The organism is Nocardiopsis sediminis, assembly GCF_042650565.1.
GTDB classification, from domain to species: Bacteria; Actinomycetota; Actinomycetes; order Streptosporangiales; family Streptosporangiaceae; genus Nocardiopsis_B; species Nocardiopsis_B sediminis.
In genome coordinates, this window is record NZ_JBHSBH010000005.1 from 53,082 (window position 1) to 95,174 (window position 42,093).

A 42,093-nucleotide genomic window follows, 5' to 3' on the forward strand; every position below is an offset into this window, starting at 1 on the left:
GATCTCCGGCGCCGCAGCGGGGGCCGCGACCTGAGCGGCCGCGGGCGGCGCCGCGGCCGGGCCCGCCGCCACGTCCACCGCCCGGGCCGCGCCGGGCTGCTCGGCGGCCGGGGCGGCGTGCGGCTCCGGGCGCAGGCTCGCCGGGACCACCGGGATCGGCTGCGAGATCGGGTCGCTGTAGGCGGGGGACGGCTCCGGCGACGGCTCCGCTACCGGTGCCGCACCGGCGGCCGGCGATCCGAGGGCGGTGCCGTCCGACCGGCCCAGCGCCCCGTTGGTGAGGAGCGAGGGGGCGCGCTCACCGGGGGCGTCGGGCGCCGCGGCGCCGTCCGCTCCCGTGTTGTCGATTCCGTCCGCGGCGGCACCGGGGACTCCGCCGTCGGCGGGCACGGCCGAGCCGGGCTTGGGCTCACCGTTGTCCGCCGCGGCCTGCGGCGCCGCGTCGGCGCCACCGGCCGCGCCGTGCGCCGATGAGGGATCGGCGTCATCGCCACGCGCGTGCTGCGCCGGCGACGGTTCCCTTCCGGCAGCTTGCTCGGTCATGTGTCACTGGTCCTTTCGGTCTTTCCTGGGGGTGGTGGAAAGCGGGGGCGGGTGCCCCGGGGAGCCCTCCGCGTCCGGACGAGGACGCGAGGGAAGTTCGGAGGGAGGGCGCGCCGGCGGCGGCGCATCGGTGGACTCATCGGCGGTCGCGGGCGCCATCCCGGCGGCCGTGCCACCGCCGGCCGGCCGCGGACCCCCCGGTTCTTCGTAATAGCGGACGTAGGCGTTGGACTTCGTCGCGAAGTACTCGAATATGCGCCGGTTCGACCAGCCGCGTTTCTCGCGATAGCGCGGAATCGCCTTTGTCATGTGGGGGTCGTCGCTGGTCAGCGTTCCGTCGTCGTGGAGCGTCAGAAACGGCACCACGTCTTTCGTGCGGCGGTCCTGCGCGTACAGCACCCGGGACGTCATCGTCCACCGCCCAGCAGGTCGACGGTGCCCGAAGCGAAGCGTTGCAGCATGTAGAACCGCATCAGCATGCCGTCGTACCAGCCCTCCCGGTCGAGCCGGAGGAATTCGGGGCGCAATGCGTAGATCGCGTGTTCCAGCCATTGCGCGTCGCGCGCTGTCAGCGGGTTGGCGATCCATTGGTCGTTCTCGAAGTCGTAGAAGGTTTCCATGGTTTCGGTGTGAACAAAGCCGCCCAGGTCCGATGGGGCATAGGGCTCGTTGTCCTCGATCACCCAGCCGGAGCCGTGGTCGATGCCGACGACCGTCCCGTGGCCGGTGTACAGCACGTTTCCGGGATTGCGGTCGCTGTTGGCGATGAGGACGTCCAGCAGCCCCAGTCGGCGCCCGGACACCGTTTCGGTGAGTTCGGAGCGGGGATGGTCGGGCTGGGTGGACCCCGGACTGCCGTCCATGTAGTGCATGTACAACTCGCTGGAGCCGACCCGGTAGACGCCGGGGACCTCGGCGCCGATGGTGCGGCCGACCAGTGAGGCGAGTTGCTCGGCGTCGGCGCGCTGGCGGGCCGATTCCCGTTCGTTGGCGACGAACTCGGGGTCGATTTCGGGATCCGAGGTGAATTCGGTGTCCTCGGTGACCTTGTGGACCGCCAGCGTGCCATCGCCGAACCGCACGAGTTCGGTGAGTTCGCCCGATCCTCCTCCCTCGCTGAACGCCTGCCGTCCGGTGATACCGGTTTGCGCGGAGGCGATCAGGTCGTCGATCCCGTTGGAGGACCCGTGCCATCTGACGGGTTCCGCCTGGGTATGGCTCTCCGCTGTCTGCCGCCACTGCGCCGGCGCCGTGCCCGCGGGGCCCTGACCGGAGGGGCCGCCCTCCGCGCTGTGGCCGCCGGTGTCGTGGCCGTGGCGGTGGCTCCGGTGGTGGCCCGCCATGAAGACCTGGGTCTGCGCGTCTTCGGCGGAGTGGTGCCCGATGTCCTCCAGCCCGTACCTGTAGGTGAGATCGGCGACGACGTCCTCGACCGTCCGGGGCTGCTCCTTGGCCGACTTCGGGTCGGCCAGAGCGCTGAAGTCCGGTGTGACCGGGGGGTTGCCGCCCCACGGATCGCTCGGGTCGACGGGCGTGGCCGGTCCCGGCGACGGCTCCGGGGAGGAGGCGTACAGGTCGCCGGCGTCCGCATCGTCGTCCCGTGCGGTGCGCTCCCGCTCGTTCACCCCGTCCGTGCCGTGGGTGGTACCCGCCGGGCCGGCGGACCGGCCACCGCCATCGGTCCGCCCGCCACCGGATCGCGAGGTCTGCGTGGAGCCGGAGGACGCGGGCGCCTGGCCGCCCGTCCCAGGTGCCGGGGCGTCGTCATCGTCGTCATCGTCGCCGCGGCGGCCGAAGCGGCCGTGGACGTCGTCGCCGTCGTCGGGGTCGTTGTCGCTATCGCTGTCGCTGTCGTCGTCGCTGTCGCTCTCGTCGTGGTCGTCCCGCGGGTCATCGGCGGGGTGGGGGTGCCGGTGTGCCGGGGGCGCTGCGCGGTCGTGGCCCCCGTCGGACGCGGTTGCGGCATCGGTGACCTCAGCCGGACCCTCCGGCTCGGTGGCCGCGCCCTGCGACGTGGTGGCCGCGGGGTTGAGCGCACTGCTGAACAGTTCGGCGAAGCTCCCGCCGCGTTCGGGCTGCGGCGCCGGAAGCGGTCGCGGGAGGGCGTCGGCGGCTGTGGCGGATTCCGGCCGCAGAGGAGCCCGGGTAGGGGGCGGCTGCCGCACCGGCTCTGGGGACAGCGGCGCGTCGTCGCCGCTCTCGGCCAGGCGCACGCCGTCGTGCCCCTCCGGCGCCCTGTCGTCGCCGACGCTGCCGCCCGGGTCCAGGGAGAAGTCGTCGTCCGCGGGATCACGCTCCGGCGTGGACGCATCCGCGTACACGTGCCCGTGCGGGCTCACCGGCGGTGAATCGGGGGATCGCCGGTGCGTTTCCCCCGTGGCCGCCCAGGGGTCGCGCGACCACGACGGCCGGTCGAACCGCGGATCGCCGTCCGCCCCCGACCGCAGGTAGGCGTCCGGAATCGCGAAGTCGTCGTCTGCGGTATCGGGCGCCCGCGTGAACGCATCCTCAGGCGCCCGCCCGCGCAGGGCTCCACCGGCGGTGAGCCGAGAGACCGCCTGCGTTTCCCCCTCGATCTCCCCCGAGGGCGGCGGTCCGGCGTCGTCACCCCGGAACAGGTCCGCGCCGTTCAAACCGCCCGACATCATGAAGCGGTCGTCCCCGGACGGGGCCGGGGAGGCGTCGTCTCCGCGATCGGGCGTCGCCGATGCCGGCGTGCCCCCCGGAATCGGCGGGGGCGCGTGCTCGGGCACCGGAGGCAGCGGCGCAGTGGAGACGACCTGCGGGGCGGGCTGCGTCGTGGACCCGTCCGCCGGCTGGGTCTTGGAGTCGTCCTTCGCTTCGGGCTTGGTCCGGACCTTGTCCCAGGCGTCATAGGCCCGCTTGGACTCGGTGCGCAGGCGGTCCACCACCGCGCGCTGGGCGTCATAGGCCGCCTGCGCCTCCTGGGTCCGTCCCGTGTCCCGGCTCAGGCGGGCATCGCGCAGCGCCCGTTCCCGCGCCGACAGCTCCAGCGATTCCCGGGCGGTCTCCCGGGCCGCGTTCCAGACGTCGAAGCCCTGGCGGAACTCGGCGTGCAGGCCGTCCGCCTTCTTGCGCTGGGTGCTGTAGGCCGTCCGCGCGTCGCTCAGGCGCTTCGGGTCGCCGCTCTGGTGCGCTTCCTCGACGCTTCGCACGAGCTCCGGGAGCTTCTGGCGGGCGTCGAAGTAGGTCTTCTCCGTCTCGCCGAACTTCTCCTGGGCCGTGTACAGGGCGTCCCACAGCTCCTTGTGCGTCTCGACGCCGTCCACGAGCCCCAGTTGGCGCGCCTGGTCGTGGTCGACCCAGGCGACGACCTCGGCGTCGACCTCGGCCATGCCGAGCTGGTCGGTCGAGAACCCCATGTGGCGGATCTGGGCCACGGGAGATTCCGCGGCGACCAGCCACGTCGTGGGGATCGCGACCAGGTAGGCGCGCTTGCTCGATGTGGGCGGGCGGTCGGGGTGGTCCGTGCGGGTGCTCTTCGCGGTCGCGGCGGTGGACGAGACGGACGTGGACTGCCCGTCGTTCGCCGAGCCCACCGGCCAGTTCTGGTTGGGGGCGGACCCGATCACACGCCCGGTCACGCCGCCGGAGGTACTGGCGGAGTGCTCCACCGCCGTCTCCTCCTTGTGGCCGCCCTGCCGGGAGCCGCCGTGGCCGGAGTCGACCGACACGTCGATCAGCCGCGCCCCCCGGGTACGGGGGACCGCGTGCAGGCGCCACTTGAGGTCGGCGAAGGTGATCACCCGGTCCCGGTACAGGTTCGGCAGGCCCGTCCCGCTGTTGGACGCGGGCGCGAAGTTCGCCGTCAGCGCCAGACCGGTCAGGGCGGCCGGGATGTTCTCCGCCCGGGGCCCCATCGCGTCCACCAGGTACTCGCGCGCCCCGCGGACCAGTTCGGGGACTGACGCGTCCTGCGGGGGCTGCCACCCCGACGCCCGAGCCGCCGCGATGTAGCCCGCCGCGGTGACCGCGGCCCCGTCGCCCGCGACCGCGAGCGCCTCCAGCCACGGCATCGGCGCCGATTCGGTGGCGCGTCGGCGCGTCTTGGCCGTCCAGTCCTGGGCCGCCGGGTCGAGGCGCTGGTTCGGTGAGGGCAGCGCGCGTGGCTCGCCCGCCTTGGGCGCCCGCGCACCGGAGCCGCTCTCCTCCACGAGGTAGGGGGCGGGGTAGAGCTCACTCATCCGCCCCGCGGGGGCCTCGGCGATGATGGCGTCATCGCGACCCTCGACCTCCAGATACAGGCGCAGCGCCGCATCGGTGCCCATGACGGCGTAGGGGCCGGTGATCGTGGTGTCGGCCGACTCGGTGATCGAGTCCCCCGTGTTCTGGGTGGTCGAGACACCGCCCGTGCGCGAGACGTCGCCTCCGGCGGGGAGGGACACCGGCCGGCTGTTGGGAGCCTCCGACGCCGGGCGCGCGTCGCCGTCGTGGGGCAGTGCGCCGATCAGCGTGAACTCGCCGCCGACGGTGGTGTCCTTCTTCTTGCCCGCCGATTCGGTGACATCGGTGGTGCGGGAGCGCGAATCGGTGAAGTCGGCCTTGGCCCCCACCCGGTCCACCTCGCTGCGCTGCCGGATGACGTCGACCGTGATCCTCCCGGACCTCGACGCGTGGACGGTGTGCGCGGGGCGGACCTTGACGTCGATGGGCACCGCCCGTGCGGTGGCATCGTCCAACCCCCGGGTGAGGTGCTGGCCGACGCGCTGGAACAGCCCTTCACGGCTCGTCCCCGTCAGCTCCAGCCCTTCATCGGCCAACCGCTGCATGAGTGCGTCCACGACCGGCCCGGGGTCGGGGCCCTCGCGGCGGTGGCCCAGCCCGGAGAACCCGGACCGCGGCTGCCAGTCGGGCTGGAGCGCGTCGTGGCCCAGCAGCCGGGTGGGGACGGGGTTGCCGTCGGTGTCGGTCCCGATCGCGTCGTCGACCAGGCCGGCCGCATAGGCCTCGGATTCGGCGATGTAGCCGAACTCGCCGCCGGGGGCCTCGGTGTGCACGCCGTGGTGGGTGGCCGTGGAGGAGCGCCTCGGCACGGTCACGCCCAGCTTCCAGTCCTTCTTGGCCTCGGCCGCCTGGTCGAAGGACAGGTCGGCGGTGTAGGGGAAGGAGCCGCCCTGCGGGCCCACGGTGGTCGTCCGCGACACGGTGACCGAGTCGGATGTGCTCTTGGTGGTCGAGCGCGAATACGGCGTGAACGATACGCCGGGCATGGGGTTGGCGCGCTTCGCGGTGCCCACCGGGGGCTGCTCGGCCCCCGGGGGTGCCTCGTCGTTGGGGTTGTGCCGGAACCGGGCGGAGAAGGCAAGTGAGCGGGTGTGTCCGCCGTGGGTGCTCGTGGCGCCGATGCTCAGCTCGCCGCTGCTGGAGATCTCCACCGTGGTGGTGGGCATCGGGTCGTGCAGCCGGAAGGCGCCCCGGACAGCGCGGGTGACCAGGGTCGGCAGCCCGCGCCAGCGCCACGAGGTGTCCACCTGCATCAGGCCGCTGCGCAGCCCGAACCGCGACAGCAGCTGGGGCACGTTGCCGCTGAGCGTGGGCGACAGCAGCAGCTGGCGCAGGTAGTCGTGCGCCCCCCGGGACCGCCGCAGGAAGTCCTGGAACCCCGGGGTGGTGTCGGTGAGCAGCCGGTTGCCCAGCCGGTACAGGTCCGGTGCGGTCACCCTGTCGGGCGCGGTGGGCACCCCGTCCAGCGGATGGGGCGCCGGAGCCCGCCCGGTCCCCAGCACGAGCGCGCGGGCGTCGGCGGCCGACAGCCGGCGCGGCCCCGCGGGCGCGGCGGCGGTGTCCCCACCGGAGGCGGTCTTGGGAGCGGGACCGGTGGTCTCCCCGGTGGAGGCGGCGGGCGCCGAGGCCCGGCGCGTGCGGGGGGCGGGGGCCGGCGTGTTCTCCGTTGCGGGGGTCCGTGTCCCCGCGGTCCGGCCGGTGGTCCCGCCCGCTGTAGCGGCCCGGTCGGTGCCCGTGATGGGGGTGTCACGGGCGTCCGCGGGATCCACGTCCTTCCCGGCCGCGGACTCCACCTCCAGCCGCGCGTGGGGGCCCTGGATGGTGACGGCGTACCCGTCGTAGGTGCTCCCGTCCGGCCCGGTGGCGGCGGTGGTACCGCCGTCGTCGATCACCGTCAGGTCGTCGGCCTTGCGGAACTTGGCGATCTTGGCGGTGAGGTTCAGGTCCCAGCGCCACACGTCGGTGTCGCCCGTGGTGGTGACCGAGGTCTCGGTCGACCCCTTGACCCCGTGCTCCTGGGAACGCCCGCGCGGCTGGGACACCTCGGCCACCGCGTTGAACATCCCGATGTTCTTGCGCAGGCCCGTCGCATCGGCCGCGGGGTCCCGGCCCTGCGTCCCGACGACGAACTGCTCGGTCCAGGTCTTCGTGCGGTCGCGCCCATCGGTGTGCCCGGCCGACCCCGACACCCCGGACCCGGTGCCCACCGTCGAGGTGCCCCCGAAGGTGCGCCCGGTGGCATCGGCGTGCAGCCGCACCGTCACGAACGGCGGGCGGAAGAAGCCGCCCCGGCTGGCGAGAGTGGGGTCGATGCTCGTGGTCTCGATCAGATGCACGTCGACGCCCGGCCCCGTCCACTCGTCCAGGCGCTTCTCCAGGTGCTGTTCCAGGCCGGTGATCGCTTTCAGGATCTCGATGGTGTTGGCGACGGCCTGCTCGTAGTCGCGGCGCAGGAGCCAGCGCTCGCGCGGGGTGCGGCGGTCGTCGGGCCCGGCGCTGGGGCGGCGGGCATAGGTCGCCTTGGCCATGGTGTCGAGGTCGGGCACCACCAGGCCCGGGTGCTGGTCGGCGATCCCGGTCAGCACCGCCCGCGCGTACTCCTCGTACACGGTGCGGGGCCGCTGCGCGGGGCCACCGGTGACCGGCGCCGGAGCGGGCGCGGTCCGGTAGCGGCTGCCGTCCTGGTGGAGCACCTCGCGGGCGGTGGTGGCGCCCCAGTGGGCGGGGCGGTCCACGGTCAGGTGGTCGAAGCGGGGGGTGCGCCGTGCGGCGGCTTGAGGGGTGGGCTCGTCGAGGCCGGCCATGCGCCGGGCGTCGGACACCGCGATCTGCTCGATGGACCTCCCCGACGTCCGCATCAGCGTGCGGTCGCCCGAGAGCGTCGCGTAGAACACCCGGTCGACCTCGTAGGTCTCGACCTCGTCGGAGTGCGCCTTGGCCGTCCGGCCGCCCCCCGTATTGATCGCCCGGCTCGACGCGGCGTCGAGCTTGTCCGATACCTCGGCGTGGGGCATGTTGAAGCGGAGAACGCCCTTGAGCAGGGTCACCATCGCGCCCAGTCCGGCGCCGATCTTCAGGTTGGTCGAGCGCTTCGCCGCCAGGCCCGCTTCCTTGTCTCCCTTTCCACTGCGGCTGAAGGACGCCTTGTCCGGTGCGTCCTCGATCCGGGTCAGCTCCCGGGGGGCCGACCACATCGTGAGGACGCGGGTCTTGCCCTCCGCATCGGTGACCACGGCCACCGGAGCCGGCCCGCGGTCCAGCGACGGCAGGATCTCCCGGAGGGCATCGGAGGTCGTGATGTCGTCCAGGTCGGCGCTGGTGGGGTGGTCGCGGTCGATGCCGAGCTGCTGACGGATCTGCCGCGTCAGGCCGTCGATGGGGTCGACGGCCAGCGGGTGCCCGCTGCCCACCCGGGTCCCCTGCGTGTCCTGGGTGCCCCGCGTGCGCGGCCCGCTGTCGAAGGGGTCGGGCAGGACGATGCGCGCCGGGGCGTCCTTGGCCGGGTCGGCGGCGGTGCCGCGGTCCTTGAGGCCGCCGGGGACCGACATGCTCAGCCCGTTCGGCTCGACCACGGACACGACCACCGCGTTCTCGGTCAGCTCGACATCGGACGTGCGGTCACCGTCAGGGACGCGGTCCGCCGGCCCCTGGCGTCCTGCGCGCGACGGCCGCTGCGGAGTGGGCGGCGGATCGACGGTCAGCTCCACCCGCAGGGCGCTCATGAACTCCTCGGGCGTGCCCTTAAGCGCCACCTCGCTCTTGCTGGAGACGGTGTCACTGACGGAATAGCTGGTGGAGCGCTGGTTGTGGGTCCCGCTGAAGGAGAAGGTGAAAACGGGACCGGCGACGGGCGCATCGGCCGGGACCAGCCCGTAGGCGGTGACATTGAACGCCCCGCCGACGGCGGCCGTCGAGGTCGCCTGCCCCTTTCGCGAATCCTTGGTCTTGTGCTCCGCCGTGCTCTTGGTCTTGACGCTGGGGGCGCTGTCGGGACCGGTCGTCGCGGGTGCGGAGCCGGACGTCGAGGCGGGGTGCCAGGAATCGCCCTCGGGCGACAGCTTGAGGGTGACCGTCCGTTCTCCGCCCCGGCCCTTGATGGTGAAGGTGTGGCCGCCGGGGGCGAAGTAGGGCCGGGCATCGCGCGCGATGTCGGCGCGCACCTGCCGCTCGATCGCGTTGAGCTCGCCCGCGGTGAGCCGGCCGCTGAGGTCGCCGCGCGTCCCGCTGATCTCGGACCGGATCCGCGAGATGAGCCGGTCCGCGGCGGGGCCGATGAGCGGGGCGTCGATCTGCCCGCTCCTCAGCAGGTAGTTCAGCCTCCGGCCGCCGCCCCGGGTCGTCTGCGGGTCGGGCACGGAGCGGCCGCCCGTACCCCGCCCCGTTCCCGCGGGCCGCCGGCCACCGCCGCCACCCCCGGAGCGCGAGGCGTCGTTCAGCCCCTCGACCCACCGCACCCGCGCGGCGACACGGCCGTCTCCGTCTCCCGGGCGCCGGGGAGACGTGGTGCTCCCGCCCTGAGGCGGGGCCGTCGCGTCATCGCGGGCGGGGGGCGGTGGGGTGGCCTTCCGGCCCTCCAGGTCCCGCACCCGCGCGGCGACGTCGACGCTGCTCCGCTCGGAGGCACCGTCCCGCCGCTCCGGCGGCCGGTCCCCGGACACGGGGACGGCGGCCTCGCGGTCGTCGGTGTGCACGGACGTGTCATTTCGGCGCACGTCCGCCTCGTCGCCCTTCCGCGTGGTGACGGCGGGATCCTTCGGCGGCGCGGTCGGGTCGGTGTCCGGCTCGGGCGCCCCGGACCGCGGCCGCTCCACCGGCGGCACAGCGGAGTCCACCTGCGGTTCGGCGTCCGCGGGCGGCTCGGGCGCCACCGGGGAGCGCAGGGGGGCGCCGGACTCCGTGTCGGCGCCGCGCTCGGCGGCCGGTGCGTCCTGCTCGCGGGCGTCCTGCTCGGGGACGGCGTCGTGCTCCGCGGCCTCGGCGCGCCGCCGCGCATCGGCGGCCCGGTCGCTCATGAGGTCGGCCAGCCGGTCGGCCTCCGCCGCGTCGACCTGACGGATCGCGGCCTCGGTCGCCATGGCCTCCACGCGCGAGGAGGTCGTCGCCCCATCGCCCACGGCGGCCTCCGCGGCCAGGATGTCGGCCTCAGTGGCGAGCTCGCGCTCCGTCTCGGCCCGCAGCCGGGTCTCCTCCGCCTCCGCCGCCAAAGCCTCGGCCTCGGCGCGCTCGGCCCCCGCCCGGTCGGGCTGCTTGCCCTTGCGGGCGCGAGCGAGTTCGCGTTCGCGCTCGGGATCGACGGTCGTCCGGCCCTCGTCGGGGTCGACGACGGGCGACCGCGCATCATCGGTGTTCGCGGTGCCGGCCTGCGCCGGGTCGGGTCCCGTCACACCGGTGTCCGCACCGTCCTCGGACGGGGTCGCCGGACGGAGGGTGTCACCGTCTCCCCGCGTGCCGTCGTCCGCGCGGGGCGAAGGGTTGAGCACGTCCCCCCACGACCGCGCCAGCGACGGCGGCGGTTCGGGGGCGGGCGGCTCTGCCGCGGTGTCGCTCGTCGGCCCGGCGGCGGGCGGCGCGGCAGGGTCGGCCGGACGCATGCCGGGAGCCCGGCGTCCGGCATCCCCGGTACCCGCGTCCCGGGCGGGCGTCGGCTCCGCGGGGCCGCCCCGCCCCGTCATCCCCGGGCCGAAGGGCCTTCCCGGACCGGGCGGCCCGGGCTGGTAGGAGGTGAAGGCGGCCGGTCCGCCGGGCTGCGCGGCGGCCGGCGGCGCGATGGCGCCGATCTGGGCGTCGGTGATGGGCACACCCGACCACTGGAGGACACGCAGCGCGTCCGCGAGGCCGCCCTGGCTGTTCCAGGCCATGAGCCGGTCGTAGACCTGCTGGGCGGTGAAGTGGGCCGGGGGGTGACCCGGGGTGGTGACCGTGATGTCGTCTGCGGACGCGCCGAGGGCGACCTGGTCGTAGGCCGAACCGAGGATGGACAGCACGGCGCGTTCGGCCACCGGCGGCGGCAGCGCGCCCAGGCCGACTCCACGTGGCAGGAGGGCGAGGACCTGGTGCCGCGCCAGGTCGGGCAGGGACCGAGTCCAGTCCTCGCCCCTGACCTCGATCGAATCGCCCTGGAGCAGCTGATACGCGCCGAGCAGCCGCCCGTCGCGGCGCCACCCCTCCACCGCGGCCTCGGCGTCGCGGGCGCTGATGGCCGGGTGGTCGCCGGTGGCGGGGATGTCGGTGAACGGGCCGCGGCCGGCGGCGTGCTCGTGCCCCGCGGCGAACACGGCCAGGGCTTCGGCGCGCGCCACCGGGTGGTCGGAGCCGGCCAGGCCACGGCCGAGCCGGACGCGTTCGGCGTCCGGCAACGCGTCGACGACGGCTCGGAAGGGGATGTCGATATCCGCTTCAGTGGCGAAGACCATCATCGGCGCGAGCCGGCCCTCGTCCTTCCACCGGGCGCGGTCCTCGCTGTAGGCGACCGGGTCGGCGGCGTGCTGCTCGGCCTGCTCGGGGCTCCAGCCGCGCACGTGCTCGTCGACGGCGAGCGCGAAGTGCTCGAAGACCTGCTGCCCCCGCGGGTCCGTGGAGAGTACTCCGGGCTCCAGGAACTCGGTGATGTGCGACCTGTCGTCGTCGGACAGGTCCGCCAACCGCACCGGCGGTGTCTGGGCGGAGGAGCCGTCGCGGGCGACCGAGGCGGCGGTGTCGAGGTAGCTCTGCCGGATCCACGGGTCGGCGACCTCCACCAGCCACCCGTTGGCGTCCTCGGCCGTCCAGTTGTGCCCCATGAGGCCGGGCCCGGGGCGGATGGCATCGGCATCGTCCCCCCAGCGGAAGAACGAGTCCCCCTCGGTGTACTCGTCGACCATCCCGAGGAAGTGCAGGGTCTCATGCACCCGCGACTTCACCGGGTACACCCCGTCGTACCAGACCTCGGTGCTCATCCGCTCGTCGGTGTAGGGCCGCGACGGGTCCGCGGCGAGCACCTCGATCTCGGCGTGCACCTGATCGGCCGGCGTGTCGCCGTCGGCGAACTCCAGGCGGACGTGGAACTGGTCGCCGGTCCCCGGCAGCGGGTCGAAGCCGGGCACCGCGCCCTCGTTGCCCCACAGGTCCGGGTCGTGCTGGTCGGGGATGCTGTCCTCACCGAACAGCGTCTCCAGCAGCCGCGTACCCATCCGGTGCACCACCGCACCGTCCTGCGGACGCACGAGACTGCCGTCGCCGCGCAGCCGGAACTTGTGGTTGAGCATCTGGTCCAGCGCGTCGGCATACTCCTGGCGGTACCGGGCGAGCCGCGCGTCCGTCATGCCCTGGTAGGGAGAGAACCGCGGACGGAAGGTGATCTCCATGACGTGGGTGGGGCCGCCCGGGGTGCGGTGCTCCTCAGGGATCGGGATCCGCCGCCACTCGAACCTGCGCTCGTTGCGGAGGTGGTCGTCGGCGTCGACGTGGAGGCCCTGTGTCAGGTGGTAGGTCACCGGGGCGCCCGTCACGACGTCGTAGAAGTCCGCCTCGAAATGCGGCCCGCCCACCTGGTGGACCTGGGCGTCCTCCCGCGCCGCCTCCCACACCGACGCATGCGCCAGCCCCCCGTGCACCTGTGCCGGGGCGTCGCCGACCGGGTCCGGCCGCCGCCGCACCGGTCGCGGCTCCACCATGGTCTCGATCCGGTCCAGAGTGCGCCGCGCCACATACGGCTCGGCCACGCCCCGCGCCGGATCGCCGTCCAGCATGCCGAGCCGCCGCAGGACCTCGCCCACGCCCCGGCCATCGGCACCCGGTCCGGGAACGGGGGCCGTCGACCCGTCGACCGCGGGCGGCACCGGGGACCACGTGACGGTGGCGTGGACGCTGTCCTGCGCGTCCATGTACCCCGCCTCGACCACGTTCACGTTCAACTGCCGTCCGCCGCGCGGCAACACGTACTGGTCGTTGAACACGGACTCGATACGCCGCTTGAGCCCCTCGGCGGCCGCGCTCCTGGTCTGGGCGTCCACACCGCTGCCGGGGAAGTGGCGGAACCGCAGCGTCACGTTGCGGACACCGGAAGGACCGCCATCGTCCCCGCCACGGTCGATCTCGATCGTGGAGGACTCGAAGAACCGGTTGTCGATCGACACCTCGGCACGCATCCGCCCGTTCGGCGTGTCGACCTCGACCGTCAGCGGCGGCGCGTCATCGGCCTCCGAGGAGTCGACGCTCATCTCGTCCGCCGACGAGTCGAAGTCCCCGTCATCCTCCGGCGGGTCGAGGGTCTCTATGTAGTTGCGCGAGAAGAGCCGCCGCTGCGGAGCCGACTCCGCCCCCCACCTGTCACGACCGGGGAGCCCTTCCGCACGGGGCGCGGGATCGCCCGGCCGGTGGTTCACATACGGCTCGGCCGTGCCCGGCGCCGGGTTCCGCGGGGCGTCCGCCCCGCCGGCCGCGTCCCGCACGGGGTCGAACTCCGCGAAACGGCTCTGGGGGTCCGCTGAGAAGGGAGCGGGCGCCCCTGTCCCCTGGGGAGCCGGTTGCTGCTGGGACGGCCCTGCCGGTGCGGGGGCGGCGCCAGCGGGGGCACCGGGCCTGCGCACGGGCACACGCAACTGGACCAGCCGCTGCATCGCGGGGCGCAGGACACCCTCGGCGAGCCATTCGTTCCACTGGGTCGTCACCTGGGCCTCAGTCAGCCGCACCTCCGGATGCCCCGGCACGGACACCGTGAGCCCCTTCGCGGGCTGGTTGTGGACGAGCTGGTCGTAGCGTGCGCCGAGGATGTCAAGGGCGGCCCGTTGCAGCACGGGCCACTGGAGAGCGCCCAGGCGGCCCAGCACCGAATTCGGCTGCGGGCCGCCCGAGGGCATCAGAGCGGCCACGACCGCTGCACGGCCGGCGTCGGGCAGGGCGCCGATCCATTCGGAGCCCTCCACGCGCACACCGGAGTCGTGGAAGATGCGGAGCCCTTCGACCAGGAGATTCCTGGTGTGCCATTGCTCCAGCCTGGCCTCGGCGTCGCGCGCGGTGATCGCGGGACGCCCATTGCCGGCGGGGATATCGGCGATCGGGCCGCGCCCGGCCGCGCGGTCGAGGCCCGCGGCGAAGACGGTGAGCGCGACGGAGCCGTCCACAGGATCGTTCGAACCGGACAGGCCGTGAGCGAGTCCCGCCAACGCGTGCGGGGGAAGCGTCTTGATCACGGCCGAGGCGGGCACAGTCGCCCCGAGCCGGCCCGCGGCATCCATCGCCCGCGCCAGCCGGCCGTCGGCCCGCCAGCCGTCGACCTCGGCGTCGAAGGCGCGGAGGGCATCGGCGGCGCGGGTATCGGCGCCGGAGTCGGCGGCGTGCCTGCGGGCATCGGCCACACGCGCGTCGGCGGCACGCGCCGCCTTCTCGAACTCCGCGGCGGCCGCTTCCGCCGCGCGGGCCGCGGCCTCATCACCGGCGGCACGGGCCTGCGCGGCATGCGCCTGCTCGCGCTGCGCGGCGGCACGCGCGTCGGCGGCGACGCCGAGGTGTTCGCGGACGGCGGCACGCGCGGTGGCGTCCGCGGGAGAGACAAGGGCGTCGGCGACCTTGTCACCGTCCCAGCCGCGGACGAACCGGTCGGTGGCGAGGGCGAAGCGGTCGAACACCTCGAACCGCCGCGGGTCGGTCGCGGCCATGCCGGGATCGAGTGCCCGGGCGATGAAGGTCTTGGCCTGGTCGCTCAGGGCGCCGGCCCGTGGCGGTGCCGGGTGGTCCGACGTGCCGTACTCCATGACCGAGGCGATGGTGTCGGCGTAGGCGGTCCGCACGAAGGGTTCCTGGGTCGTGCGGAACCGCCCCCCGGAGTACTCCGACCAGGAGTTGGTCATGTGGCCGCCGTCGAGGCGCACGGCATTACTGTCCTGGCGTCCGCGGAAGACGGACGTCGCGTCCCAGTACTCGTCGGCCAGACCGAGCCAGTGGTCGATCTCGTGGACCGCCGCTTCCACCGGGTACGCGTCGTGCCAGAACAGCATGTTCATGCCCGGGACGTCCTCGCGCCGGGTCGAGGGGTGGTAGTGGCGCACGGTGGGGACGGCGTGCACGTCGGCGTCGGGCGTGGAGTCGTCGGCGAATTCGAGGCGGATGTGCAGCTGGTCGCCGGTCCCGGGCCGCGGATCGGCGCCGGGCACCGTGATCGGGTTGCCTTGCAGGTCCTTCGGGTCCGAAATGCTGTCCTGGCCGAACAGCGTCTCGGACAGCCTCGTGTCGAGCCGGTGCACCACCGCACCGTTGTCGTTCACGACGGTCCCGTCCCCGCGCAGCCGGAACCGGCCGTTCCACATGGCGTCCAGCTTCTTGCCGACGTCCTTCAGATAGGCGTCGAACCGCTGTTCCGTCATGCTCTGGTGGCGGACGGGCCGCACGCGGAAGGTGATCTCCCGGATATGGGTCGGGCCGTCCTTCCCGGCCTTCTTGCGATAGGTGTCGGGGATCGGGATCCGCCGGTGCTCGAACCTGCGCGGACCGGTCCACTTGGCGTCCATGTCCGCCGGGATGAACCGCGGCGTGCCCCGGGAGGCGTCCTGCTCCACCACCGACGCCGGGTCCTTGACGTTGCCCTGGGCGTCGACGTCGTTCTCGCCCAGTGGCCGGGCGGCACGGGCGTCCTTCTTGATCTCGGCCCTGGTGGCGTCCGTATGCGCGCCCACCTGGTGGACCTGCGCGGCCGCCCGCGCGGCCGCCCACTCCGCCGCGCCCTTGCCCCGCCACTTCGACGGGTTGCCCGCCACCTTGTGCTCATAGTCCGAGAGCGGGACCTCGCCCTGGGGATCGGCCCACCGCCGCGGCGGCCGCGGCCGCACCATGGTCTCGATCCGCTCCAGGGTCCGCCGCGCCACATACGCGTGGTCCTCGCCCCGTGCCGGGTCGCCGTCCAGCACTCCCAGCCGGCGCAGCACCTCGCCGATCCCCCGGATATTGCGGGGGCCGCCGGCGGGTGCGGGGGCCTGTGCGACGTCGCCCGATGACGGCACCGGAGACCAGGTGAGGGTGGCGTGGACGTTGTCGTGCGGCCGGTCGTCCTTCAGCACCACCACCGACACATGGAGCTGCTCACCGCTGTCGGGCAGCACGAACCTGCGGTTGAACAGCGCCTCGACGTAGCGCCTCACCCCCACGTTGGCCTGGAGCGCGGTCTGCTCGTCCATGCCGTCGCCCGCGCGGGTGAGCACCCGCAGCCGGACATGGCGGAAGGACGCCGGACCGTCCCCGTCGCGTTCACCGTCGCCGCGGACGACCTCGACCGAAGAGGACACGAAGAACGGGCTGTGGATGTCCACCTGCGCGCGCATGCGGCCGCGGGGGGTGTCCATCTCGATGCTCAGCGGCGGCGCGTCCGCGGGTGGCTTGAGGGCGTCGGCGAGGTCGCGGGAGAACGCGCGGTACACCACCTCCGGCTCGGCGTCGCCCCGCTTCCGCTTCCTGTCCCTGGTCTCGTTGAAGTCGGGCAGGCCCTCCCGGACCGGTGCGGCGTTCTCGATCCGCTCCAGCGTCTGGCGGGCCACGAACGGTTCATCGCGGCCCTGCGCCGGATCGTCGTCGAGCAGCCCCAACCGCCGCAAGAAGTCGCCGACGCCCCGGCCATCGGCGTCCGGCCCCGGCGCGGGCGTCGGTGTACCGTCGGCCGCGGGCGGCACCCGGTGCCACACGACGTCGGCGTGGTAGGGCCGGTCGGGGACCGCCGAGACCACGGACACGTGGAGCTGTTCACCGCTGTGCGGTAGGACGTGCCTGCCGTTGAACCCCTGCTCGATGCGCCGCTTCAACGTCGCGGTGGCCGCCAGCGCGGCGTCCCGGTAGGCGGCGTCGGCGGCGGCGGCCTCGTCCGGGGCGCGCATGCGCAACCGCACCACGACCTCGCGGACATAGCGGCTGTCCGCACCGTTCTCACCGGGGACCTCGACCACCGAGGATTCCAGGAACGCCTGGTGGACGTTCACCTCCGCGCGCATCCGGCCCCGGGGGGTGTCGAGCTCGATGTTCAGGGGAGCGGACGCCCCCTCGCGCGCCTCGACGAACGGCAGGGCCAGCATCCGCTCCGACCGCTCCGTCCCCTTCTTCGGGTCGAACTCGGGCAGGTCGTTGCGGACCGGCGCCGGATCCCGCAGAAGGAACCGCGGCCGGCGCCCGCCCCCGCCAGCACCCCCCGCCCCTGTAGAGGGGCCGGCGGTCGCCGCGAGCCCCGACCCGGGAGCGGGGGGCGGTGCGATCTCCGCGACGGCCGTTGCATCGGCCGGCTCCGTCGCGGCCTCGGAAGGCACGGCGGGATCGGCGGGCGCCGTGGCCGGGTTCCGCAGCCCGTCGCCCTCGTCGGCCATGCCCTGGTCGGGCAGGAACCCCGCCGGGCCGCCCTGCCCCGCCGTCGAACTCGCGGGCCCGCCCGTCGCCGCCTGCGGCTGGGGCAGTGTGGCCGCGGCCGGAACGGCCTGGGTGAGGAAGGGCCTGAGCAGGGGCACGTGCGACTGGCGCATGAGACCCAGCGCGTCGTCCACAACGCCCTGCAAAGCCCAGTCCGCCAGCTGGGTCGTCACCTGGCGCTGGGTCAGCCGGAGCTCCGCGTGTCCGGGGACGGTCACCGTGATGTCCCGCGGCGGCTCGTTGTGGACCATCTCGTCGTAGCGCGCGCCAAGGATGTCAAGGGCGGCTTGTTCCAGCACCGGCCATGGCAGGTCGTTGAGGCCGTCAAGGTCGGCGAGGCCGGTGAAGATGTCTTCGGGGTCCGAGCCGTCCGGCGGCAGCAGCCGGTCGACGAGCTGTTCCCAGCGCGCGTCGGGCAGGGCACTGGCCCATTCCCGGCCCGCGACCGGCACACCGTTGTCGTGGAGCACGCGGTGCGCGGTGATGAGGTCGCCGTTGTTGCGCCACTGGTCGAGCCGGGTGCGGACGTCGTCGGCGGGGATGGCGGGGCGCCCCTGCGCGGCGGGCACATCGGCCAGCGGGCCGCGCCCGGTGAACAGGTCCCGGCCCGCGGCGAACACCGCGAGCGCGTCGGCGACGTCCGCGGGGTCGCCGGAGGCGGCCAGCGCGGCACCGAGCCGGTCGCGCGCGGCGGCGGGCAGCGCATCGATGACGGCCGAAGAGGGCACGCGGAACCCGCTCCGGTCGGCGAGGTCCAGCGCTCGCGCCAGCCGGCCGTCGTCCCGCCAGCGCGCGATGTCGGCGTCGAAGTCGCGCAGGGCGTCGGCGGCGCGGGCATCGGCGCCCGTGTCGGCGGCACGCTCACGCGCCTCCTCCGCCCGTACCTCGGCCGCCTGCGCCGCCTTCTCGAAACCAGCGGCACGGGCATCCGCGGCACGCGCCCCCGCGTCGTCGCCCTCCGCGCGGGCCGCGTCCGCGCGCTCGTGCTCACGGCGGGCTGCGCCACGCGCATCAGCGGCGACGGCGACCTGTTCCCGCACGGCCCCCAGCACCGCGGCGTCGTCGGGAGAGACGAGCTGGTCGGCGGCCCGCGCACCGTCCCAGCCCCCGAACAGCCGGTCCATGGCCAGAGCGAAGCGGTCGAACACCTTGGTCCGGGCCGGATCGCCCGCGGCCGGGCCGGGCTCCAGAATCTGGGCGACCGCCGTCTTGGCCTGGTCGGGCAGCTCGCCGACCCGGGGCGGCGGCGTGTGGACCGACGAACCGTGCTCCCCGAGCGCGGAGATCGTGTCGAGGTACAGCGACCGGATCACCGGCTGGCGGGTCTCCGAGACCGGGAACGTGGTGAGGTCGGTCCAGGCGTTGCCCATGAGGCCGTAGCCCGAGCGCACGGCATCGGCATCGGGGCCCCACCGGAAGACCGCCCCCGGCGCCGCGTACTCGTCGAGCAGTCCCCACACGTGCCCGGCCTCATGCGCGGCCACCTTCGGCGGGAACCACGTGTACCAGTTCATCGTGCTCGGTGTCTGGGTCCACGCCGGCCTGGCGGGATCGAAGGCGTGCAGGGTGGGCTGTCCGTGCACATCGACGGCGGGCGTGGTGTCATCGGCGAATTCGAGGCGGACGTGGAACTGGTCGCCGGCCCCGGGCAGCGGGTCGGCGCCGGGCACGCGGGCCGGGTCGCCGTTCAGGTCCCCGGCGTCGGGGCGGCTGCCCTCACCGAACAGCGTCTCGAGCAGGTCCGTGCCCATCCGGTGCACCACCGCGCCGTCCTCGGGCCGCACGACGCTGCCGTCGCCGCGGATCCGGAACTTGCGGTTCCACAGGGCGTCCAGGTCCGTGGCGAACCGCCGGAGATAGGCGTCGTAGTCCGCCGGCGTCACGTTGGGGTCGCGGTGGACGCGCGGACGGTACGTGATCTCCCGGATGTGGGTGGGGCCCCCGTCCGTGCGGTGCTCGGCCGGGATCTCGATCCGCCGCCACTCGAACCTGCGCTCGACGCCCCATCGGGGACCCATGTCCGCCTTGATGAACCGCTCGGGGTCACCGGGCCGGTGATCGGGGTTCTGCGCCACCTGCGCCGGGTCGACCGGGTTACCGCCGGCGTCGACGTCGATGGGGCCGCCGTTGGCGTCATGACCGCGCGGGCCACCGTCGGGGGCCAGGTCCAACGGGCGCGCCGCACGGGCGTGCCGCGCGATCTCGGAGTAGGCGGCGTTGACATGCGGCCCGCCGACCCGGTGGACCTGCGCGGCATCGCGGGCGTCCGCCCACACCTGCGGGTCCATCGCCGACGGGTCGGCCAGGCCCGTGCGCACCTGCGCGGGCGCGTCGCCCTCGGGATCCGAGAACCGCCGCGCCGGACGCGGCTCCACCATGGCCTCGATCCGGTCCAGCGTCCGCCGCGCCACATAGGGCTCGGCCACACCCCGCGCCGGGTCGCCGTCCAGCATCCCCAGACGGCGCAGCACCTCACCCACACCCCGGCCATCGGCCCCGGGGGCGAGAGCGGGGGCCGGCGAACCATCGGCCACAGGAGCCACCGGATGCCAGGTCACCGTCGCGTGCACGCGATCGGGATCGTCCTCGTCCGGCGTCGCTTCGGCGACCTCCACGTGCAACTGCTGACCGCTGCGCGGCAGCACGTAGGCGTCGTTGAACAGCCCTTCGACATGCCCCCTCAGCGCACGGGTCGCCGCGTCGGCGGCCTCCTGGTCCGCGCCGTCCCCGGCGGCCACGGCCAGCCGCACCGTGACGGTGCGCACGGCGGAGGGGCCGTCATCGCCCGCACCGTCGATCTCGATCGTGGCGGACTCGAAGAACAGGTTGTCGATCACCACCTCGGCACGCATCGGACCCTGCGGGGTGTCCACCTCGATACTCAGCGGCGACGCGTCCGCCGGCACCCTGAGGGTGTTCGCGAAGTGGGTGGAGACGTCGCGGAACTCCACCGGCGACTGGTCCCCCCACCTGCCGGAATCCGGCAGACCCGCCACACGCGGCGCGGGATCGCCCGGCCGGTGATTGACGGGCGGCCCGAACACGGCGGCATCGGAGGAGTCCGGAGTCGACGGCGCGGTGGTGGCTGCCGGCGGGGAGGAGTCCGCGGCCGGCGGGGCGGCGCTCTGGTGTGCGGCGCCGCCGTCCGCGAGAGGCGCGGGCATGACCCCCGGACCACTGCGCGGCGCCATCCCCGGGGCGTAGGACCCGCCCATTGTGCCGGGAGCCTGCTGGTAGGGGCCCGGCGCACCGTGCCCGAAGGGCTGCGGGGCCGGTGCCGGCGCGATGGAGTTGATCTGGGCGTCGGTGACCGGTACACCCGACTGCTGGAGGACGCGCAGCGCTTCGGCGAGGACGCCCTGCTGGTTCCAGGCCATGAGCTGGTCATAGACCTGCTGGTCGGTGAAGCGGGCCGGGGGGTGGCCGGGGGCGGCGACGGTGATGTCGGCTGCGGACGCACCAAGGGCGACCTGGTCATAGGCCGATCCGAGGATGTCCAGCACCGCGCGTCCGGCCACCGGCGGCGCCAGCGCGTCCAGGCCGGCATGGGACATCCCGGGCGGGGCTGCCTGGTAGGGGGAGAGCAGGGTGAGAACGTGCTGCCGCGCCGCGTCGGGCAGGGATCGGGCCCAGTCGCGGCCCATGACATCGATCGCGTTGTCGCTGAGCACATGCAGCGCGCCCAGCAGCCGCCCGTCGCGACGCCACCCCTCCAGCCCGGCCTCGGCGTCGCGGGCGCTAATGGCGGGATGGTCGGGCGTGGCGGGAATGTCGGTGACCGGGCCGCGGCCGGCGGCCTGGTCGCGGTAGGCGGCGTACACGGCCAGGGCCGCCGCCTGCGCCGCAGGATCGTGGGAGCCGGCCAGGCCGCGGCCGAGCCGGGCACGCTCGGCGTCGGGGAACAGGTCGATGAGGGTCCCGAAGGAGATGTCGACCCCTGCCTTGGAGGCGGAGTACGCCATCGGCGCGAGCAGCCCGCCGTCCCGCCACTTGGCACGGTCCTCGCTATAGGCGACGGGGTCGGCGGCGTGGCTCTCGGCCTGCTCGGGGCTCCAACCGCGGACGTGCTCGTCGACGGCGAGCGCGAAGTGGTCGAACACCTCGTTCCACCGGGGGTCGGTGGCCAGCATGTCCGGCTCCAGGAACGCGATGATGGACGCCTTGTCCGCATCGGACAGGTCGGCCATCCGCATCGCTGGAGAGTGATCCGATGTGCCGTAGGCCATGACCGAGCCGAACCTGTCGAGGTCGTCGATCCAGGCGACGGGTGGGCGGGCCTCCCTCATCCGCCCACCGGAGAATTCGAGCCACTCCGCGCTGTTCATGAGGCGCAGACCCGGGCGCACGCCATTGCCGTCCGGATCCGAGCGGAAGATCGAGTTCGGATCCGTGTACTGGTCGACCAGGCCGAGAAGGTGCCCGATCTCATGGACGGCGGCTTTCGCCGGGTAGATGTCGTACCAGGTCTCCGTGTTCATGGGCGGTACGTCATGGATGGTGGAGACGTTGGCCCAGTGGTGCAGGGTGATGGTGTGGTGCACCTGGTCGTCAGGGGTGGTGTCGTCGACGAATTCGAGGTTGATGTGCAACTGGTCGCCGGTTCCGGGCTGCGGGCCGGGGCCGGACAACCTCGCCTCGTTGCCGTTCAGGTCGTCGGCCTCCCGGCTGCTCCCCTCACCGAAGAGCGTCTCGAACAGGCGCGGGTCGATCCGGTGCACCAACGCACCCGTGTCGTTCACGACGGTCCCGTCCCCGCGAAGCCGGAACTTGCCGTTCCACATGGCGTCCAGCTCCTTGCGGACCGCCGTGAGATAGGCGTTGGACGACGCCTTCGTCATCCCCCTGGCGGGGCGGACCCGGGGGCGGTAGGTCATCTCCACGATGTGGGTCGGCCCCCCCGGCTTGCGGTACCGGTCGGGGATCGGGACCCGCTTCCACTCGAACCTCCGGTCGACCTCCCACCCGGGCAGGTCCGGCCGGATATGCCGCGGCACGCCCAAGGACGGGCTCTCCGCCGTGACCGACGACGGATCCTTGAGACCGCCGTACGCATCGAAGTCGTTCTCGCCCAGCGGCCTCGCCGGACGGGCGTCCACCTTCATCTCGGGCCACGACGCCTCGACACTCAGGCCGACCTGGTGGACCTGCGCGGCCGCCCGCGCGGCCTCCCACTCGGCCTTCCCCCCGCCCCGCCACTTCGACGGGCTCGTCACCACCCCCTCGTGCGCGACATCCGACGCCCGGACATCCTCCCCCCACCGCCGCGCCGGGCGCGGTTCCACCATGGTCTCGATCCGGTCCAGCGTCCGCCGCGCCACATACGGCTCGGCCACCCCCCGCGCGGGATCGCCGTCCAGCATCCCGAGCAGGCGCAGCACCTCACCCAAGCCCCGGCCATCGGCGCCGGCCGCGGGAGCCAGGGCCGGCTGCCCGCCCACGGCGGGCGGAACGGGAGACCAGGTCACGGTGGCATGGACGCTGTCCTGCGAGGCCATGTACCCCGCCTCGACCACGTTCACGTTCAACTGCCGCCCACCGCGCGGCAACACGTACTGGTCGTTGAACACCGACTCGATGCGCCGCTTGAGCCCCTCGACGGCCGCGCTCCTGGTCGCGGCGTCCACACCGTTCCCGGAGAAGTGGCGGAACCGCAGCGTCACATTGCGGACACCGGAGGGACCGCCGTCGTCTCCGTCACCGTCGCGGTCGATCTCGATGGTGGAGGACTCGAAGAACCGGTTGTCGATCGACACCTCGGCGCGCATCCGCCCGTTCGGCGTGTCGACCTCGACCGTCAACGGCGGCGCATCCCCATGCGTCGAGGAGTCGACGCTCATCGCGTCCACCGACGAGTCGGAATCCCCCTCATCCTGCGGCGGGTCGAGGGTCTCAACGAAATGACGCGAGAACTGGCGCTTCTCCGGAGCCGACTCGACACCCCAGGTGTCGGGGTCGGGCAGACCCGCCACACGCGGCGCGGGATCGCCCGGCCGATGGTTGACGGGCGGCCCGAACACAGGGGCATCGGTGGAGTCCGGCTCCGATGGCCGGGTGGAGTCCGCGGCCGGCAGGACGGCGCCCTGGTGTGCGGCGTCGTCGCCGTCCGCGGCTCGCACGGACGGGGCCTGGGTCGCACCGCTGCGCGGCGCCATCCCGGGGGCGTGGGACCCGTCCGTTGCGCCGGGGGCTTGCTGGTAGGGGCCAGGCGCGCCGTGCCCGAAGGACGGCGGTGCCGGTGCCGGAGCGATGGAGCCGATCTGGGCGTCGGTGACGGGCACGCCCGATCGCTGGAGGACGCGCAGCGCATCGGCGAGGACGCCCTGGTGAATCCAGGCCATGAGCTGGTCGTGGACCTGCTGGGCGGTGAAGCGGGCCGGGGGGTGCCCGGGGGCGGTGACGGTGATGTCCGCCGCCACCTCACTCAGGGCGACCTGGTCGTAGGCCGAGCCGAGGATGTCCAGCACGGCGCGTCCGGCCACCGGCGGCGCCAGCGCGCCCAAGCCGGCACCGGGCATCCCGGGCGGGGCACCTTGGTAGGGGGAGAGCAGGGTGAGGACCTGCTGTTGCGCCGCGTCGGGCAGGGCTCGGGCCCAGTCGCGGCCCATGACATCGAGCGCGTTGTCGCTGAGCACGTGCAGCGCGCCCAGCAGCCGCCCGTCGCGGCGCCACCCCTCCACAGCGGTCTCGGCGTCGCGGGCGCTGATGGCGGGATGGTGCTGGGTGGCGGGGATGTCGGTGACCGGGCCGCGGCCGGCGGCCTGGTCGCGGTAGGCGGCGTACACGGCCAGGGCCGCCGCCTGCGCCACCGGATCGCCGGAGCCGGCCAGGCCGCGGCCGAGCCGACCGCGCTCGGCGTCGGGGAACAGGTCGGTGACGGTCCCGAAGGAGACGTCGACCCCCGCCCGGGAGGCGGAGTACACCATCGGCGCGAGCAGCCCGCCGTCCCGCCACTTGGCACGGTCCTCGCTATAGGCGACGGGGTCGGCGGCGTGCTGCTCGGCCTGCTCGGGGCTCCAGCCGCGGACGTGCTCGTCGACGGCGAGCGCGAAGTGGTCGAACACCTCGTTCCACCGGGGGTCGGTGGCCAGCATGGCCGGCTCCAGGAACGCGATGATGGACGCCTTGTCCGCATCGGACAGGTCGGCCATCCGCTTCGGCGGCGCCTGGGCCGAGGACCCGTGGTCCATGACCGAGGTGATGGTGTCGAGGTAGCTCTGCCGGATCCAGGGGTCGGTGACCTCCACCATCCACCCGTTGGCGTCCTCGGCCGTCCAGTTGTGCCCCATGATGCCGGGGCCCGGACGCACGGCGTCGGCGTCCTCGCCCCAGCGGCGGAAGGAGTCGCTCTCGGAGTACTCGTCGAGCAGGCCAAGGTAGTGCAGGGTCTCATGCACCCGCGACTTCACCGGATACCCCCGGTCCAGCCAGACCTTGGTGCTCATCCTGTCGTCGTCGGTGTAGGGCAGCGACGGGTCGCCGGCGATCACCTTGATCTCGGCGTGCACCTGATCGGCGGGCGTGTCGTCTTCGGCGACCTCCAGGCGGACGTGGAACTGGTCGCCGGCCCCGGGCAGCGCATCGGCACCGGGCACCGCCGCCTGATTGCCCCACAGGTCCGGGTCGTGCTGGTCAGGGATGCTGTCCGCACCGAACAGCGTCTCCAGCAGCCGCGTGCCCATCCGGTGCACCACCGCACCGTCCTGCCCACGCACGATGCTCCCGTCGCCCCGGATCCGGAACCTGTGGTTGAGCGTCGCGTCCAGCGCCTCGGCGTACTCCCTCAGGTAGGCCTCGTACTGCACATCCGTCATGTGGTCGGCGTCGATGGAGGGCCGGAAGGTGATCTCGCGGACGTGGGTCGGCCCGCCCGGGACGCGGTGCTCGGCCGGGATGGGGATCCGCCGCCACTCGAACCTGCGCTGGTTGCGGATGCGGTCCATGGCGGCGCGCGGGCCGTGGGGATTCGCCGGCCGGGAGTCCTCGGTGAGGACGTCGAAGAAATCCGCCTCCAGATGCGGCCCGCCCACCTGGTGGACCGGAGCATCGGCCCGCGCGTCCTCCCACACCGACCGGTGGACCAGCCCGTCCTGCGCCGTGAACTGCCGCGCGGGCGCATCGCCTCGGGGGTCGGAGAACCGCCGCTCCGGACGCGGCTCCACCATGGTCTCGATCCGGTCCAAGGTGCGCTGCGCCACATACGGCTCGGTCACCCCCCGCGCCGGATCGCCGTCCAGCATGCCCAGCAGGCGCAGGACCTCACCGATCCCCCGCCCGCCGGTACCGGCCACGGGAGCCTGCCCGCCGGCGGCAGGCGGAGCGGCAGACCAGGTCACCGTGGCGTGCACGGTGTCCTGCGGGGCCATGTACCCCGCCTCGACCACGTTCACGTTCAACTGCCGCCCACCGCGCGGCAGCACGTATTGGCCGTTGAACACCGACTCGATACGCCGCTTGAGCCCCTCGACCGCCGCGCTCCGGGCTTCCGCGTCCATACCGTTGCCGAAGAAGTGGCGCAACCGCAGCGTCACGTTGCGGACACCCGAGGGACCGTCTCCCTCTCCGGGGCGGTCGATCTCGATGGTGGAGGACTCGAAGAACCGGTTGTCGATCGACACCTCGGCGCGCATCCGCCCGTTCGGCGTGTCGACCTCGACCGTCAACGGCGGCGCATCCCCATGCGTCGAGGAGTCGACGCTCATCGCGTCCACCGACGAGTCGGAATCCCCCTCATCCTGCGGCGGGTCGAGGGTCTCGATGAAGTTGCGCGAGAACAGCCGCCGCTGCGGAGCCGACTCGGCGCCCCAGGTTTCGGGGCCGGGCAGGTCGTTGCGGACCGGTGCCGGGTCCGGAGGGGTGAACCGGTGCGGAGCACCGTCCGAAGTCGGACCGGCCGACGGCTGCCCCGCCGTCGCTGTGCCGGAAGGACCCGCCGGGGGCACCACTCCCTGGGCGGGTGGCACGGGCGTCAGGCCCGGCGGAACAGCCCGAGCCCCCGCCCCGGACGTGTCCGGCTCCGACCCGGGGCCGAACAGGCGGCCCCGCCCCCGCGCCCCCGGGTCAACGGGACCTCCCGTCGCCGCCTGCTGCTGCTGAGGCGACCCGGTCGGGGTGCGCGTGGCATCGGGCACGAGGCCCGCGGCGCGGGCAACGGTCACGGCCTGTTCAGGGATGTCCAACCCCAGGTGGCGAAGGACCTGTCTGACCCGATTGGAGACCGTGCTGAGGGACTTGCCGAGTTCGACGCGAATCTCGTTGTTGTCCCATCCGCGCCCGAGGAGGGTGAAGACCGCGTATTGGGGATCGCTGAGCGTGTTGATGCCGTCGAGCGCCGTGGCGAGTCGCTCGGGAGGGAGTCCAGCGATGGGCGCGGGTGCGGGTGTGGGCGCGACCAGGATGCCGGCCTGGGCCGACTCCGGGGTCAGCCCGGCCGCACGGGCGACGGCGACCGCATCCGCGCGGGAGTGCACCCCCAGACGCGCGTAGACACGCCCGGCCACGCTCGCGAATCTGTCCGGCCTCACGCCGAGGCCACGGGCGATCCCAGCCATCGAACGGCCCTCGTCCATGAGGAGGGCCAAGGCTCTGCGCTGGTAGGGCGTGAGCCCGCCCACGAGTTCGCGCGCACGGGCCTCGCTGATCGGCGCGGCGCCCGATTCGCCCTGACCGGGCGCCTGCGGCACCGGAGGCCCTGTGCCCTCCCGGCCGCCGTCCGCGGCCACGACGCCTCCCTGGTCGGCGGCCACACCATCGAAATCGAACAGGGCGTCGTCGAAATCGGCTGGATCGAACGGAAAATCGTCGAGGTCGTCCTGGCCGTCGAGGAAGGCGAGGAAGTCGGAGTAGGAGGTGGTGTCCGCATCGTCGGCAACGGCAACAGCGGGGGCGTCGGGGAGGTCGCCGAGGTCGTTGGTCGCGTGGCGCTCTGCGGCGCCCGCGTCACCCGAGGGGTCGCCGCGGTCGTCGCCGACGGTGGAAAGGGGGCCGGACGCCTCCGGGGCGGCGAGACGGGCACCGAGAGTGTCCTGGTAGCCGTCGTGGGCGTCGCCGGAGGGGGTGGGCTGCCAGCCGGGGGGCGGCGTCCACCCAGCGGGCACGATCTCGGCCTCGATGAACAACGGGTTTTCCGCATCCGCGCCCGGGACCCGCCGGTCGGCATGCCGGTAGACGGCGTGGACGGCGAGACGCGCCCCCCGCGCCACCAGCACTCGCCCTCCCCCACCATCGGAGTCGCCGACCACGTAAGCGGCCGGGAACCCCTGGGGCACGCGGATCATGACATAGGCGGAGGCGTCCTCGGCTGCGCGTGTGCCGAAGGTACCGATGAGGGGATGCGCGATGTCGACCACCGTGCCCGCGGCCCGGTGGGCGTCGTCGGGGCTGCCGGGGTCGATGCCCAACTGCCGCAACAGGAGCGCCCCGGCGCCCAGGTGCACGGTGGTCGCCACGGGCGGCGCCGCCGACCCGAGGACGGTGTCGATGTCGCCGACGATCCGCTGGAAATCGCCGCGGTCACCAGGTGCGACGTCGCCGGTGGCCAGCCCGTTGTCGACCTCGTCGCGGGCGCGGCCGTTGTACGCCCCGACGGAACGGGCCTGATCCGGGGTGACGCCGAGGACATGGATGCCCTGCACCGAACCGGGCGCGCCCTCCGCGGTCACCACGACGGGCAGGTTCAATCGGGCCCACTGGTCGGCGGCCACGTCGTCGATCCGTGCACGGACGTTGTTGCCCATCCCCCCGCCGGGGTCCTGGTCCCGGTCGCCGCCGTGCCATTGCAAAGACGGGGGCAGCGGGATGCGGCCGGCCTGGTCACCGCCCGGGCCGCCCAGGGGGTCGCCGGCGTCGGGCAGGTTCTCGGGGTCGTTGGTCACCGGGGAGCCGGTGCGAAGGGTGTCGGTGCCCTCGTGGGAGACGGGCGCGGTGGCGGTGTGGCCGCCGCGGAGGTACGCCGGGTCAGGGGTCAGCCCGTTCTCCCGGGCCAACTCACCCAGCCCGGCGTACCCGGGCACGCCCACACGGTTGTAAATGACACCGAGATACCTCTTGACCGTGGAGAACGGTATTCCGGTCGCCCCGGGGATGTCGCGGACCGACATGTTCTGCCCGACGAGGGCGGCGATGGTGCGGTCCTCACCCGTCAGGTCCGTGACGGGAACGATCCGGGTCCCCCGGAGGTGGGCCGGATCCGGGGTCAGCCCGGCCTCCCGGGCCAACTCACCCAGCCTGGCGTAGCCGGGCACGGCCACGCCCACCCGGTTGTACATGGCGCCGAGACGCTTCTCGATCGTGCTCTGCGACTTCCCGATCTGCCCGGAGATCGCGCGGATCGACTGGTTCTGCCCGACGAGGGCGGCGATGGTGCGGTCCTCACCCGTCAGGTCCGTGACGGGAACGATCCGGGTCCCCCGGAGGTGGGCCGGATCCGGGGTCAGCCCGGCCTCCCGGGCCAACTCACCCAGCCTGGCGTAGCCGGGCATGTCCAAGCCCATCCGGGAGTAGATGTCACCAAGACGCACCTCGACCGTGTGCTGGTGCAGCCCGGTCTGCCCGGCGATGGCGTGGGTCGACTGGTTCTGCCCGACGAGGGCGGCGATGGTGCGGTGTTCACCTGTCAGGTCCGTGACGGGAACGGTCCGGGTCCCCTGGGAGTGGGCCGGGTCGGGAACGGCCGGGGTATCCCGGAGGTGGGCCGGGTCGGGGGTCAGCCCGCTCTCCCGGGCCAGCTCACCCAGCCCGGCGTAGCCGCGCGCGCCTACGCCCACCCGGTTGTAGATGTCAGCGAGGCGTGTCGGGAGCGTGCGCTGGTCGATCCCCGTCCGCCGGGCGATGGCGCCGGTCGGCTGGTTCTGCCCGACGAGGGCGGCGATGGTGCGGTCCTCACCGGTGAGAGCCGTGACGGGAACGGTCGGGGTATCCCGGAGGTGGGCCGGGTCGGGGGTCAGCCCGCTCTCCCGGGCCAGCTCACTCAACCCGGCGTAGCCGTCCACACCCACACGGCTGTAAATGCCGCTGAGGCGCGCCTTGAGCGCGCTCAGCGACATCCCGGTCTTCCCGACGATGACACGGAGCAGCTGCTTCTGCCCGACGAGGGCGGCGATGGTGCGGTCCTCACCGGTGAGGGCCGAGACGGGGATTCCGGTGCCGTCATCGCCGGCCGACGGTCGGGCCTGGCCGCCGGAGTGGTCGTCAGGGGCGTCGGGGAGTTGTTCGGGGTCGGGCATGATGCCCTTCGGGCGGCTCGGCCCCGTTGCGCCCGGGTCAACGGGCCCTTCCGCTGCCGTCTGCCGCTGGGGCGGCCCGGTCGGGGTGCGCGTGGCGTCGTCGAGGACGTCGTCGGAGACCGGCACGCCGTACCGGCTCATGACGCGCAGCCCCTCGGCGAGGTCGCCCTGGTCCCGCCAGTCGTTCAGCTGCGCGCCGACCTGGTCCGCGGTCAGCCGGACCGGCTCATGCCCCGGGAGGGTGACGGTGATGTCCCGCGTCGTGGCGGACAGGACGAGCCCGTCGTAGCCCGCACCGAGGATCTCCAAGGCGACGCGGTCCAGCACGGGCCTCGGCAGAGGGCCCAGCCCGTCCAGGACCGACCGGGGCGGCGCCGTGCCCAAGGGCAGCACCTCGTCGAGGACCTGCCCGCGCAGGTCGTCGGGCAGCGCACGGGCCCACTCGCCGCCCGTCACCGTCAGCCCGATGTCGTCGAGCACCCGGAACGTGTCGAGCAGTTCGCCGCTGCCGCGCCACTGCTCCCATCGGGCCTCGATGTCGCGGGCGCTGATGGCGGGGCGGTCGTCGGTGGCCGGGATGTCGGTGACCGGGCCGCGGTCGGCGGCCTGATCGCGGCCCGCGGTGAACACGGCGAGCGCATCCGCGTCGGCCGCCGGGGAGCGCGTGCCCCCGAGGGCGTCGCTGAGGCGGGTCCGCTCGGCATCGGGGAGCAGGTCGACCACCTTCGCGAAGGGGACGTCCAGCAGCCCGGTCTGGCCGACGTAGTCCAGCGCCCGTGCGAGCCGGCCGTCATCCCGCCAGCGCGTGACGTCGTCGCGGTAGGCGGCGGGGTCGGCGGCGTGCTGCTCGGCCCGGTCGGTCGGCCAGTCGCGGAGGGCCTCGTCGGTGGCGAGGGCGAAATGGTCGAACACCTGGAACTGCCGCGGGTCCCTGGCGGACACATCGGGTTCGAGGATGATGTTGGTGAGCGCTTTGACCTCGCTCGGCAGCTCGGCCGCCCGCACCGGCGGACGGTAGGCGGAGGAACCGTGGTCCATTGCCGAGGCGAGGACGTCGAAATAGCGGGTGCGGGTCTCGGGGGTGCGGAGCTTGCGCCACCGCCCTTCGGCCAGGCCCAGCCATTCGTTGCCCATGAGGCCGTAGCCGGGGCGGACGGCATCGGCGTCGTCGCCCAGCCGGAAGACCGACCTCCCATCGGGGTATTCGTCGCCCAGCCGCCAGTAGTGCGCGCTCTCGTGGACGGCGATCTCCGCCGGAAGCCCGTCGTACCAGTTGCTCATGTCCGGTGCCTGTGTCGTCCAGGACCGGGCGGGATCGAAGGTGTGCAGGGTGACGTCCGCGTGCACCTGGTGCTCGGGCGTCGTGTCGTCGGCGAGTTCGACGCGGACGTGGAACTGGTCCCCGGTCCCCGGCAGGGCGTCCCCGGCGCCGGCCCGGCGCACCGGCGCGTCGGCCGCGTCCGGGACGCTGCCCTCACCGAAGAGGGTTTCGACCAGGTCCGCGGGGAGCCGGTGGACCGGCCCGCCGTCCGGGCCCGCCAGCGTCCCGTCGCCGCGCAGCCGGTACTTGCCGTTCCACGTGGCGTCCATGGCGGCCGTGTACTCGCGAAGGTACTCGCGGTGGCGCGCCTCCGTCGTTCCCGGACCGGGGCTGACCCGCGGGCGGAAGGTGATCTCCCGGACGTGGGTGGGTCCCCCGTCCGTACGGTGCTCGGCGGGGATCTCGATCCGCCGCCACTCGAACCTGCTCACGCCGAGCAGCTGGGGCCGCATTTCGGCGGAGACGAACAGTTCCGGGTCGCCGGGCTGCGCGTCGGGGTTGATCACCAGAGCCGAAGGGTCCTTCGGGAACCCATCGTCGTGCAGGTCATCGGGGGCCAGTGGACGCGCCGCCCGGGCGGTGTTCATGGGTTCGGCGGCGTCGACGTTCACATGCGGCCCGCCCACCTGGTGAACCTGGGCGTCCTCCCGGGCCGCCGCCCACGCCGAGGGGTCGGCCAGGCCCGTGTGCACGTGCGCGGGCGCGTCGCCTTCGAGGTCCGACCACCGACGCGCCGGGCGCGGCTCCACCATGGCCTCGATCCGGTCCAGCGTCCGCCGCGCCACATACGGCTCGGCCGCACCCCGCGCCGGGTCGCCGTCCAGCATGCCCAGCCGCCGCAGGACCTCACCCACACCCCGGCCATCAGCCCCGGGGGCGGGGGCCGGCGAACCATCGGCCGCGGGCGGCACCGGATGCCAGGTGACGGTCGCGTGGACACTGTCCTCCGGGGTGGAGGACGTCGCGGAGACCACGGTGACGTTCAGCTGCTGACCGCCGCGCGGCAGCACGTAGGCGCCGTTGAACACACCCTCCACGTGCCGATCGAACGCCCGGGACGTCGCGGCACGGGTATCGGCGTCGACACCGTCCCCGGCGATGTGGCGGAACCGCAGCGTCACGTTGCGGACGGAGGCCGGACCGCCGTCCTCACCACCGTCGCGGTCGATCGGGATCGTGGCGGACTCGAAGAACCGGTTGTCGATCGACACCTCGGCGCGCATCCGGCCGTCCGGTGTGTCGACCTCGACGGCCAGCGGCGGCGCACCCTCCGGGACGGAGTCGAGGGTGTTCGCGAAGTGGCGGGAGAACAGGCGCCGCTCCGGATCCGACTCGGCCCCCCACCTTTCACGGCCCGGCAGAGCCGCCGCACGCGGCGCGGGATCGCCCGGCCGGTGGTCGACGGGCGGCCCGGCCTGCGCGGTCGATGGGTGGTCGGAGGCCCGGGCCGGACCGGTCGCCGGGGACTGCGCCTCGGCGGAATCGGGCGGGGTGAACTGCACCGGGCGGCCCGTGCCCACCGGGAGCGTCTGCTGCCGCTGCTGCCGGGTGCGCCCGGCGCGGTCCATCACGTCGCCGGGCACGGTCGCACCGTTGTCACTCAGGACGCGCAGCGCCTCGGCCAGGGCTCCCTGCCTGCGCCACGCCCTCAACTGCTGGTACACCTGCTCCGCGGTGACCCGCACCTGCCGCCCGTCCGGGGCGGTGACGGTGACATCGCGCGCCGGCGAACGGTGCACCATCTGATCGAAACCGGCGGCGAAGACCTCCAGGGCCACGTGCGGCAGCGCCCGCCGGTCCAGGCCCAGGCCGCCCAGGACCGGCTGCTGCTCGGCGAGCAGGCGGCGGGCGACATCGCGCACCTGTCCGTCGGGCAGCGCGCCGATCCACTCGCTCCCCGTCACCCGCACGCCGTTGGCGCCGAGCGTGCCCAGCGCGGCGATCAGGTCTCCGTCGGCGCGCCACTGCTCGATCTGATCCCCGATGTCGTCGGCGGCGATGGCGGGGCGGTCCGGCGCGGCCGGGATGTCGGTGATGGGGCCGCGCCCGGTGGCCTGGTCGCGGCCCGCGGCGAAGACCGCGAGCGCATCGTCGAAGGAGAGGGCGTTGGCGTCGGTCAGTACGTCTTCCAGCATGGCGCGCGCCGTGGCGGGCAGCGCGTCGATCACCGCCGTCGAGCCCACGTCGAGACCGTTGCGGCCAGCGAGGTCCAGCGCCTGGGCGAGGCGGCCGTCGCTCTGCCAGCGCGCCATGTCGGCCGCGAAGGAGTCGCGGGCCGCGGCGCGCTCGGCCGCGGTGGCATCGGGCCCTACGAGCTGGTCCGCGATGCGGTCGGTGTCCCAGCCGCGCAGCAGCCGGTCGGTGGCCAGCGCGAAGCGGTCGAAGATCCCGCCCAGGCCCGGGTCGGCTTCGTCCACCCCGGGTTCGAGGACCTGGGCGATGTCGGTGCGGACGTCGTCGGGCAGCTCGGCCGCCCGCGCGGGCGGGGTGTAGGCCGAGGAGCCGTGGGCGACGACCGACCCGATGCGGTCGAGGTAGCCGGACTCGATGACGGGCTCGCGGATCATCCGCAGCCGGCCGTCGGCGCCGCGCCGGGCCCAGGTGTTGTCCATGAGGCCGCCGGTGGGGCGCACGCCATCGGCGTCGCGGCGCCCCCGGAAGACGGTCCCGTCCTGGAAGTACTGGTCGAGCAGGCCCAGGAAGTGCGAGGTCTCGTGGACCGCCGATGCCACCGGCATCGCCTCGTTCCAGACGTGCTGGTCCATGGCCTGGCCCTTGCCCAGCCGGGAGTCCACGAGGATCTCCTGGTGCACCCGGTCCTGGGGGGTCGAGGCGTCGGCGAGTTCCAGGCGGATGTGGAGCTGGTCGCCCGGCTCGGGGCGGTCGGCACGGGGCCGCTGGGCGCGGGGGTCGCCCGCGTCGGGGACGCTCCCCTCGCCGAACAGCGTCCGCGCCAGGCCCGCGTCGAGCGTGTGGGCCCGCGTGCCGTCGGGCAGCACCGTGCTGCCGTCGCCGGGCAGCCGGAACCGGCCGTTCCACCTGGCGTCCAGGTCGGCGGCGTACTCGGCCAGGTAGGCGTCGAACCGGTCCTGCGGCAGGGTGGCCTCGTCGCGGTCGATGCGGGGGCGGAAGGTGATCTCCACGACGTGCGTGGGCCCTCCCGGGGTGCGGTGCCCGGCCGGGATCGGGATCCGCCGCCACTCGAACCTGCGATCGGCCCAATGCGGTTCCATATCGGCCGAAACGAACCGCTGCGGGTCCCCGGGCCCGGCGTGGGGGTTGTCCACGACGGCCGAGGGGTCCTTGGGGGTGCCGTCGGGGTTGAGGTCGCCGGGGCCCAGGGGGCGGACCGCCCGGGAGCCGGTCAGCGCGTCGGCGAAATCGGCGTTCACATGCGGCCCGCCCACCCGGTGGACCCGGGCGCCGTCGCGTGCGTCCTCCCACACCGAGGGGTCCACCAGGCCGTCCCGGCTCCCGGTGTACTGGGTGGCGGGCCGGTAGGCATCGTCCGACCACCGGCGCGACGGCCGCGGCTCGGACATGGTCTCGATCCGCTCCAGGGTGCGCCGCGCCACATACGGCTCGGCCACACCCCGCACGGGGTCGCCGTCCAGCATCCCCAGCCGGCGCAGCACCTCGCCCGTCCCCTGGCCGTCGGGGGCGGTCGATGGGGAACCGTCGGTGGAGGGCGCGACCGGATGCCAGGTCACCGTGGCGTGCACCCGCTCAGGCGGGTCGGACGGCAGCGCCCGCACGACCTCCACGTTCAACTGCTGACCGCTGCGCGGCAGCACATAGGCGTCGTTGAACACCTCCTGGACGTGGTCCCGCAAAGCCGCCGACGCGGCGACCACGCTGCGCACGTCCATACCGGGCCCGGCCTGGAACGCGAACCGCAGCTTCACATTGCGCACCGAGGACGGCCCGCCGTCCCCGGCGCCGTCGCGGTCGATGTCCATCGTGGCGGACTCGAAGAACCGGTTGTCGATCTCCACCTCGGCGCGCATCCGCCCATGGGGGGTATCGACCTCCACCGCCAACGGCGGCGCGCCCTCCGGCAGCTTCAGGGTGTCCGCGAAAAGGCTCGAGAACTCACGGACCCGCGGCTCCGACTCCGCCCCCCACGCGTCGTCATCCGGCAGGTCCGCCGCACGCGGCGCGGGATCGCCCGGCCGGTGGCCGGGGGCCGGAGGCTGCGGGGTGGCGGCGGTCTCCGGGCCGCCCTGCGTGTCCCCGGCACCCGGCGCGGGCGGCGGATTCATCTGATGGCCGTGCCGCATCGCCAACGGGTGTCCCCCGTGTCCTCCCGGGCCCTGCCGGGACGCGGGCGACTGAGGGGACGACGCGGTCGGCGCCTGCTGACCGGAAGGCGCCGCCGGCGCGATGGCGGCGATCTGGTCGTCGGTGATAGGCGCACCGGAGTCCTGGATGACCCGCAGGGCGTCGCCGATGGCGTTCTGGCCGCTCCAGACCCTGAGCTGGGCGAACACCTGCTCCGAGGTGAATCGCGCCGGCGGATGCCCGGGCACGGCGACCGTGAGGTCCTTCAGCGACACACCGTGGACGAGCAGGTCATGGACCGAGGTGAGGATGTCCAGCACGGCGCGTTCGGTCACCGGCTGCGGCAGGGCCTCCAGGCCGGCGGGCGACGGGCTCTGCGGTGCGGGGACGGCACCGGGCGTGGGTGCGGGGGTGGTGCCGCCCTGGGTCAGCAGGTCGAGGATCTGTCGGCGCGGCACATCGGGTAGGGCGTGGATCCACTGGCCGCCCCGCAGCGTCACCCCGTAGTCGGCGAGCACGTGGAGGCCGTCGAGCAGCCGCCCGTTGCGGCGCCACTGCTCCACCCTGGTCTCCACGTCGTGGGCGCTGATGGCGGGGTGGTCCTTCCCGGCGGGGATGTCGCCGACCGGGTTCCCGCCCTCAGCGCGGTCGTGGGCCGCCGCGAACACGGCGAGCGCTTCGGCGACCGCCGCCGGGTCGGTGGAGCCGTCCAGTGCGTCGCCGAGCCGGGCCCACTGGGCATCCGGGAGCACATCGAGGACGGCCGAGAAGGGGACATCGATCCCATGTCGGGAGACGAGGTGCACCAGCAGGGCGAGCCGCCCGTCCTGGCGCCACCGCTCGACGTCGGCGCGGTAGGCCGCGGGGTCGGCGACCTGCTGCTCGGCCTGCTCGGGGCTCCAGCCGCGGACGTGCTCGTCGACGGCGAGCGCGAAGTGCTCGAAAACGGTGTCGGCCCGCGGGTCGGTCACCGGGGTATTGGGCGCCAGGACCCCGGGGATGAACGCCCTGACGTCGGCCGGCAGGTCGGCCACCCGCGCCGGCGGCGGCTGGACCGACGAGCGCTCCATGACCGAGGCGAAGGTCGCGAGATAGTTCTCCAGGATCTGGGGGTCGTGGAGCTGCACGGCCGAGTTCCCAACGCGCCCGAGCCAGTTGTTGCCCATGAGGCCCAGGCCCGGGCGGACGCCGTCGGCGTCGTCGCCCCAGAGGAAGACGGAATCGGGGATCTGGTAGGTGTCCAGCAGGCCGAAGAGGTGCAGGGTCTCGTGGACGCGCGACTCCACCGGGTACCCGCCGTCGTACCAGACCTCGGTGTTCATGACCTGGTCGGTGTAGGGCTTCGACATGTCCCAGGGGCGCAGCTCGATCTCGTTGTGCACCTGGTCTTCGGGGGTGGAGTCGTTGGCGATCTCCAGGCGGACGTGGAGCTGGTCGCCGGCCCCGCGCAGCGGGTCGGCGCCCGGCACCGTCACCTGGTTGCCCTCCAGGTCCGGTGCGTCCGGGTCCGGAACGGCGTCCTTGCCGAACAGCGTCTCGAACAGCCCCGTGTCCATCCGGTGCACCACCGCACCGTCGGGGTTCACGACGGTGCCGTCGCCGGGCAGCCGGAACCGGCGGTTGAGCATCCCGTCCAGGGCGACGGCGTAGTCCTGGATGTAGCGGGCGTATCCCGCGTCCGTCATGCCCGGGTAGGGGCGGATCAACGGGCGGAAGGTGATCTCGGCGATGTGGGTCGGGCCGCCGGGGGTACGGAGCTCGGCCGGGATCTCGACACGCCGGTGCTCGAACCTGCGCTTGCCTCCCCACGAGTCGCTCATGTCCGCCGTGACGAACTTCTCCGGGTCGCTCGGGTCGGTACCGGGGATGTCGGCCGTGATCGACGGATCCTTCGGCGAACCGTCGGCGTTGACGTCGCCCTCGCCGAGCGGACGGGCGGCGCGGGCACCCGTCGCGATCACGTTGAAGTCATAGCCGACGTGCTCCCCGCCCACGTGGCGCACCGGCGCGCCGGCACGGACCTCCTCCCACTCCGGCCACGCCGACGGGTCCACCAGGCCGGTCTGCTCCTGGGCGGGAAGGTCGTCGGCGGGATCGAACCACTGGCGCTCGGGCCGCGGCCGGACCATGGTGTCCAAGCGCTCCAGCGTGCGCCGCGCCACATACGGCTCGGCCACACCCCGCGCCGGGTCACCGTCCAGCATCCCCAGACGGCGCAGGACCTCCCCGATCCCGCCGCCGTCCGCGTCCGGGACGGTGCCCGCTTCCGGGGGTGCGTCCGCAGCAGGCGGGCGGCGCCAGGTGACGGTGGCGTGGATGTTCTCGGGCGGGGTGTCCGGCCCCGCCTCGACCACGCGCACGTGCAGCTGCTCACCGCTGCGCGGCAGCACGTAGGCGTCGTTGAACCGAGCCTCTGTGCGGGCGATGAAGTCGAGGCGGGCATCGCGAGCGGTGGTGGAGCCCACACCCTGCGCACGGTCGAACTTGACCATCAGCATGATCTCGCGGACGCCGGACGGCCCGTCGTCGCCCGCGCGATCGAGATCGAGATCGACCAGCTTGGACGCGAAGAAGCGGTTGTCGATCTGCACGTCGGCGTACACGGGACCGGTACCGGTACGGACCCCGACGGTCAGCGGCGGAGCGTCCTCAGGATCGAGGGTCTCCTGGTACAGGCGGGAGAACTCGCGGATCTCCGTGGGGGTCTCGGCTCCCCGGGCGTCCTGACCGGGCAGTCCGGTGTGGCGCGGTGCGGGGTCGCCGGGCCGGTGGTTCTCGATCGGCACGATGGCGGGGGCATCGAGGGTGTCCGTGGACGACTGCGGGTCGGCGTCAGCGGGAGTCGCCGCCGCGGTGGACGGGGGCGGCGGGGTGGAATCGGTCGACGGAGGGTTCTCGGCCGGGGAGAATCCGGCCGCAGAGCGCACCGGCAAAGAGGTGGCGCCGGACGTCCCGCCCGAGGACTCCGTCCCCTCGGGAAGCGCGAGCGGGTGCGCCCGGGTGGCCGGCGTAGCGGGGGCGTCGGCGTCGTGTCCGAAACCGGCGGCACGGGCGACGATCACGGCCTGGGCACGGGTATCCACTGAGAGGTGGCGAAGGATCTGACTGACCCCACCGGCGACCGTGCTGAGGGACTTGCCGAGTTCAACGCGAATCTCGTTGTTGTTCCATCCGCGCCCGAGGAGGGTGAAGATCGCGTATTGGGTGTCGTTGAGTGTGTTGATGCCGTCGAGTGCCCTGGTGAGTTGCTCGGGAGTGACGTGAGCGACCGGCGCAAGTGCGGGCGTGGGCGCAGGTGCGGCCTGGGTGCCGGTGGCCGGGACCGACTCCGGGGTCAGCCCGGCCGCACGGGCATAGGCGACCGCCGCCCCGCGCGAATGCACACCCAAGGCCGCATAGACACGCCCGACCAGGCTCTCGAATCCGTCCCGCGATTGGCCGATGTCGCTGGAGATATCAGCGATCGAACGGTCCTCGTTCATGAGGAGGACCAGGGCCCTGCGCTGGGCAGGCGTGAGCCCGTCCACGCGTTGGCGCGCAAGGCCGGCGTCGGGGGCACCGGCCTGGATCCCGGCGGCCGGGGTCAGCCCGGCCGCACGGGCATAGGCGACCGCCGCCCCGCGCGAATGCACACCCAAGCCCGCATAGACACGCCCGACCCTGTCCTCGAATGTGCCCAGCGATTGGTCGATGTCCCTGGCGATATCAGCGATCGAACGGTCCTCGTTCATGAGGAGGACCAGGGTGTTGCGCTGGCCGCGCGTGAGCCCGTGCACCCGTTGGCGCGCAAGGTCGGCGTCGGGGGCACTGGCCTGGGTCCCGGCGGCCGAGGTGCCGGTGGCCGGGGTCAGCCCGGCCGCACGGGCATAGGCGACCGCCTCCCCGCGCGAATGCACACCCAAGGCCGCATAGACACGCCCGACCGTATAACGAAATCTGTCCGGCGGTTGGTCGATGTCCCTGGCGATATCAGCGATCGAACGGTCCTCGTTCATGAGGAGGACCAGGGTGTTGCGCTGGTCGTGCGCGAGCCCGTGCACCCGTTGGCGCGCAAGGTCGGCGTCGGGGGCACCGGCCTGGGTCCCGGCGGCCTGGGTCCCGGCGGCCTGGGTCCCGGCGGCCGGGGTCAGCCCGGCCGCACGGGCATAGGCGACCGCCTCCCCGCGCGAATGCACACCCAAGGCCGCATAGACCCTCGTGACCGTGCTCCTGAATCTGTCCGACGGTTGGCCGATGTCCCTGGCGATCTCGACGATCGAACGGTCCTCGTTCATGATGAGGGCAAGGGCCCGGCTCTCTTCGGGCCCGAGCCCGTCCACGCGTTGGCGCGCAAGGTCGGGATCAGGGGCAGTGGCCTGGGTGGCGGTGTTCTGGGTGCCGGTGGCCGGGACCGACTCCGGGGTCAGCCCGGCCGTACGGGCGATGGCGACCGCCTCCCCGCGCGAATGCACACCCAAGGCCGCGTAGACGAGCGCGACCATGCTCTTGAATCCGCCCGTCGTCTGGCCGAGGTCCTTGGCGATCTTGGCGAGAGAGCGGTTCTCGTCCATGAGGAGGACCAGGGCCCTGCGCTGGCCGGGCGTGAGCCCGTCCACACGTTGGCGCGCACCCTCATCGACCGGCTCAGCACCCGACTCGCCCCGACCGGGTGTGGGCCCGTCCACCCCTTGACCCACACCCTCGCCGACCGGCTCGGCACCCGACTCGCCCCGACCGGGCGCATACGGCACCGGACTACCCGTGCCCGCCCGGTCGCCGTGCGCGACCACGGCACCGGCCGAGCCGGCGGTAGAACCATCGAGATCGACTGAGGCGCCGCCGAAGTCGGTTAGGTCGAAGTCGAAGTCGAAGTCGGATGCCTGGTCATCAAGGAAGTCAAGACCGTGGGCGCCGTCCACGTCACGTGCTGGACCGCCGGAGGCATCGGGGAGGACCTCGGGATCAAAGCGGACATCGCCGAAGGCACCGGAATCGCGGACACCATCGGAACCACCGGGAAGATCGTTCACATCCAAAAGCCGGTCGATGTCGGGGGCGTCGGGGAGATCGCCGAGGTCGTCGGTCGTGTGGCGCTCTCCGGAACCCTCGTCACCCGAGTAGCCGTGGTGGGCATCACCGGAGGGGGCGGGCTGCCAGCCGGGGGGCGGCGCCCACCCGGCGGGCACGACCTCGGCCTCGACGAACAACACACTCTCCACACCCGCGCCCGGGACCCGCCGGCCGGGCTGCTCGTAGACGGCGTGGACGACGAGACGCGACCCCCGCGCCATCAGCACACGCCCCGGCCCGTCTTCCGGGTTCCCGGCCACGTAAGCGCCCGGGAACCCCCCAGGGACGCGGAGCATCACATAGGCGGAGGCGTCCTCGGCGGCACGAGTGCCGAACGTGCCGGTGAGGTAGTGCGGGACGTCCACCACCGTGCCCACGGCATCAAGGGGACGGTGGGGGTCGATGCCCAGACGGCCGAGCAGCCCCGCCCCGGCACCCACGTGCACGATGGTCGCCACGGGCAGCACCGCGGAGCCCAAGACCGCGTCGACGTCGTTGACGATCCACTGGAAATCGTCGCGGTCATCAGGCGCGACGTCACCCTCGGCCAGCCCGTCGTCGACCATGTCGCGGGCATGACCGGTGTACTCCCAGATGGAATGTGCCTGGTCGGGGGTGGCGCCCAGGATATGGGCGTTATCCACCGAACCGGGCGCCCCCTCCGCGGTCACCACGACGGGCAGGAACATTCGGGCCCACTGGTCGGCGGCCACGTCGTCGGTCCGTGCGCGGACGTTGTTGCCCATGCCCTCGCCGGGGTCCTGGTCCTGGCCGCCGCCGTGCCATTGCAAAGGCGGGGGCAGCGGGATGCGGCCGGCCTGGTCGCCGCCGGAGTCGTCGCCAGGGGCGTCGGGGAGCTGTTCGGGGTCGGTGCCGGCCATCTGGTGTGCCGGGGGCGCGGCACGGCCGCCGCTGTGACCGGGAGCGTCGGGGGCCGAAACCCCGGAGGCCGGGGGCCGCAGCGCCGGCGCCGTGCCGCCCTGGACCGCGAGCGGCGGCGGGGATCCCGCCGTGCTCGGAGCAGGGGCCTGCTGCGGGGGCGGCGTGGTCTGCCGGGTGGCCGCGTTCGGCGCGATGGTGGCGATCTCGGCGTCGGTGATCGGGGCGCCGGACTGCTGGAGGACGCGCAGTGCGTCGCCGAGACCGCCCTGGCCGCTCCACGCGACGAGCTGGTCGTAGACCTGCTGCGCGGTGAACTGCGCCGGGGGGTGCCCCGGGACGGTGATCGTGGTGTCCTCGGCCGGGACCTGGTGGACGACCTGGTCGTACCCCGAGGCGAGGAATTCCAGCACCGCACGTTCGGCCACCGGACGCGGCAGGCCGCCCAGGCCGGCGTCGGGGGTCCCCGGAGCGGTGGTGGCGCCGTCGTGCGGCAGCAGGCTGAGGACCTGCTGCCGGGTGGCGTCGGGCAGGGAGCGGGTCCACTCGACGCCCAGGATCGTCATCCCGTTGTCCCGGAGCACCGTGAGGCCGTCGAGCAGTTGTCCGCTGCCGCGCCACTGCTCCATGCGGGTCTCGGCGTCCTGGGCGCTGATGGCCGGCCGGCCCTGCGCGGCGGGGATGTCGCCGACCGGATTGCCGATGCCTCGTTCGCGCGCCCCGGCGAACACGGCGAGCGCGTCGGCGATCGCCGCCGGGTCCTGGGATCCGGCCAGCCCGTCGCCGAGCCGGGTGCGCTGGGCGTCCGGGAACAGGTCGAGGACGGTCCGGAAGGGGACGTCGATCCCCCATTGCCCGAGGAGGAACACCAGCTGCGCGAGCCGCCCGTCGGCCCGCCACTGCGCGAGGTCGGCGCGGTAGGCGGCGGGGTCGGCGACGTGCTGCTCGGCCCGGTCCCGTGTCCAGCCGCGGACGTGCTCGTCCACGGCGAGCGCGAAGTGCTCGAAGACCTGGCCGACCCGGGGGTCGGTGGCGGGGGTGTTGGGCGCCAGGACCGCGGAGATGAACGACGTGACCTCGGCGGGCATGTCGACCACCCGCGTCGGCGGTGCCTGGGCCGACGAGCCGTGGTCCATGACCGAGGTGATGGTGTCGAGGTAGCTCTGCCGGATCCAGGGGTCGGTGACCTCCACCATC

2 protein-coding genes and 1 pseudogene are annotated in these 42,093 nt (G+C 73.5%); all 3 read right to left on the reverse strand.

The annotated features are described in order from the left end of the window. Positions 1–543, reverse strand: a pseudogene (locus ACFOVU_RS07795) (hypothetical protein); the annotation flags it as partial. Positions 544–546: 3 nt separating this feature from the next. Next, complete coding sequence (locus ACFOVU_RS07800) at positions 547–942, reverse strand: hypothetical protein (protein ID WP_378531317.1); 396 nt, start codon at positions 940–942, stop codon at positions 547–549. 8 nt (positions 943–950) lie between these two features. After that, on the reverse strand, positions 951–42,092 hold the full coding sequence (locus ACFOVU_RS07805) for a hypothetical protein (protein WP_378531319.1): 41,142 nt from the start codon (positions 42,090–42,092) through the stop codon (positions 951–953). Position 42,093: the final 1 nt, after the last annotated feature.

Bases quoted from the DNA above. Each gene is read 5' to 3' on its own strand.
- ACFOVU_RS07805 (WP_378531319.1), bottom strand. From the start codon at position 42,092: ATGGTGGAGGTCACCGACCCCTGGATCCGGCAGAGCTACCTCGACACC.